Below are 57,048 nucleotides of genomic sequence, written 5' to 3' on the forward strand. Positions count from 1 at the left end.
GGGCTATCCGCGCCGCCCAGCCGCGGAAGCGGTCGGCGTCGCCGCTGAACCGGTCGAGGTCCCGAGCGATCTGCAGCCACGACTCGGACGCCACGTCCTCGGCGTCCGGCTCCCCCACCAGCGTCCGTATGTAGCCCAGCAGCCGCGGCTGCACAGCGCGGTACACAGCACGGAAGGCGTCCTCGTCCCCGTCCTGCGCCGCGAGCACCGCGGCGGTCAGCTCCGCGTCGTCCCCCAGCACTCCCTCAACCCTGCTCTGCTGTTCTGAATCGCAGCTGGTCACCACTGCCGCGCCACGCCGCGCGACTCAGCACGCTACGTCCTCGGCGGGGCCCGCGTCCACGTCTTGTACAACCCGCAACATTCCGCCGCCCCGGTGTGGTGTGACAGAAATCGCGACGGCGACGCTGAGTGGAGTACGGGGTCGTTCCACGTCCCCGGGAAGACGACCGGGGCCTCTCCTGTGGGGGGTGGCGGCCCCGGTCGTTTTCATTTCGCCCCACGCCGCGGACGCTCGCGTGGTGGGCGGCCGGGGCTCCACGGAGCACCGGGCCCGCCGTGGGCACAGCCGCTACCGTGAAGGCATGACCGCACTGCCCGACTGGATGCGCCCGCCCCGCGCGGAGGGCTGGTTCGCGGAGGACCTGGACCGTCTTCCCGAGGCCCCGCGCCACACCGAGCTGATCGACGGAGCCCTCGTCTTCATGATGTCGCCCCAGCGGTCCTGGCACGGCCGTCTCGTCACCGCCCTGACCATGACGCTCATGGCACAGGCACCGACCGGCATCGAGGTCGAACGTGAGATGACGATCCGTCTCGACGCCCGCAACCGCCCCGAGCCCGACCTCCTGCTGACGGACCTGCCCTACGACCCCGACCGCACCTGGTACGCGCCGGAGCACGTGAAGCTCGTCGTGGAGGTCGTCTCCCCCGAGTCCGCCCACCGCGACCGTACGGTCAAGCTCCACAAATACGCGGAGGCCGGTATCCCGCACTACTGGTGCGTCGAGGACGAGGACGGCAGCCCCGCCGTCCACGTCTACGAACTCGACCGGCCCACGGGCGCCTATGCGCCCGCGGGCATCTTCCGGGGCTCCCTCCGGCGCCCGGTGCCGTTCGGGATCGATGTCGACCTCGACGCGCTCACGCCCCGCCGAAGAGGCTGAAAGAACCGCCGCGTGGGCGCCCATGCCTGCGAGGGGCAGAGCGGAACTCCGTGGTTACGCCGGGGCGAGCAGGTCGTCGCCGCGGTCGAGGGCCCGGCACAGGGCGACGGAGATCTCCTCGGGCAGCAGGTTCAGTCCGGCGAGGGCCTCGGTGGTGAGGGGGAACTCTTCGAGGATGTACTCCCCTCGGTCGTCCCGCTGGAACTCGGGGCCGCTGCGGTCGGCGAAGTTCCACGTTCCGACGCGGGCGAGGTAGAAGTGCTCGGTCTCGCCGGACGCGTTCTCCAGCTGGCGGAACGGGCGCACGATCTCCGCCTCGCCCCCGATCTCCTCGCGGATCTCACGCAGGAGCGCGGCCTCGTGGTCGGCGTCGGTGTCCTCGACGCCGCCTCCGACGACGATCCAGTAGGGATCTCGTCCGGGGCGGACGCGCTTCATCAGGAGGGTGGTGCCGCCGGGGGTGACGAGGACGGCGCGGACGCGCTGCTTCATGGGTTCGGGCTCCTTGCCGGTGGAGGTCTGGAACGTGTCTCCGGATCCTGCCTGGCTCACGCGCCCGGGACTCACGCTCGCGGCGGCAACGTCTGCGGGCTGCCTCCGGCGGGGAACGCGCTGATGGGTGATCCGGTCCTCGGGGCGTCGCGGTAGTGGGCGTTCTCGGCGTCGGCCTGGATCGCGCCGGGGAGAACGGTGTTCACCCACATGCCCGCCCTCACGGGGCCGGCTTCGGGCCACTCGTTACCAGAGGACTGAACACGGGGAGCGAAGTCATGCGTACCGGACAGCGGTGCCGTATCCCTGGTAGACCCTCAGAGTCTCGATCGACTCGTCAGTGAAGAGGCCGGTCCTCGTGTGCGTGTCCGATGCCGCGACGAACCGCACCGCGATCACGGCGTCGGCCGCCTGGCTCGCGGCTATCGCCTCGAGGTGGGAGTACGCCCCGGTGAGATCCTGGGCCTCGGCCCCCCAGATCAGCCAACTCTGCGCTATCTCACGCCCTGTCAAGGGTGAGTCGGTCGTGGTCATAGGCACTGACTGGCTCTGTCTCCCCATCGCATCAGTGTGGTGGCTCGGGCGGGCCCTGTCACTCCCCGGGCAACCGCCGGGTGAGCTCGGCCGCCAGGTCCTCGTCAGCCAACCTGCGCCCGCCGCGGCACGGAGTACCTTCAGCGGATCCGCCGGTCTTGGGGCAGGCACTCCAGATGCACAGGAGAGGCACGCCCGCCGGCGAGCGCTTCTCCTTCGTTCCCGTCATTGCCCTGGCCGCCGTCTCCGGCGCGCCCCCGGCCGAAGCCGGGGACCGGTCCTTCCGGTCGCGACGCACCGGCGCCGACCACGCGGTCGCCCCCGCACCGGAGATCCGGTGCGGGGGCGACTGTCGTGCGGAAGACGGCTACCGGCCGGGTTCGCCGGCCGGCGCCTTCGACCGGGCTTGATGAGTGGCCCGGAACGGGAGACAGGGGCTGCCGCTACTTGCCCTTGCCCGGTTCGCCGCGCTTGTTGGTGAGGGTGATCCGGACCGGGTTGTCCTTGCAGTTGTGCGTGGTCGCTTCCAGGGGGGTCACGGGGTTCTCGGGCAGCTCGTAGCCCTCGGGCACGTCGGTCTCGACCAGGTAGTAGGAGCCGACCTGGATGCGGGTGAACGTGCAGGTGCCGTCGGGGCCGGTCGCGCAGCCCGCGTCGAGCCGGGTGTCGGGGTCGGGGCCGGTGCGCTGGAGGCCGGGGCGGCCGTTGGTCTCCCGCCACAGCTGGAAGACGGCGCCGGGCAGCGGCTTGCCGGTGCCGTCGTCCTTCTTGCTGACGATGACGCTGGTCGGCTGGATGAAGCCGAAGTCGATGTCGTGGTCGTTCTCGCCCGGGCCGCCCGGGGTGACGTCGGCGTAGGGGTAGGCGTTCTCGCCGGGGCCTGGCCGGCCCTTGGAGTTGGCCGCCGGGTCGCCCTGGTCGAACTGGGTCGGCATCCAGCCGTCGAGCGGGCCGCCGGGGGCGTAGTCGGCCGGGTCGTCGAGCCGGACCTCGTACTCGCGGCCGGCTACCCAGTCCGCGGGGGCGACGTTCTTGACCAGGGTGGAGTCGAAGTAGTACTCGCCGCGCGCGTTGGTCCTCGTCGTCGCGATCTTCCGGCCCGTGTGGTCGTAGAGGTTGACCGTGGCGCCCACGACCGGGTTCTCGTCCGGGTCCTGGCGGCCGTCCTTCATGTTCTTGCCGTTGTCGTACCAGACCCGGTTGCCGATCTGGAACGGCGCCTCGTCACAGAGCACTTCGAGGTCGCCCAGGCCGCCGGCCTTGCCGAACGAGCTGGTCAGCTGGTTGCCCATGCCCGCGCCGACGGTGCCGTCGGCGCGGTTGAACGGGCCGGTGCCCGAGGTGTGGGCGACCTCGACGGGGTCGTACACCCCGGAGGCGACGGTGTCCTCGACCTTGGACAGGGCCACACCGCCGAGGGCCACCTCCTGGTGGTAGCCGCCGAGCCGGAAGTCGCCGGGGTAGAACTCCTTGACGTCCGGCGCCTGGTTCCCGCTGTTGGCGGGGGTGGCGTTGTTCCGGCAGCCGCCGTTGCCGTCCAGGACGAACAGGCCGCCGTGCCGGCACGCGCGGTTGAGGTCACCGCCCGCGAAGGTCTGCACGGTGCGCGGACTGCCCGCCTCGTACGCGATGAAGGTGCCGTACTGGTCGGCGTAGCGGTCGCGGAAGCCGAGGATCAGCTCGCCGTCGGTGTCCACGACGATGTCCGACAGCAGCGGTGTCGGGTTCGGCACCTCCCGGCCGTCCACCTGGGCGGACTTGCAGTCGACGCCGTCCTGGGTGTCAGGGACGGTGGTGCGCCAGGGGTACCACTTGTCGCCGAAGCAGGGTCCGGGGCCGTTCACCTTGCCCCGGGGGTAGGTGAGCTTCTCGTCCATCACCGTGCCGGTGAAGGTGCCGGTTCCGGGGGCGAAGGTGCGGATGACGGCCCGCAGGTCGTCGCGGTCCTGCGTGGACTCGCCGGAGCAGACGCCGCCGACGTAGACGGTGCCGTCCTGGATGCCGAGGCCGAAGGGGCGCCAGTCGTCGGCGGAGGGGCAGCCCGGGTCGGGGATCGGGTAGGACACCTCGGGCGCGGCCGCGGTCTTCCTGGTGGCGTCGTAGCGGTAGAGCCTCTTGTCGTTGAGGTTGACGACGTACAGGTCCCTGCCGTCCTCGCTCACGTCGAGGTCGCCCAGTGACTCCTTGCCGACCGCGGTGCGGAAGGCGAGGTCCATGTCGGTGCCGGGGTCGTGCGTGGTGGTCCCGGCGTCCGGCACGGTGGTGAACCGGGTCAGCTCCCCCGTGGTGCGGTCGCTCAGGTAGATCGCGCCGGGGCCGCCGGGCCCGTAGTCCGCACCGCGCTTGGCGAAGGCGGACGAGAAGATCCACTTGTTCTGCTTGCTGTACCCGATGCCCCACAGGGAACCGGTCTGGGCCTTGGTGGCGAGATCCGTGGTCTGCGCGTCGGTGCCGCGCGCGTTGTACGGGTGGGTGACCAGGGTCCGCGCCGTGTCCGGGTCGGCCATTCCCGGTACGTCGCTCTTGATGCAGGCGGTGACCAGGTCGGCGTTCTTCTGGCAGTAGTCGGCGGGGTTCCAGAACGAGGTGGTCACCTCGGCGTTCCGGCCGCCGGACAGGTCGACGAACTCGACGTTGGACGAGAGGGCCTTCGGGTCGCTCAGATCGTCCTTGGGCAGGGCGAATCCCGGGAAGAGGACTCCGGGTCCGGGGTTCTTCACCTCTACGCGGTACTTGCCGCCCGTGAGCCGGTCGCCCGGTTCCAAGCGGACCGTGCCGTCCGCGCCGGTGGTGCCGGTGAGGGAGGCGCCCGCGGTGTCGGTGAGCACCACCTTCACCCCGCCCATTCCGGGCTCCAGGACGTCGTCCCACCGGCCGTTCGCGTTGACCTCGCGCACGACACGCACCGTCAGGCTGCCGTCCCCGGCGTCGGCGACCGCCACCGGGGCGACCGGCAGCACGGCGGTGACCGCGACGCCCGCCGTCAGCGCCACCAGGCCTCTGGCCCTGGACCCGGCCCTGGATCCGGCGGCCGCTCTGCCCTTCATCGTTGCCACACGTCAGCCCTTCTGTGGTTCCACGGGAACAACGGATCAATTCCGCATGTAAGCGGAAAGCAAATCGATACTCAATCACCCTTCGAGGGAAAGGGGGACAAGTACCCGGAAGGGCGCTCCGAAGAAATTTCCCCGGGGCCGTTTTCCCTAATTCCCGGGGTGCGGGCATTATCCGGGTCTTCCGATCCCTTTCCGCCGCGACACTCCACGAAGGAATGCTTTACCGGGCTCCCGAACGGCCGGAGGAAATCGACGGCGGGGGCCCGGACTCCCCCGGCCAGGGCCGGGTGGGGACGTGCAGGCCGGCCGGTCCGGGGGCGAATTCCATCCGGGCCGGGTCCGGCAGCGACGCGATGACGGCCTCCAGACGGCCGAGCCGTCCCGCTCCGTCGACCCAGTACGTCAGCGGCGAGCGGCCGTCCCGGGGGCCGCCGCCGCGCCGGGGGCCGGAGAGGACCGCGTAGGCGGTGGTGCCGAGGGTCTCCTCGCGCAGGTGCCGGGGGCCCGCCCGGGTGAGCAGCTGGGGGTTGTCGGGGCGGTCGGCCGCCAGGGACATCACCAGGCGCAGTGCGCTGTCGAGGGGGTCCCCGGTGTAGGCGCGGGGCGACCAGGAGCGCGGCTGCACGGCGGCCGCCGCCCGCACGGTCGCCGCCATCCCGCCGGGTCCGGGCGCGGAGGCGGGTCCGGGGGCGACCGCGAGGCCGGTGGTGTCCCAGGCGATGAGCCCGGTCTCGGTGCCGCCGGCGCGGGTCGCGGTGTAGCCGCCGACGGCGTGCCGCGTACGGAAGTCGACCAGGCCGTGCACCGTGGTGGTGCCCCCGCCGGCCTCGACGGTGGTGTCGACCCGTACGGTTCCGGCCTCGTACAGGGTGAAGCGGGTCATCGCGAGGCGCTGGGCCTCGTCGAGGGTGACGGGGCGCGGCCCCTCCTGATGGGGCAGGGCCAGGAACACCGCGGCGCCGACGAGGACGAGTCCGGCGAGGGCGAGCAGGACGACGCGCGGCTTCTTCGGCAGGGAGGTCCACCGGGGACGGGGCGGTACGGGCACCAGGGGGTTCTCCGGATCGGCTCGGGGGGATGGGGCGGCGGCCGGGGAGTTCAGTCGGCGGCCGGGGCCGGGAGCCGGTAGCGGGCCGGGTCGACCGGGCCGGGCAGGTTCACGGCGGGGCGGGCCGGGGCGGTCCGCGCGTCCGGCATCCGCGGCTGGGCGGGCGGCCGGGCGACCTCCTTGAACGACACCCCGGGCGGCACCGGCACCGGGGCGGTGGTGCCCGGAACGGCCAGCGGGACGTCCCGGCCCGGGCAGGAGGTGACGGCGGACGGCAGCGGCCGGGGGCTGGTCGTGGCCGGGCCGCCGCCGGTGAAGCAGTTGCCCCCGGTCCGGGCGGCGGCGAGGACCAGCCCGGTGCCGCCGCCGATCGCGTTCTCCCGGACGCTGTTGCCGCGTACGGGGTAGCCCTGGACGTCCCGCAGCAGCAGCGCGGCCACCCGGTGGTCCTCGATGCGGTTGCGCTCGACGCGGTTGCGGGTGCCGCCGCCGATGCCGATACCGATGCCGAAGCCGCCGTCGGCCTGCTCGGGGCCGAGGTCGTCGTTGTTGCCGGTGACGGTGTTCCCGGCGATCACCGCCTCGTGCTGCGGGCCCAGCGCCTCCAGGTTGTTGGAGTTGACGGTCACGCCGACCCGGTTGCGGCGCACGGTGTTGGCGACGACGTACAGCGCGCGCGAGGCGTTGGTGACCTCGATGCCGATGGCGTTGTGCTCCACCGTGTTGTTCCGCACGAGGGTGTCGCAGGGGTCGCACTGGCCGACGTAGATCCCGGAGTCGGCCTGCCCGGAGGCGTAGGAGTCCTCGATGACGCCGCCGCGCGCGTCGAAGGCGTAGATGCCGTACAGGGCGTTGTCGTACGCGGTGACGTACGAGGCGCGGAAGCCCTTCAGGGGCGGGAACCTCACGGTGTCCAGCGGGTCGTAGCCCTCGCCGCCGGCGCCCACTCCCTGGAGGCGTTCGTCGGTGACCCCGGTGAAGAGCACGCCGTTCGCCAGGTGGTTGCGGACCGTCAGGTTCTCCACCACCGAACCCGGACCGGTGACGGTGATGCCGTTGGCGCGCCGGAACTGCCCGTCGACCACGGTCCCGTCGCGGTCCTCGCCGCGCAGCACCACCCGGGGGCGGCGCACGGTCACCGCCTCGTGGTAAACACCCGATGAGACCAGCACGACGTCCCCCGATCGGGCGACGTCCACGGCCGCCTGGATGGACGGGTACCGGCCGGGCACCCGCAGCACGGCCGGCGGCCCGGAGGGCCCCGGCTTCGCGTCGGCACCGGTGGAACCGCATCCGGACAGGGCCAGGAGCACCACCGTGACCAGTGCGGCCGGCGCGGCACTCCACAGCGGACGCACCCGTGGGCCGTTCACCCGACATTTCATGACAAGAGATCTCATGGCGGAAGGTGTATCGTCACGCCGCGCCGCCCGGCGGATCCTGGCGCGTGCTCCGTCCCGGCCGCGCTCCCCGCCACCGTCCTGGAGCCCCGGTGACCACTGCGCCCCCTCCCCGCCGCCGTACGCTGCTTCTCTCCCCGCTCGCCGCCGCCACCGCGTGCGGCACCTCCGCCCCCGGTGACCCGGCCCGCGAATCCGCCGGTGACACCAAGGGCTCCGTCGTCCCCGGGCGCGGCGGCCGGCCCGCCCTCCGCACCCAGCCGGGCATCGCCACCGCCCAGCCCGCCCACGTCCTGCTGATCGCCCACGACCTGGCCCCGGCCCGCCCGGGGGCGGCGGCCGTCCGCCGCGTCCTGTCCGACTGGTGGGCCGGCCAGGCGTCCCGGCCGGTCCCCGGGGTGACGCCGACCGTGGCGACCGGCCCCGGCCTGTACCGCGCGCTGGGTCTGACCGCCCCGCCCCGGCTGAGGGAGCTGCCGTCCTTCCCGGGCGACCGCCTCGACGCCCGGCGCGGCGGCGGTGACGTACTGGTCCAGCTCTGCGGGCCGACCGCCGCCGCCTGCGACCGCGCGGCCGCCCGGCTCACCGCGAGCGCCGCCGGGGTGCTGGTCCCGCGCTGGCGGCAGTACGGGTTCCTGCCGCCGCACCCCGCCGGCGGGACCCCGCGCAATCTCTTCGGCTTCAAGGACGGCACGGAGAACCCGGCCGGCGACGGACTCGCCCGCTGGGTCTGGCACGACGACGGCTCCACCTACCTCGTCTACCGGCGCATCCACATGGCCGTCGACGCCTTCGCCGCCCTGCCCGTGTCCCGGCAGGAGCGGATCGTCGGACGCCACCGGACCGGCGGGGCGCCCCTGGGCGGGCGCCACGAGCACGACCCGGTGGACCTGTACGCCAAGTCGCCGCAGGGCCGTTACGACGTCCCCGCCGACGCCCACGTCCGCCTCGCCCACTCGCGTCTGGACGGCGGCGCCCGGATGCTGCGCCGGGGCTACTCCTACGACGACGGCCCCGGCGACCGGGGGCTGCTCTTCCTCGCCTATCTGCGCGACCCGGCCCTCTTCGTACGGGTCCAGGAACGCCTGGCCGCCGCCGACGCGATGAACGCCTTCGTCGAGCACCGGGCGTCCGCCGTGGGCTACGTGCTCCCCGCCCCGGCCCCCGGCCGGGCCCTCGGCGACCTGCTGCGCTGACCGGCCCGTCCGGCGGGCGACCGGCAGAACACCGGTGGTATGCCGTTGGCGCATTGTCGCCGTTCGGCCGGCGGGCAAAGCTTGACCGTGTTGGCAGGTACGCGTGCGAATCAGTGAACCCCACGGGACAGAAGGGGTGTTGGGCGTTCGGTCCGGACCATGAGGTCGGGGCGGCGGGCGGCCGGCGCCCGGTCCTCCCGTGCCTTCCGGAAGGTCGCGCATGAAGCATTTCCGGCTGCTCGTTCTCGGTAACGGTGTTTCCGCGTACGGCAGTTACCTGAACATGGTCGCGTTGAACGTCTTCGTCTACCACGTCACCGGCAGCGCCCTGGCCGCGGGACTCTTCATGGCGGTGCGGCTGGGGACGAGCGTGGCGGCCGGTTTCGTCAGCGGGCGGCTCGTCTCGTCGTACGACCGCAAGCGGCTCATCGTGGGCGCCGACCTCGGACAGGCGCTGGCGCTCCTGGCGCTGCTGCTGGCCCCGGAGGCCGGCCGGGTCTCGCTGCTGTACTGCCTGGCCGTGGTCACCGGGAGCTGCTCGACCCTCTCCCAGGTCGCGCTGCGCAGCAGCATCCCGGAGATCGTGGGGGCCGAGCACCGGACCCGCGCCAACGGGCTGCTGGTCACCGGCCGTTCCCTCGCCATGATCGCGGGCTTCGCCTCGGCGGGGGTGGTGGTGGCACAGCTCGGGTACACGGTGGCGTTCGCCCTGGACGCGGCCACGTTCCTGGTCTCCGCCTCGGTGCTGATGTCGCTGCCGATCCGTACGCGGGCCCGGTCCGAGGCGTCCGAGGGCGGCGGGGAGGCGACGCCGGGCGCCCCGTCCGCGTCCCTGCGGCTGCTGTGGGCCGGTGCGCCGCTGCTGGTGGCGATGATCGCCGTGCGGGCCGTCGACGGGCTGGGCTCCTCCTCGCACAACGTCGCGCTGCCCGTCTACTCCAGCCTGCTGGACCCCGCCCATCCGGCCACCTTCGTCAGCCGGTTCTGGGCCGTCTGGGCGGTCGGCACGATCATCGCCCAGCAGGCGCTGTCCCGGTACACCCGCCGGACCGGGCGCACTTTCGGCGAGCGGGCCTTCGCGGTGGGCGCCTGCGTCATGTCGGCGGCGTTCATCGTCGTGTTCAGCGGGCTGCCGACCGTGCCGGTGCTCGCCGCGGCGCTCGTCGCCGGGGTGGCGGACGGGTTCACCGAGGTCGTCTACGTGTCCCGGCTCCAGGCGGTCCCCGACGAGCAGCGCGGGCGCCTCTTCGGGCTCTCCGCCTCGGCCGAGAACGCCGGGTTCGGGCTGGGGATGCTGGTCAGCGGGGCGCTGCTGGAGTCCTTCTCCCCGTTCCGGGTGGTCGCCGGCCTGCACGGCCTCGCCATCGTCCTCTGTGTCGCCCTGCTGGCCCTGCTCGTGCTGCGCCGCGCCCCGGCGGCCGGCGGACCCGAACCGTCGCACGGACCCGGCGGCGACGTCGTACGCGAAGGGAGCACCTGATGGACGGCCGCGCACCGGACCCCCGTCTCGCCGTGGTCGGGATGGCCTTCCGGCTGCCGGGGGCGGACACCCCGGAGGAGCTGTGGCGCGTCGTGCGCGACGGCGAGGACCGGTTCACCCGCTTCACCGACGACGAGCTGAAGGACGCGGGCGTCCCCGAGGAGCAGTACGGGCGCGACGACTTCGTCGGGGCCTCGGCCGTCCTGGACGACATCGCCGGGTTCGACGCCCGGCACTTCGGGATGAGCGCCCGCGAGGCCCGGCTGACCGACCCCCAGCACCGGCTGTTCCTGGAGTGCGCCCAGCACGCCCTGGAGAACGCCGGCTACCCGGACGAGCGGGACGGGAAGCGGATCGGGGTCTACGCCAGCGCTGGCTACCACCTGTACAACATGCAGTCCTACCTGCTCAACAACGTGCTGCCGAACGAGGACATCGGCGACTGGCTGGCCGGCATGCAGGTCATGGTCGGCAACTTCACCGACTTCAACGCGACCCGGGTCGCCTACCGGCTCGGCCTCACCGGCCCCGCCGTCAACGTGCAGACGGGCTGCTCCAGTTCGCTGGTGGGGGTGCAGCTCGCCGCCCAGTCGCTGCTGCTGGACGAGTGCGACGTCGCCCTGGTCGGCGCCAGTGCCGTCCACGTACCGCAGGTCCTCGGCTACCACTACGTCAAGGGCTCCATCCTCTCCAGGTCCGGCCGGCTCCGGGCGTTCGACGCGGCCGCGAACGGGACCGTCGGGGGCAACGGCGTCGTCGCCGTCGTCCTGAAGCGGCTGGAACGGGCGCTCGCGGACGGCGACACCGTGCACGGCGTCGTCCGGGGCTGGGGCGTGTGCAACGACGGCTCCGGCAAGAAGGCGTTCGCGGCGCCCAGCGCGCGGGGCCAGCAGTGGGCCGTGCGCCGGGCGCTGGACCACGCGGGCGTCGGCGCGGGGACCATCGGCTATCTGGAGACCCACGGCACCGGCACCCTCAAGGGCGACCCCATCGAGCTGGCGGGGGCGGGCGCGGCGTACCGGCAGGACACCGACCGGACCGGCTACTGCGCCCTCGGGGCCGTCAAGGCCAACATCGGGCACCTCGACGCGGCTGCCGGGCTGGCCGGGTTCGTCAAGACGCTGCTGGTCCTCAAGCACGGGGTGATCCCGCCGATCGCCGGTTTCACCGAGCCCAATCCGCTGCTCGGGCTGGCGGACAGCCCGTTCTACGCACCGACCGCCGCACAGCCGTGGCCCGACGGCAACACCCCCCGGCGGGCCGGGGTCACCTCCCTCGGCGTCGGCGGCACCAACGTCCACCTGATCCTGGAGGAGGCCCCCGACCCCGGGCCGCGCCCCGCCGCCGCCGTCCCCCCGCCGGACGTGCTCCTGGTCTCCGCGACGAGCCGGGAGGCCCTCGTGGACAACGCGCGGTCACTGCGCGACGTACTGCGCCGGCGGCCCGCGCTGTCCCCGGCGGATCTCGTCACGACCACCGCCCTGGGGCGCTCGCACGGCCGCCACCGGATCGCGGTCCGGGGCGCCGCCCCGGCCGCGCTGGCCGACGCCCTCGACAGCTGGCTCACCGGTCCCGGAGCCCGCGCGGACGCGGCGGCTCCCGTCGTGCCGGGGGACGGGCCCGCCCGGGTGGCGTTCCAGTTCACCGGCCAGGGGGCGCTGCGCCCGGGGGCCGCGGCCGGCCTGTACGAGCGGTTCCCCGTCGTACGGGAGGTCCTCGACGCCTGCGAGGACGCGCACCGGCGCCTCACCGGCGAACCGCTGCTGGCCGGGCTCCTCGACGGGAGCGGAGGGACCGGCGCGCCGGGGGCCGTCTGGCCGACCTCGACGGCGCAGCCCGCCCTGTTCGCCCTCCAGTGCGCCCTGGTCCGGCTCTGGGCGGAGGCGGGCATCGGACCGTCGGCGGTGACCGGGCACAGCGTCGGCGAGTACGCGGCGCTGTACGCGGCCGGGGCGCTGACCGTCGAGGACGGGCTGGAACTCCTGGCGCACCGGGGCCGGTTGATGCGGGACCACTGCGTGCCGGGCGCCATGGTGGCGGTGGCCCTGTCCCGGGAGGCGGCCGGGGAGCTGGCCGCCGCGCACCCCGGCGTGGAACTCGCCGTGACCAACGGGGAGCGGTCCCAGGTGCTGGCCGGTCCCGTGGCGGACGTGGCGCGGCTGTGCGCCGCGCTCGACGGGCGGTCCGTCCCGTACGAACGCCTCGCGGTCGACCGGGCGTTCCACACCGCGACGACGGAGCCGATGCTCGACGCGTTCGCGACGGTGCTGGCGAAGACCTCCTTCGCACCGGTACGGACCCGCTTCGTCGGCCCGCTCGACGGCCGGGTCCGCGAGCCCGGCTGGACACCGGACCCGGAGTACCTGCTCCGCCAGGCCCGCGAGCCGGTGCGCTACGACGCCGCGCTGCGCGCCCTGGCCGGTGAACGGCCCGACGTGCTCCTGGAGATCGGCCCGCACACCACCCTCAGCGGTCTGGCCCGCCGCGCCCTTCCCGGGGTGCGGGCTACGCCGTCCCTGCACCGGACCACCGGACTCGCCGCGCTCTTCGGCGCCGCCGCGACGCTGCACTGCGCGGGGGCGGAGCTCCGCTGGGAGACGTTCCTGGCCGGCACCGGAGGGCGGCGCGTCCCGCTGCCCGGCTACCGCTTCCAGCACCGGCACCACTGGGTCGGCGCCCCGCCCGGCCCCCGCGCACCCATTTCCCCGGCGAGAGAGGAACGCACCATGACGTCAGAGGCGACGGAGACCAGGCGGCTGCTGGACAGCATCCTCGGTGTCCTTTCCAGGACCTTCGGGGAGGACCTCACCTCGGTCCCCGACACCCCGTTCTTCGATCTCGGCGCGGACTCGCTCCTGATGATCAACGTGCTCCGGGAGATCGAGCAGGAGCACCGGGTCAAGGTCACGATGCGGGAGCTGTTCGACGAGACGGGCACGCCTCGGCTGCTCGCCGAACTCGTCGCCGCGCGGCTGCCCCGGGAGCCGGGGGCGGCGGCCTCCGGGCCGATATCCGCTCCCGCCCCGGCCCCGGTGCCCGCCCCCGTGCCCGCGCCCCTGCCCGTGGCACCGCCGGTCGTCCCCGTACCGGCCGTCGCCCCCGTGCCGCCGGTCGACTCCGCGCCGCCCGTCGCGCACGCCGCCGTCGCGGACGCCGGTTCCGTCACCCGGCAGGAGCTGCTGGACCTGACCCGGCGGGTCCAGCAGCTGTCGCAGATCCAGCTCCAGATGCTCACCCAGATCTCCCAGCTCTCCCAGCTGCTCGCGCTCCAGGGCGCCCACCCGGCCGTGCCGGACGGAGAGGTGGTCCGGTGAACGAGCAGGAGAGCCTCGGCGCCACCCTCGACCGGGAGCTGGCCGCCATGGCGGAGCTCACCCGGGACATCGGCGCACGGATCGACACCCGGCAGGCCCCGGCCCCGGCCACCGACGCGCCGCAGCCCGACCCGCCGCAGTCCGACCCGCCGCAGCCCCGGGCGCACGGGCCGCGCGTGGTGGTCTCCCCCGACGCGGGCATGGTCCGCGCCACCTCGCCCCGCGCCCAGCAGGACCACCTCGACGACCTCGTACGCCGGTACACGGCGCGGACGGCGGCCTCCAGGGAGCTGGCCCAGCGCCACCGCCGCCGGCTCGCCGACAGCCGGGCGATCGTCGGATACCGCAGGTCGACCAAGGAGATGCTCTACCCGGTGGCGGCCCGCCGCGCGGCGGGCGCCCGGATCGAGGACATCGACGGCAACGGCTACACCGACATCACCATGGGCTTCGGGGTCCTCCTCTTCGGCCACGAACCCGACTTCGTCCGGGAGGCCGTGCACGAGCACCTCTCCCGGGGCATCCGGCTCGGCCCCCGCAGCGTCGAGACGGGCGGGGCAGCCGAGCTGCTGTGCGAGCTGACCGGGATGGAGCGGGTCGCCTTCGCCAACTCCGGCACGGAGGCCAACGCGGCGGCGATCCGACTGGCCCGCGCCGCCACCGGCCGCGACCGGATCGTCACCTTCACCGGCGCCTACCACGGCCACGCCGACCAGGTGCTGGGCCGGGACGCCGGGCACGGCTCCCCGGAGCGGACCGTGCCCGTCTCCCGGGGCATCCCGCAGAGCGCCGTCTCCGAACTGACCGTCCTCGAATACGGCAGCGAGGAATCCCTCCACGCCATCGAGCGGGACGCGGCCCGGATCGCGGCGGTGATCATCGAACCGGTGCAGAGCCGGCACCCCTCGCTCCAGCCCGTCGCGTTCGTCCGCAGACTGCGCGAACTGACCGCCCGGCACGGCATCGTGCTCATGTTCGACGAGATGCTGACCGGTTTCCGTCCCGCGCTCCGGGGCGCCCAGGAGCTCTACGGCGTCGCCCCGGACCTCGCCACCTACGGCAAGCTCCTCGGCGGCGGCTTCCCCATCGGCGCGATCGCCGGCCGCGCCGACATCCTGGACGGGGTCGACGGCGGCTACTGGAGCTACGGCGACGACAGCGGCCCGACCGCCGACACCACCTTCTTCGGCGGCACCTACCTCCAGCACCCCGTGTCGATGACCGCGGCGCACGCCGTGCTCACCCACCTCAAGGAGCGGGGACCGGGCCTCCAGCAGCGGCTCAACGCCCGTACGGCCCAACTGGCCACCGGGCTCAACGACTTCTTCGAGGCGGAGGGGTTCCCGCTGCGGATGGGCTGGTTCGGCTCCCAGTTCCGCTTCGAGCACCGCGCCGACATGGAACTCCTCTACTACCACCTGATGCTGCGCGGCGTGCACGTCTGGGAGTGGCGCAACTTCTTCCTCTCCACGGCACACACCGACGACGACATCGCGCACGTGGCCGACGCCGTACGGGGGTCGCTGACGGAGCTGCGGAACGCCGGGTTCTTCCGTACGGGCGGAGTGCCCGCCCCGGGGGCCGCGCCCGCCCGGACCGCCCCCGCGCCGGTGGCGGCCCCCGCACCGGCCCCCGCCCCCGCGACCGCCCCGGCCGTCCCCGCCCCGCCGCGCCGGGCGGACTTCAGCCTCTACTTCTTCGGCGACTACCCGGAGCCGGAGGACGGCACCGGCCCGCGGGAGGGCCGCTACGAACTGCTCATGGAGGCCGCCCGGTTCGCCGACGAGCACGGCTTCGAGGCGCTCTGGATGCCCGAACGGCACTTCAACTCCTTCGGCGGCCTCTTCCCGAACCCCGCCGTCCTGGCCGCCGCGCTGTCCCGGGAGACCCGGCGCATCCGCCTCAACGCCGGCTCGGTCGTGCTCCCGCTGCACGACCCGATCCGGGTGGCCGAGGAGTGGTCCATGGCGGACAACCTCTCCGGCGGGCGCGTCGGCCTCGGCGTCGCGAGCGGCTGGAACGCCAACGACTTCGTCTTCTTCCCCGAACGCTTCGGCCCGCACAAGCAGGAGATGTACGACCGGCTGGCGGAGGTACGGAGCCTCTGGCGCGGCGAACCGCTGCGCCGCACCACCGGGGACGGCGAACGGGAGGTCCGGCTCTTCCCGCGCCCCGTCCAGGAGATGCCGCCGCTCTACACGGCGGTGGTCGGCAACCCCGAGTCGTTCGAACGCGCCGGGGCGCACGACCTGGGCATCGTGACCAACCTGATGACCCAGGACGTCGACCAGCTCCGGGAGAACATCGCCCGCTACCGCGCCGCACGGGCCCGGCACGGCCTCGACCCGGCCGCCGGGCGGGTCGCCGTCCTGCTGCACACCTACCTCGCCGACGACCACGACACCGCCCGGGCCGAGGCGTTCGCCCCGATGTCCCGGTACATGCGGGCCTCGCTCTCGCTGTTCAGCGGGGTCACCCACAGCCTGGGCGCCACCACCGATCTGCGGTCGCTCAGCGAGGACGACCTGGACGTCGTCTTCCGCCGCGCCTACGGCCGCTACTGCGACCAGCGGGCCCTGATCGGCTCGGTGGACACCGTCCTGCCGGTGGCCGAGGCGGTCACCGACGCGGGGGCGGACGAGATCGTCGCCCTGGTCGACTTCGGCGTCTCCGGGGAGCAGTTGCGCGCCGGACTCCCCCGGCTCGACGCCCTGCGCCGCCGCCACCGCGAGCGCCCGGCCCCCAGCCCCGCCCCCGCTCCCGCCCCGGCCGCCCCGCTCTCCCCCGGCCAGGAGCGGATCTGGTTCCTGGAGCGGCTGCTGCCGGGCCGCACCGCCTACAACGAGGTCAAGGCCGTCCGCCTGCGCGGCACGCTCGACACCGGGGCGCTGCACACCGCGCTGCGCCGGCTCGTCGACCGCCACGAGGGGCTGCGCACCGTCTTCCGCCCGGCCGGCGACTCGGCGGTCCAGCTGGTACGGGAGACGGCCGGGCCCGACTTCTCGGTGGTGGACGGTACGTCCCGGCCCGAGGAGGCCGTACGGGAGGTGCTGGCGGCGGAGAGCACCCGCCGCTTCGACCTGGAGAACGGCCCGCTGTTCGTCAGCCGCCTCGTGCGGACCGGGCCCGACGAGCACGTCCTCGTCCTGTCCTTCCACCACATCGTGGTCGACGCGGCCTCGGCGACCGTCCTGTGCCGGGACCTGTCCGCCTTCTACCGGGCGGAGCGCGACGGCACCCCCGTCGACCTGCCCGAGCTGACCTGGAGCTGTGTCCAGCACGCGCGGGAGCAGCGGGCGGCGGCCGGCGGCCCCGACGCCGCGCGGGACCTGGCCCACTGGACGCGGGTGCTCGGCGGCGACCTGCCCGTCCTCGACCTGCCCACCGACCGGCCCCGGCCCGCCGAGATGACCTCCGCCGGCCGCGCCGTCTTCCGCACCCTCGACCCCGGCCTCTCCGAACGGATCAGGGGGCTGGGCCGCGACCGGCGCGCCACCCTGTTCATGACCCTGGTGGCCGGATGGGCGGCGATGCTGCACCGGGTCACGGGCGCGGAGGACGTCGTCGTCGGCATCCCGGTCTCGGACCGGCCGCGGCGGGCCGAGGAGCTGATCGGCTTCTTCGTGAACACCCTCGCCCTGCGGGTCGACCTGACCGGCGATCCCGGGTTCGCGACGCTACTGGAACGGGTGCGCGCCGTCGCGCTCGACGCGTACGACCACGCGGGCACCCCGTTCGAGGAGGTGGTGCGGGCGATCGCGCCGCCGCGCCGGACGGACCGTACGCCGGTGTTCCAGGTGTGCGCCGAGTTCCAGTCGGCGGAACCGTTCCGCCTCGACCTCCCCGGTATCGAGGCGGAGGCGCTGGACGAGGGGCCCGACAAGGCGCTGACCGATCTGACGGTGTACTTCACCGACCGTCCGGAGGGCGTCCGCTGCCATCTGGAGTACAACTCCGACCTGTTCGACCCGGACACCGTCGACCGGTTCTTCACGGTCTTCCGCGAGCTGCTCGCCGCCGCCGTCGACCGGCCCGCCGCCCCGCTGTCGCTGCTCGCGCGCCCGGTGGCCGAGGGCGACGAGGTGCCGGGGAGCTGGCTGCGCGGCCCGGTCCGGCCGGTCGCCGGCACCACCGTGCACGGCTGGGTCGCCCGGCGGGCTGCCGAGCACCCCGGGCGGACCGCGGTGATCGGCGAGGACGCCGTGCTGACCTACCGGGAGCTGGACGAACGGTCCGGGCGGCTCGCCGCCGTGCTCGCCGGGCAGCCGGCGGACGGGGAGCGGGAGCCCGTGGTGGCGGTGTGGCTGCCGCGCTCCGCGGAGCTCGTCGTGGCGCTGCTCGCGGTGGCCCGGTCCGGTCGCGCGTACGTGCCGCTCGACCCGTCGCTCGGCCGGGTCCGCGCCGCCCAGGTGATCGCCGCGAGCGGCGCCCGTACGGTGATCAGCGACGCGGCCGGGGCGAAGGAGCTGGAACTGCCCGCGTCGGTCGCCGTCGTCGCCCCGGACGCCGGTCCGGTGGAGGCAGCCGGGCCCGACGCGGCCGTCTCCCCCTCCGCGCCGTTCGCCGTCGTCCACACCTCGGGCAGCACCGGCACGCCCAAGGGCGTCGTGCTCACCCACCGCAGCCTCGTGGACCTCTGCCAGTGGCACCACGAGCGGTTCGCGTTCACCGCCGACGACCGCAGCGCCGTCGTCTGCGGCCAGAGCTTCGACGCCTCGCTCCTGGAGGTCTGGCCGGCCCTGACGGCGGGCGGGACCCTCGTCGTGGCCGACGAGCGGGTCCGCCGCGACCCGCTGGCCCTGGCCCGGTGGTACGCGGACCGGAAGATCTCGTTCAGCATCCTGCCGACGGCCCTGGGCGAGGAGGTGCTGCGGCTGCCCGCGGCCGACCAGCCGCCGCTGCGCCATCTGCTGCTGGGCGGCGAGGCGCTCAGGACCCGCCCCCGCCCCGAGGCCCCCTACGAGACGGTCAACGTCTACGGCCCGACCGAGACGACCGTGCTGTGCGTCACCGGGACGGTCGCGCCGGGTCCCGGGTCGGAGGAGATCGCGATCGGGCGTCCGGTCGACAACGTCTCGCTGCGGGTGGTGGACCCGGCGGACAAGCCGGTGCCCGTCGGCGCGGTGGGCGAACTCCTCGTCGGCGGACCGGGGGTGGCCACCGGCTATCTGCACCGGCCCGACCTCACCGGGGAGCGGTTCACCCCCGCGTCCGGCACCGAGGACCGGCACTACCGCACCGGCGACCTGGTCCGCTGGACGGCGGACGGGCACCTCGTCTTCGTGGGCCGCACCGACGACCAGGTGAAGATCCGCGGGTTCCGGGTCGAGCCGGAGGAGGTGGCGCAGGCGCTGACCCGGCTCGACGGGGTCCGCCGGGCCGCCGTCACCGGCCTGCGCAGGACCAACGGCGAGACCTTCCTGGCCGCCTACGTGGTGCCCGCCGAGCCGGGCGACGACCGTACGGACGCCTGGGCCGGGGAACTCCACCAGCACCTGCCCGAGTACATGGTGCCGCGCGTCTGGCGGGTGCTGGACGAGCTGCCGCTGACCGCCAACGGCAAGGTGGACCGGGCGCAGCTCCCCCCGGCCGACCGGCCGGAGCCGGAAGCCGCGGCCGGGCCGGGGGCCGGTGCCCGCACCGCCGCGGAGGACGGGCTGCGGGCGCTCTGGGCGGCCGAGTTCGACCTCACCGCCTCGGCGATCGACCCGGACGTCTCCCTCTTCGACCTGGGCGGGCATTCGCTCACCGTGATGAGGCTGGTCAACCGGATCAGGGAGGCCTGGGACATCGAGTACCCGCTCTCGCGCCTCTACCAGGAGCCCACCCTGCGCGCCATGACGGAGTTCGTGCACGGCGCCGGGGCGGGAAGGGTCGTCCGCTCCGGCCCGGCCGGCTACCAGCAGGCACGCTTCGCCACCGTGCACGCCCAGCACTCCAGGCCGCAGGTCTTCAACGTCGCCCTGCGGATCGCCTTCTCCGGGCCGCTGGCCCCCGGCTCCCTGCGCACCGCCCTCCAGCAACTGACGGACCGTCATGAGGGTTTGCGTACGCGGCTGGTACGGGAGGGTGCGGAGTCCTGGCGGCAGGAGGTGCTGGAGCCGCGCCCCTTCGACCTGCCGGTCGACGACCTCACCGCGCTGCCCGGGGCCGAGCGGCGGGCCGAGGCGGACCGGCTCGCCGAGCTGATGGCCGAGACCCCGCTGGACATCTTCGAGGGCGAGATGATCTCCGCCCGGCTGCTGCGCACCGGCGCCGAGGAGTGGGTGCTGCTGTTCGTCGTGCACCACTGCACCTGCGACGGATGGGCCCTGACCACGGTGCTCAAGGAGCTGTCCGCGTTCTACCGCGCGGACGTCACCGGAACCGGCCACGGCCTGTCCGCCGAGGCGCCCCAGCACCTGGAGTACGCGCACTGGCAGGCCGCCCACGACGCGGCGACCGCCGGGCGCCGCACGGAGTACTGGCTGGAGGAACTGGTCGACGCCCCCTTCTCCGTCGATCTGCCGCTGGACCGGCCGCGGCCGGAGCAGCTCAGCGGGCGGGGCGGGATCGTCGAGTTCACCGTGGACGCCGAGGTCCGGGCCGCCGTGGAGCGGCTGGCCGCCCGCCGGGCGACGACCCCCTTCGTGGTGACCGCCGCGGCGCTCGGCCGGCTGCTGGCGGCGAAGTCGGGGCAGGACGACGTGATGATGAACGTCTCCTACGCGGGCCGGGAGAGCCGCGAGTTCGAGTCCCTGGTCGGGTGCACGGCCATCGGCTTCGGCCTGCGGGTCCGCGACGCGTGCGCCGGGACCTTCGCGGAGCTGACGGACCGGGTGACCCGGACGACGATCCTGGGCATGGAGAACGCCATGCCGCCGCGCCGGGTGGCCCCGGCGATGCTGGAGCGCAAGGGCATCGTGCTGCCGCAGACCCTGAGCGTCAATCTGGCCTACGAGAGTTCGCTGGACACCGGGATCGAACTGCCGGGGCTCACCACCTCGGTCACGGAGATCGCCGCGGCAGCGTCCCGGTCGGAGTTCACCCTGGTGCTGACCCCGGTCGACGACGTGCTCCACTGCGCCGTGGAGTACTCGGCCGACCTGTGGGACCGGGCCACGGTCGAGTCCTGGACGCGGGAGTATGTACGGCTGCTGCGGGACGAGACCGGGCAGCCGCCCGCCGGCGCGGCGGACTGACCGGAACGGACCGGGCGGGGGCGCGGACGCCTCCGCCCGGTCCGTTCCGGGTTCAGGCCACGGGCCCCGTACCGAGCGGGTACACGCCGAGGGCCGCCCGCTCGCCCTGCATCCGGGTGAGCTTGCGGACGAAGAGGACGGCGAGCACGGCGGCCACGACGTCCAGCGCGTCGGTCGCCATCACCAGACCGGTCGCGTCCACGATCTCCTGCGGCGACTCGGCCGCCAGGTACCTGCGCTGCGCGAACCGGGAGAAGAGCAGCGAGCAGATCCAGACGCCCCACCACAGGTTCATCACGGTGGCCGGGACATGGCGCCAGCTGCCGTCGGTGTTGGTCTGGGCGCTCGCGGTCCAGATGCCGCCCGCGACCCGGCGCGGCAGCACCAGGTTGGCGATCGGGATGAACCAGCCGCCGATGGCCCAGCCGGGCCGCATCGGCTGCGTGGACCGGTCGAAGATCTCCGCGTTGTGCCGCACCCGGTGGAACCAGATGAGGAAGACGACCGCGGTCGCCAGGAAGGCGAGGGCCTGGAGCCCCCCGGCCCCCGCGTACAGGTTGTCGGCGAGCTCCGCCTCCTCGTCGCTGACCGACGCGTAGCCGTCGGCCATCCCGGTCGTGATCAGCCGCCGCATGTTCGCCCCCGCGGCCACGGCGAGCACGTCCGCCGCCGCGACCGCCGACAGCAGGACGACGACGGCCTTGGCCAGCCCCTCGGGCGAGCGCAGGTACTGCTGCGGCGCGTGGAAGGCCGGGGCCGCCGGGACACCGGCGCAGAGCGCGCAGCGTCCGTCACCGGTGACCGGCGGTCTGAGACGGCAGGTGGAGCAGAGCATGGAAACGGAACCCCCCATGGTTCGGTACGCGGACGCGCGGCGCGCACGCGGAAGCGTGCGCCCCTCCCCGGACCGCACGGCTTCCGGAACGTAGGCGCTGCGCCCCGTCCTGTCCACCGGGATTGCGGCTCAGCCCGCCGCGTCGATCCGGTCCGCCAGGGCACGGAAGCGTTCCCAGCTCAGCGCGGGCTTCCCGGGGACCCACAGTTTCTGGGCGACGGCGCGCAGCGGCATCCGGATCCCGTCGGCCACCTGCTGCGGGGTCTGCGCCTGCGGGAAGTCGCCCCAGACCGCGAACCGGCCGCCGAGGATCTGCCCGGAGTAGGACGCCGGTACCGGGGTGGTGCCGCGCAGGACCAGCGGGGTCCACTGCTCGTAGATCCGCTCGCCGGTCGGGTAGACGAAGTTGTTGGGCTGGCCGAGCACGTAGTAGAGGTACTCGTCGTTGAGGTTCACCACCCGGCGCCCCTCGCGCAGGTACTCCTCCGGCGGCCGGGCCCCGTACTCCTTCCCGGTCCAGTACTCGACCTCGATGTCCTTGTCGGCGCGGACGGTCCCGTCGCGGAAGAAGCCGTCGTTCCACGCCTTGGGCTTCTTGCCGTGCGGGCGCACCACCGCCGCGCGGTCGTTCAGCCAGCCGGTCGTCAGGTCCTCGATGGAGGCGGCCGCCCCGTACTTCCGCTGCGCGGCGGCCTGGAGCTGCGGGTAGGAGGCGGCCGGGTCGCGGGCCATCAGCGCGAGGTACTCGTCGGCGCCCAGGTGCCAGTAGGAGCCGGTGAACAGCCCGGTGAACTCGCCGAGGAGTTCGTCGACGAGCTTGGCCGAGCCGGGGTTGGAGATGTCCAGCGACCCGGTCGAGCGGACCCCCGACGCATTGCGCAGCTGGAGGTCGGGGTGGGCGCGGAGCACCGCGCCGAGGTGGCCCGGCGAGTCGATCTCCGGGACGACCTGGATGTGCAGCCGGGCGGCGAGGGCGAGGATCCGCCGTACCTCCGCCTGGGTGAGGTGCTGGGGCGACACCACCTCGGGGTGGGTGCGGGACTCGATGCGGAAGGCCTGGTCGTCGGAGAAGTGCAGGCCGAGCTGGTTGAGCTTGAGGTCGGCCATCTCGCGCAGCCGGTCCTCGATCCAGGCGGCGGTGTAGTGCTTGCGGGCGATGTCGAGGTTGAGGCCGCGCTGCGGCCGGTCGGGGCGGTCGCGCACCTCGCCCTCCGGCATCGTTCCGTCGGCGCGCACCGACTGCTTCAGGGTGCGGGTCCCGTAGAAGACCCCGGCCTCGTCGGGCCCGCTGATCCGGACCCGCCCGTCGTGGACGCCGAGGGTGTACGACTCGGGGGCGCCGCCCGGGGCGAGGGCCAGCTCCACGTCGCCCGCGCGGGCGGGCACCTCGCCCCGGTAGTGGATCTTCAGCTCGCCGGCCAGCAGCCGCCCCTCGTCGGCGAGCGCCCCGCTGCCGCCCGCGACGACGACCCCGCCGTCCGGGCCGGGGCGCCAGCCGGGGCCGTGGGCCGGGCGGTGCTCCCGGACGGCGGGGATGGTGCGGGGCGCGGTGGAGAGCGGGTAGCTCCGGGTGGGCGTCGGGGTGGCGACACGTACGTCCGTCTCCCGGCCGGCGGGTCCGGCACCGGAACCCTCCGGCCAGGCGACGACCGCGACCGTCGCGGCGGCCGCCGCGACGAGGGCCGTACCGGCCACGAGCGCGCCGCGTGAGGGCGACATCGTCAGAGTCCTCCGTTGTCTGCTGCCCGCGGGGGCGCGGGCTTGCGGGGGTGCGGGGAGCACCGGGTGTACGGGTGTGCGGGGGCCGTCCGGCCGAAACGCCGGGCGGCACCGGACGAACAGCTTTTCCGTCCCCCTGGTCTACGGTTCACCGGACGTTCCGAAACTCTCCCGTCCGGGTGAAGTTCGCGCATTTGTCGGACGTGCGTTGCCCCTGATCGCTAGCTTTGAGAACCATTCGTATCTCCCTTCGCCCCCTTCGTCCCGCATCTGTCCGGTCCCCTCCGCCGCCACCGCCCCAGGGTCACAGATGCCGCTGATCCGAGGAGCCCACGCTGTCCAGGTCCAGCGAACCCCGCGCCGGCCTCCCGGAGCAATTGCGTCAGCCGGCCACCCGGACGGCCGTACCCGCCCAGAGTTCCGGCCCCGACGCCGCCCCCGGGCTCGACGTGTTCAACACGGTGCCGCCCGCCGAGGCCCAGGCCGCCCTGATGGACTGCTGCGGAAGCCACCGCTGGGCGCAGCGGCTGACCGCCCACCGCCCCTACCCCGATCTGGACGCGCTGCTCGCCGCGGCCGACGAGGCGGGGTACGACCTCGCCCCCGCCGACCTCGCCGAGGCGCTCGCCGCCGAGGTCTCCCCCGGTCTGCACGACGCCGCGCCGCACTCCGCCCATCTGGCCCTGCGGGCCGCGCACGCCGCGTACGAGTCGCGGTTCGGCCATGTCTTCGTGATGTGCCTGGACGGGCTGGAGCCGGCCGAGCAGCCGGACCAGGTGCTCGCCGGCATCCGGGCCCGGCTGGGCCACGAGCACGACCAGGAGCGGGTCGTCAGCGCGGACGAGATGCGCCGACTCGCCCGGGGCCGCATCATCGACCTGGTATCGGGTTCGTAACGGAACGGCATCGGCGGACCGGCCAGGTGACCGGTTTGCCGGTCCGAGCGGTCCGTTCTAGCCCGTCCGTGCCTGTTTGATTGCCACTTTGATCACACCGCGGGCCCCCGCGCGAACGAACCGACAATGCGTCGCTACGATGGCCGGGGCCGGTGGACCGTACCCGGCCGGGTCAGACCGACAGTCAAGCCGGCCGACCCCAATCCCCGCTCCCGGAGGGTTCTTCCGTGCCGGCTGGAACGCTGTACCGCGGCCGGGAAGGCATGTGGTCCTGGGTGGCTCATCGAGTCACCGGTGTCCTCATTTTCTTCTTCCTGTTCGTACACGTCCTGGACACCGCTCTCGTCCGCGTCTCCCCCGAGGCCTATGACGACGTCGTGGCCACGTACAAGACGCCGATCGTCGCGCTGCTGGAATACGGCCTGGTGGCCGCGATTCTCTTCCACGCGCTGAACGGTCTGCGCATCGTCGCCGTGGACTTCTGGGCCAAGGGCCCGCGCTACCAGAAGCAGATGCTCTGGTCGGTCGTGGGCATCTGGATCGTGCTGATGGTCGGGGCCCTGTACCCGGTCCTCGGTCACGCCGTACGCGCAGTCTTCGGGAGCTGAGGCCCATGTCCACCGAGTCCTCCGCCGCGATCGGCTCCGTCGAGGGTGTCTCCCTGTACGACGTCGACAACCCCGCCCCGGTCATCGAGCCGCCGCGCAAGCGCACCGGCAAGACCCCCAAGGGTTCGCGCACCAACTTCGAGATGTACGCCTGGCTCTTCATGCGCCTGTCGGGCATCGTCCTGGTCGTCCTGGTCCTGGGCCACCTGCTGATCCAGCTCGTGCTGGACGGCGGCGTGTCCAAGATCGGCTTCGCCTTCGTCGCGGGCCGCTGGGCCTCGCCGTTCTGGCAGCTGTGGGACCTCGGGATGCTGTGGCTGGCCATGCTGCACGGCGCCAACGGTCTCCGTACGGTCATCAACGACTACGCCGAACGGGACAACACCCGCTTCTGGCTGAAGATGCTCCTGTACACCGCCACGGTCTTCACCGTCCTGCTGGGCACGCTGGTGATCTTCACCTTCGACCCGAACATCCGCTAGGCGCCGGGCCAGAGGGACCAGAGGAAATCATGCAGATCCACAAGTACGACACCGTCATCGTCGGCGCCGGCGGCGCCGGTATGCGCGCGGCCATCGAGTCCACGAAGCGCAGCCGCACCGCGGTGCTCACCAAGCTGTACCCCACCCGCTCCCACACGGGCGCCGCGCAGGGCGGCATGGCCGCCGCGCTGGCCAACGTGGAGGAGGACAACTGGGAGTGGCACACCTTCGACACCATCAAGGGCGGCGACTACCTGGTCGACCAGGACGCCGCCGAGATCCTGGCGAAGGAGGCCATCGACGCCGTCCTCGACCTGGAGAAGATGGGCCTGCCCTTCGGCCGTACGCCCGAGGGCCGGATCGACCAGCGCCGGTTCGGCGGTCACTCCCGCAACCACGGTGAGGCCCCGGTCCGCCGCGCCTGCTACTCGGGCGACCGCACCGGCCACATGATCCTCCAGACGCTGTACCAGAACTGCGTCAAGGAGGGCGTGGAGTTCTTCAACGAGTTCTACGTCCTGGACCAGCTGGTCGTCGAGGAGGACGGCGTCAAGAAGTCCGCCGGCGTCGTCGCCTACGAGCTGGCCACCGGCGAGATCCACATCTTCCAGGCGAAGTCGGTCATCTACGCCTCGGGCGGCACCGGCAAGTTCTTCAAGGTGACGTCGAACGCGCACACCCTGACCGGTGACGGCCAGGCCGCCTGCTACCGCCGGGGCCTGCCGCTGGAGGACATGGAGTTCTTCCAGTTCCACCCGACGGGCATCTGGCGCATGGGCATCCTGCTGACGGAGGGCGCCCGCGGTGAGGGCGGCATCCTCCGCAACAAGGACGGCGAGCGCTTCATGGAGAAGTACGCGCCGGTCATGAAGGACCTCGCGTCCCGTGACGTCGTGTCCCGCTCCATCTACACGGAGATCCGTGAGGGCCGCGGCTGCGGCCCCGAGGGCGACCACGTCTACCTCGACCTCACGCACCTGCCGCCGGAGCAGCTGGACGCCAAGCTCCCGGACATCACCGAGTTCGCGCGTACGTACCTCGGCATCGAGCCCTACACGGACCCGATCCCGATCCAGCCGACCGCGCACTACGCCATGGGCGGCATCCCGACCAACGTCGAGGGCGAGGTGCTGGCCGACAACACCACCGTCGTCCCGGGCCTGTACGCCGCCGGCGAGGTCGCCTGTGTCTCCGTGCACGGCGCCAACCGCCTGGGCACCAACTCGCTGCTCGACATCAACGTCTTCGGACGCCGCGCGGGCATCGCCGCCGCCGAGTACTCCGAGAAGAGCGACTTCGTCGAGCTTCCCGAGAACCCGGCGCAGCAGGTCGTCGACCAGGTCGAGCGGCTGCGGAACTCCACGGGCACCGAGCGCGTCGCCGCGCTCCGCCAGGAGCTCCAGGAGTGCATGGACGCCAACGTGATGGTGTTCCGCACCGAGCAGACCATCAAGACGGCCGTGGACAAGATCGCCGAGCTGCGCAGGCGGTACCTCGACGTGTCGATCCAGGACAAGGGCAAGCGGTTCAACACGGACCTGCTGGAGGCCATCGAGCTGGGCAACCTGCTCGACCTGGCCGAGGTCATGGCGACCTCCGCGCTGGCCCGCAAGGAGTCCCGCGGCGGTCACTACCGCGAGGACTACCCGAACCGCGACGACGTCAACTTCATGCGCCACACCATGGCGTACCGCGAGGTCGCGGCCGACGGCACCGAGTCCATCCGGCTCGACTACAAGCCCGTCGTCCAGACCCGCTACCAGCCGATGGAGCGTAAGTACTGATGGCAACCCCGACTCTGGACAAGGTCGAGGCGCAGTCCGCCGCCTCGCCGTACATCACGGCGACCTTCCGTATCCGCCGGTTCAACCCCGAGGTCTCCGACGAGGTCGTGTGGGAGGACTTCCAGGTCTCGATCGACCCGAAGGAGCGTGTCCTCGACGCCCTTCACAAGATCAAGTGGGACATGGACGGGACGCTGACGTTCCGCCGCTCCTGCGCGCACGGCATCTGCGGCTCCGACGCGATGCGGATCAACGGCAAGAACAGGCTCGCCTGCAAGACGCTGATCAAGGACATCAACCCGGAGAAGCCGATCACGATCGAGGCCATCAAGGGCCTCACGGTCCTCAAGGACCTCGTGGTCGACATGGACCCGTTCTTCCAGGCGTACCGCGACGTCATGCCCTTCCTCATCACCAAGGGGAACGAGCCGACCCGCGAGCGCCTGCAGTCCCCCGAGGACCGCGAGCGCTTCGACGACACCACCAAGTGCATCCTGTGCGCCGCGTGCACGTCGTCGTGCCCGGTGTTCTGGAACGACGGCCAGTACTTCGGCCCGGCCGCGATCGTCAACGCGCACCGCTTCATCTTCGACTCGCGCGACGAGGGCGGCGAGCAGCGCCTGGAGATCCTCAACGACCGTGACGGCGTGTGGCGCTGCCGCACCACGTTCAACTGCACGGACGCCTGCCCGCGTGGCATCGAGGTCACCAAGGCGATCCAGGAGGTCAAGCGGGCGCTGATCACGCGCCGCTTCTGACCGCCGGCCGGTACGGCAGTGCCAGGAGGCCCCTTCCCCGCGGTGGGTACCGCGTGGAAGGGGCCTCTTGTCGTTCCGTCCCCGACTGGCGGTACGGTCGTGCGGAACCGTCACGGAACCGGAACCAGAACCGGGAGCCCGCCACCGGTTCACCGCCGCCGGTGCAGCAGGCCCGGGGCACAGGACCGACCGAGAGCGGGGAACGTTGAGCGATCCGAATCCGTACGCGGACGAATCGTACAAGTGGGGTCCGGAGCCCCAGCAGCCCGGCCAGGGCGTCCCCCCGCCGGCCGGGCAGGGCGTACCCCCGCACCCGGGCCAGGGCATGCCGCCCCACCCGGGCCAGGGCATGCCGCCGCAGCCGGGGATGCCGGGCGCGTTCCCCGGGGCCGGGGTGCCGGGCGCGGGGATGCCGACGCTGGTCCTCGGCGACATCGCCGTGGTCAACGACCAGATCGTCACGCCGAGCGGCTCGATGCCGCTCAAGGGCGCGGTGTGGACGGCCACCGACCTGACCCGCACCGAGGAGAAGATCCCGACGGTGGCGATCGTGCTCGCGATCGTCTTCGCGCTGTTCTGCCTGATCGGCCTGCTGTTCCTGCTGATGAAGGAGAAGCAGACGACCGGCTTCGTGCAGGTGACCGTGGTCAGCGACGGCCGGACCCACTCCACGATGCTCCCGGCGCTCGGCCCGGAGACCTTCCCGATGGTGATGGCCCAGGTCAACACCGCTCGGGCGATGAGCATCTGAGGTCCGTGCGGACGGCCGGGCGGAGCGGCACCGGATACCCTCGGGGATCGTGGTGAAGGAAGTGAAGGACGTGAAGGAAACCCGGACCCCCCGGAGCGAGCAGACCCGCACCCTCATCCTCGAAACGGCGCTGCGGCTCTTCCAGGAGCGCGGCTACGACCGGACGACGATGCGGGCCATCGCCCAGGAGGCCGGCGTCTCCGTGGGGAACGCCTACTACTACTTCACCAACAAGGAGCACCTGGTCCAGGGCTTCTACGACCGGCTCGCCGCCGAACACGCGGCGGCCGTCCGGCCGGTCCTGGAGGGCGAGCGCGACCTCGCGTCGCGCCTCCGCGGGGTGCTGCTCACCTGGCTGGACGTGGCGGAGCCGTACCACCGCTTCGCCGCCCAGTTCTTCAAGAACGCCGCCGACCCGGAGAGCCCGCTCAGCCCGTTCTCGGCCGAGTCCGTCGCGGCCCGCGAGGCGGCGATCGCCATCCACCGGGAGTGCCTGGCCGGGTCGGTCACCAAGGCCGACCCCGAACTGGCCGAGCTGCTGCCGCAGTTGATGTGGCTGTCGCAGATGGGCCTGGTGCTGTACTGGGTGTACGACCGCACGGAGCACACCGGGCGCAGCCGCCGCCTGGTGGAGCGGGGCACCCCGATCATCGCCCGGGCCGTCGCGCTCACCCGGTTCCGGCTGCTGCGGCCGCTGGTACGGCAGATCCACGGCGTGCTGGAGGAGTTCCTGCCCGGCGCCGCGGCAGGGCGCGTACGGGGCGCGCAGGGCGCGTAGGGCGGTACGGGGCTCCCTTCCGGGGACATGCCGGAGGGGGCGGTCCCGGCCGGTGCCGGAGGCCGCCCCCTCCTGTGCCGCGTCGTGAGGACGCGTCAGATGTGCTTCAGCTCCCAGAGCCGCCAGATGCCGGTGCCGTCGGAGAGGTACTGCGAGCCGGAGACGTCCTTCGTGCTGACGACGTAGTCCTTCTTCTGCCAGAGCGGGAGCAGCGGCACGTCCTCGCCGACCTGCGCCTGGATCTCCTTGAAGTCGGCCGAGGTGCGCCCGCGGTCGCTGTACTGGAGCGTGTCGGCGATGAGGGCGTTCACCTTCTTGCTGGAGTAGCCGTTGTGGAGGCTGTTGTCGGCGCCGACGAGCGGCTGGCTGAAGGTGTCGGGGTCCGGGTAGTCGGGGAGCCAGCCGACCGTGTACGCGTCGAACTTGCCGGAGGCGTAGCCCTTCTGGAACTTCTGCCAGTCGACCGAGTGGATGTTCAGCTTGAACAGCCCGTCGGCCTCCAGCTGGCGCCGGAGCTCCTGGGTCTCCTTGTCGTACGCCTCGCTGCCGCCGCGGTAGCCGAACTCGATGGTCACCGGGAGCTGCACCCCGGCCTCCTGGAGGAGCTTCTTGGCGCGCGCCGGGTCCGGCGCCGGGTAGGCGTCGAAGAACGGGGTGCTGTGCCCGATGTAGCCCTGCGGGATCAGCGAGTAGAGCGGCTCGACCGTGCCCTTGTAGACCTTGCTCACCAGCGGTCCGCGGTCGACGGTCGCGGCGATGGCCTGCCGGACCTTCTTGTCGGCCAGCGGGGAGCCGGGCCGGACGTTGAAGACCATGTTGCGGATCTCGGCGCTGTCCGCCTCGGTGACGCGCAGGTCGGGGTCGCCGGGGTTCAGCTCGGCGAGGGTGGTCGGCGGCAGTTCGCGGTGCGTGACCTCGACCTGCTTGGCCTTCCAGGCGCTCTCGAGGTCGTCCGGGGTCTTGTAGTAGTGCACGGTGACCGGGACACCGGTCTTGTTCAGCGCGCCCTTGTAACGGGGGTTGGGGACCAGTTCGGCGATCTGGCCCGCCCGGTACGCCTTCAGCAGGAACGGCCCCGAGCCTTCGACCGTGGTCCCCTCGCGGAGCTTGTCCGCCGGGTACGACTCGCGGTCGACGATCGAACCGGCGCCGGTGGCGAGCTTCTGCGGGAAGGTCGCGTCGCGCGCGGTGAGGTTGAAGGTGACGGTGAGGCCGTCGGCCACCACGTTCTTGAGGCTCGGGAAGAGCACCCAGGGGCCGACGTCCGTCTTGATCTTGATCATGCGCTCGATGGAGAACTTGACGTCCTCGGCGGTGATCTTCCGCCCGTTGGAGAACGTCAGGTCGTCACGGAGCTTGCACTGGTACGTCTGGAGCTTCTGGCCGATGAACTGGCAGCTCTCGGCGGCGTCGGGCTGGGGCACGACCGCACCGGACTTGAAGGTCAGCAGGGACTGGTAGATGTTGCTGTACAGCGCCCAGGAACCGGCGTCGTACGCCCCTGCCGGGTCGAGCGAGGTGACCTCGTCGGTCGTGCCGACGCCGACGGGATCGCTGTTCACCTCGTCCGAGGGGAGCAGTTGCCAGGCGACCACGCCTGCGATGACCAAAACCGCGATAACCGCGAGAATCCGTGCCCGGATCGACCGCATCTGCCGTGCTCTCCCTTACGCCCCACCTCGGTGTCGCGCGCAGGAACGCACATCACCGCATGCTCAGGCGTTCACCCAATCACACGATTTTCACATCGGGAAGACCAAAACTGTGACTCATAGCCTTTTGTTCGGCAGTTGAAACCTTTGGTGCCACAAAGGAGTCCGAAACCATTCGGTCACGGAGTGTCATGCCCGGAGCGAGGCAAGCTCCACGACGGTGATGTCGGAGGGCGCTCCGACCCGGACGGGCGGGCCCCAGGCGCCCGCGCCGCGCGTGACGTACAGCTGGGTGTCGCCGTACCGGTCGAGTCCCGCGCCGGTGGGATTGGCCAGATCCGCCAGGTAGTTGCCCGGCCAGAGCTGGCCGCCGTGGGTGTGTCCGGAGAGCTGGAGGTCCACCCCGTGGGCGACGGCGTCATGGATGACGACGGGCTGGTGGGCGAGGAGGACGGCAGCGCGGGCGCGGTCGCGGTCACCGAGGGCGCGGGCGAAGTCGGGGCCCTGCCCCTCGCTCTCGCCGGCGACGTCGTTGACCCCGGCGAGGTCGAACCCGCCGATCTCGACCCGGGCGTTCTCCAGCGGGTGCAGGCCCAGCTCCCGCACCTTGTCGACCCAGGCGGCGGCACCGGAGTAGTACTCGTGGTTCCCGGTGACGAAGAAGGCGCCGTGCCGGGAGCGGAGCCGGGCGAGCGGTTCCGCGGCCGTTCCGAGGTCGGCGACGGTGCCGTCGACGAGGTCCCCGACGACGGCGATCAGGTCCGGCTGGGTCCGGTTGACGGTGTCGACGATCCGCTGGGTGTGGGCGCGGCCGAGGATCGGGCCGAGGTGGATATCGCTGACGACGGCGATCCGGAAGCCGTGCGCGGCGCGCGGCAGCTTGGCGAGGGGGACGGTGATCCGCTTGACGCGCGGCCCGCGCAGCACCCCGTAGGTGCCGTACCCGACCGTGCCGAGCCCGGCGACGGCGGCGGCCCCGCCGACGGCCCGCGCGACGAAGAGCCGCCTGCTGGGCGGTTCGGGGCGGGGCGGCGCGGGGGTCTCGGCGAGGAGGGTGGCGGGGCCCTGCGCGGCGGCGGGCCCGGCGGCCGGTGCCGGGAGTTCCCTGCGGTCCGCCGGTTCCGCCCGCTCCGCGATCCGCGCGGCCTCCGCCCGGTTCGCGCGGGCCGCGAGCGCCCGGCGGAGCAGCGGCCGTACCGCCTCCCCCACCAGCAGCGCCAGCGTCAGGTACAGCACCGCCGCCAGCCACAGATAGCCCGGCCAGGCCAGCACCCGCTGGAGCCAGAAGGGCGCCCCCGCCCGCCCGGCGACCAGCGCGCCGACGCTCAGCAGGGGCAGCGCGTACGCCGCCACCGTGCCGATCCGGCGCGGGACGCCTCCCTCGACCGTCGTGTCACCGACGAACCGGCGCCAGAGGTAGCGGTGGACCACGGCGAGCAGTGCGAGCACCACGACCACCATCACCGCGAGACCCGCCACTGCCATCTGTCCTCCAGTCGGTCGGCCGGCCGCATCCGGCGTACGGCCGGGCGGTGGTACCGCTCGTTACGCGCCTTCGCGGCGCAGTGCCTTGACGCCTCGGAACCCGATCACGCCGACAGCCGTCCCCAGGAGAAAGGACGTGATGGCGAGCAGCAGATGCACCCAGAAGTACGCAGTCGGGTCACCCGCGTCGTCGAAGGCGAGTCCGCTGCCGTCCTTCCACAGGTTCTTGACGAAAGTGATCCAGATGAACCAGCTCCACACCCCGAAGGCGAGCAGGAACCAGGAGACGGGGCGGCTGAGCTTCATGGACCCAGTATCTCCGGGGCGTTCCGGCCGGGGTGGCCGGGGTGGGCCGTCCCGGCGTACCGTCCGGCGGTTCAAGCCATCCGGACGCATTTTCATATCTTCACCCTGTACGTTTCCGCTCGTGCCTGCTCTCAAGAAGACCGCCCTGACGGTCGCTTCCGCCGCCCTCCTGACCTCCTTCGCCGTGACCCCGGCATCGGCGGCCGGCGAGGACACCGCCAAGGACCAGCCGAAGCCGCCCTCGGGCATGTCCCAGGTCGGTGGCGAGCTGCTGGGCCGGGCCGGTACGCAGGTCGAGCTCGGGCCGGGCGCGCCGGTGCTGCCGAAGGGGCTCACCGGCAGGTCCTGGATCGTGGCGGACGCGGAGAACGGCGAGGTGCTCGCCGCGCACAACGCGCACTGGCGGCTGCCTCCCGCCTCCACGCTGAAGATGCTGTTCGCGGACACCGTGATGCCCTCGCTCCAGCCGAAGACCCTGAAGTACACCGTCAAGGACGAGGACCTGGCCGGGGTGGGCGAGGGCAGCAGCCTCGTCGGGATCAAGGAGAAGCTCACCTACACGGTCCACGACCTGTGGCTCGGGGTGTTCCTGCGCTCGGGCAACGACGCGGTGCACGTGCTGTCCTCGATGTACGGCGGCGTCCCCAAGGCCGTGGACGCCATGCAGGCGCACGCCGAGGAGCTCCAGGCCCTGGACACGAAGGTGGTCTCGCCCGACGGGTACGACGCGCCGAACCAGGTCTCCAGCGCGTACGACCTGACGCTGTTCGCCCGCAGCGGGCTGCAGAAGGCGGACTTCCGGGAGTACTGCTCGACCGCCGAGGCGCAGTTCCCCGGCGAGACGAAGAAGAACGGCAAGCGCGAGACCTTCGCCATCCAGAACACCAACAAGCTGCTCACCGGTGCCGCCGGCGTCACCCCGTACAAGGGCATCGCCGGCGTCAAGAACGGCTACACGACGCATGCCGGGAACACCTTCACCGGGGTCGCCGAGCGCGACGGCAAGGTGCTGCTCGTCACCGTCATGAACCCGTCGTCCGAGAAGCCGCACGCCGTCTACGAGGAGGCCGCCGACCTCCTCGACTGGGGCTTCGGCGCGAGCGGCAAGGTCACCCCGGTCGGCGAGCTGGTCGCCCCGAAGTCCGCCGACACCGGCTCCGGGACCGGCAAGGGCGCGACCGGCGAGCAGAGCAAGGGCGAGGGCGCGGGCCAGAACGGTCCCGCGCGCAACGGGTCGAAGACCGCGGCGGCCGAGCAGAGCGGGGGCGGCGTCGGGGTCGCGCTCGGCATCGCCGGGGGCGTCCTGGTGCTGCTGGCCGGCGGGGCGTTCCTGGTCAACCGGCGCTGGCCGCTGCCGGACCTGATGCGCCGCCGTTCTTCCCACGAGTGACGGGCGGGGGCGCCGCCCGGTCGGCGCCCCCGCCCTCGTTCCCGCCGCCGCCGTCGCCGTCGCCGTCCGCGTCCTCGCCCTTCCCGGCGAGCTCGCGGCGGCTCGGTGTCGCGGTCCAGGCGGAGCAGAACAGCAGCAGCCGGGCCGAGAAGTTGATCCACAGCAGCAGCGCCACCGGCACCCCGAAGGCGCCGTACATGCTCTTCGCGGCGACGCCCCTGATGTAGCTGCCGAGCAGCAGCTTCAGCAGTTCGAAACAGACCGCGCCGATCGCCCCGGCCACCAGCAGCCTGCGCCGGGGCGGCTCGACGCCCGGCAGCAGCGTCAGCATGTAGAGCAGCAGCAGGAATCCGGCGAGCGCCGCCACCAGCAGCGCGGCCACCCGCAGCACCACCCCGCCCGCGCCCCGGTCCGAGATGCCCAGCAGATCGGCCGCCCAGCCCACGGCGACCGAACCGACCGACGACACCGCGAAGGTGGCGAGCGCCGCCCCGCCCAGGCCCAGCAGCAGCCCCGTGTCCTTGAGTTTGCGCAGCACCGGATTGCCGAGGTCCACGTCGTCCAGCCCCCACACGGCGCGCAGGCAGTCGCGCATCGAGCCGATCCAGCCGATCCCGGTGAGGAGCAGCACGGCACCGGCCACCAGCCCCACCGTGCCCGCGTGGGCCACCAGGTTCTCGATGCCGAGCTGGTCGGAGATGCCGGGCACCTGCTCGATGAGCCGGTCCTCGATCCGGTGCAGCTGCTCCGGGGTGAGCAGCGCGGCGCCGATCGCCGCCCCGACCGCGATCAGCGGGAAGATCGCCAGGAAGCTGATGAAGGTGATCGCGGCGGCGAGCCTCGCCCAGTGGACCTGCTGGAGCCGGTCGAAGGAGCGCCAGATGTGCGTCGCCATCAGCCGGGTGACGATCGGCCCGATGACGGGGAGGTTTTTCAGCCAGTCCATGCCGTAACGCCTACCCTTCCGAACGCGGAATACCGAACGCGGGGAGCCGGAATCAGCCCTCGGCCACCGTGCGGGCCGGACTCCCTTCGGCACGCCATAACGGTGAATGCTGTAACAAATACCTCAAAAGGGTTTTCCCGGGCGATACGGTCACCGTCATGTCCGTCGACACCGTGTCCCTGACCGGCTGGGGCCGTACCGCCCCGACGACCGCCCTGCGTTTCCGTCCGCGTTCGTACGAGGAGGCGGTGGCGACGGTACGCGGCTGCGGGCCGCGCGGCTCCATCGCCCGGGGCCACGGCCGGGCCCACGGCGACGCGGCGCAGAACGCGGGCGGCTCCGTCCTCGACATGACCGCGCTGAACCGGGTCCGCACCATCGACGCGCGGTCCGGGGTGGTGGTCTGCGAGGCCGGACTCGGCCTGCACCGATTGGCCGAACTGCTGCTGCCGCTCGGCTGGTTCGTCCCGGCCGCGCCGGCCTCCCGCCGGGTGACGGTGGGCGGCGCGATCGGCTCCGACGCCCACGGGCTCGACCAGCACCTCGACGGCTCCTTCTCCCGGCACGTCCAGGAGCTGGAGCTGCTGACCGCCGGGGGCGAACTCCGTACGGTCCGGCCGGGCACCGAACTCTTCGACGCGACCGCCGGCGGGCTGGGCCTGACCGGGGTGATCCTCTCCGCCACGCTCCGCTGCCGCCGGGTCGGCAGCCCCTGGCTCTCGGTCGACACCGAACGCGCCGTCGACCTGGACGACCTGCTGGCCCGGCTCTGCTCCGGGGACCACCGCTACCGCTACTCCTCCGCCTGGGTCGACCTCCACGCCCGGGGCCGGGCGACCGGGCGCGCCGTCCTCACCCGGGCGGAGCACGTCCCCCGCGACGCGCTCCCCGCGTACGCCCGGCGGGTGCCGCTCTCGTTCCGGCCCGGACCGCTGCCCGCCGGGTCCGCGCTCGTGCCCCGGGCGCTGCCCGGCGGTGGCTCCGGCGGGGCCGCCGGAGGGCTGCTGAGCGAGGTCCGGTACCGCGCCGCGCCCCGGTACCGGGTCGGCGAACTCCAGCGGCTCGGCGCGTTCTTCCAGCCGCAGGACGGACCCCGGCGGTGGGGCGGTGCTCCCGGGCGCGCCGGTTCGGTGCGGTACCAGTTCGTCGTCGGGCACGGCCGGGAGGAGGCGCTGCGCCGGATCGTGGGCCGGATCGCCCAGCGGCGCTGCCCGGCGTCCCACGCGGTGCTCAAGCGGCTGGGCGCGGGTGGCCCGGGGTGGCTGTCGTTCCCGGTGCCGGGGTGGACGCTGGCGTTCGACCTGCCGGCCGCGCTGCCCGGCCTGGACCGGTTCCTGGACGGGCTGGACGCGGAGGTGGCGGCGGCCGGCGGCCGGGTCTGCCTGGCGAAGGACTCCCGGCTGCGGCCGGAGCTGCTGGCGTCGATGTACCCGAGGCTGGCGGAGTTCCGGGAGCTGCGGGCCGGGCTGGACCCGGGCGGCGCCTTCCGCTCCGACCTCTCGCGCCGCCTGTCGCTCTGACCGCCGCGCCGCGTCCGTCCGTACCCGCCTCTCTTCCCTCCCCCTCCTCCCCTCTGCCTGCAAGGAGTGTTCCCGTGAAGGACGCCTTCGGAGCCCCGCAGTCCCTGCTCGTCCTCGGCGGCACCTCGGAGATCGCCCTGGCCACCGCCCGGCGGCTGGTCGCCCTGCGGACCCGTACGGTCCATCTGGCCGGGCGCCCCTCCCCCGCCCTCGACGCGGCCGCCGCCGATCTGCGGGCCCGCGGGGCGGACGTCCGCACGGTCGCCTTCGACGCCCTCGACTCCGCGTCCCACGAGGCCGTGCTCGGCGAGGTCTTCGCCGGGGGCGACATCGACCTGGTGCTCCTCGCCTTCGGTATCGCGGGCGACCAGGGGCGCGACGAGGAGCAGCCCCTCGCCGCGGTCCGGGTCGCGCAGACGAACTACACCGGGGCGGTCTCCGCCGGGCTGGTGTGCGCCGGAGCGCTCCAGGCGCAGGGGCACGGCTCGCTGGTGGTGCTCTCCTCGGTGGCGGGCGAGCGGGTCCGCCGCGCCGACTTCATCTACGGGTCCAGCAAGGCGGGGCTGGACGCGTTCACCCAGGGGCTGGGGGACGCGCTGCACGGGACCGGGGTGCATGTGATGGTCGTACGCCCCGGCGCGCTCCGCCCGGCACCGGCCGCCGGGCCGGTGCCCGTACCGGTGCGGGCGGCGGGCTCCGCGATGTCGGCCCCGGCCCGGTTCGCCGCGGCGCCCCTGGAGTCCTCGGCGCTCACCACGACCCCGGACGCGGTGGCGGAGGCCATCGTGGCGGGGCTGCGGCGGCGCTCGGAGACGGTGTGGGTGCCGGGCGCGCTCCGGGCGGTGATGTCGGCGCTGCGGCATGTGCCGCGCCCGCTGTTCCGGCGTCTGCCGCTGTAGGGCCGCGTCCTTGACGTACCGGCCCGTCGCCTGCGGGGTTTCAGCCCCGCAGCGAGGGCTCGTCCGCGCCGCAGCCGCTCTGCGCGGGCACCGCGGCACCCGCGCCGTCGGTGGTGAACGGGAAGTCGTTGATCTTCCGCCAGACGCTGTCCGCGCCCTGCTCGTACAGGGCGAAGGAGCCGCAGGTCCAGCTCGCCTCGTAGTCGGCGAGCTCCGCGTACGCCCGGTCCATCGCCTCCTCGGCGATGTCGTGCGCCACGGTCACGTGCGGGTGGTACGGGAACTGGAGCTCGCGCACCAGCGGCCCGGAGGCGTCCCGGACCCGCTTCTGCAGCCAGGAGCAGGCCGAGCCGCCCTCGACGACCTGCACGAAGACCACCGGCGAGAGGGGGCGGAAGGTCCCTGTGCCGGAGAGCCGCATCGGGAACGGGCGGCCGGCCGTCGCGATCCGGGCGAGGTGCGCCTCGATCGCGGGCAGGTCGGCCGCCTGCGCCTCGGTGGGTGGGAGAAGAGTGACGTGGGTGGGAATGCCGTACGCGGCAGGATCCCCGAAGCTCGCGCGCCGCTCCTGGAGCAGGCTGCCGTAGGGCTCCGGGACCGCGATCGAAACGCCGAGCGTTACGGTCCCCACATCGTCCTCCTCATGCTCGCTGCACGATGGCCTGTTTTCGGCCACCGGTCCGGCTTCCGTCGCCAGTGTGACGCCTGGGGCCGGGAAACCGCCAGGGTCGTTGGACTCTCCCTGCCTCAGTGCTTCGCGGGCAGGAGACCCATCCGGTCGTACGTCAGGGCCAGGGTCTCGGCCGCGACGGCACGGGCCTTCTCGGCTCCCTTGGCCAGGATCGAGTCCAGCGTCTCCGGGTCGTCCAGATATTCCTGCGTACGGGTCCGGAACGGTGTGACGAACTCGACCACGGCCTCGGCGAGGTCGGTCTTGAGCGCACCGTAGCCCTTGCCCTCGTAGTTCTGCTCCAGATCCGCGATTCCGGTCCCGGTGAGTGTCGAGAGAATGGTCAGCAGATTGCTGACGCCGGGCTTCTCCGCACGGTCGAAGCGGATCACCGTGTCGGTGTCGGTGACGGCGCTCTTCACCTTCTTGGCGGTGGCCTTCGGCTCGTCCAGAAGGTTGATCAGGCCCTTCGGGGTCGGCGCCGACTTGCTCATCTTCGACGACGGGTCCTGGAGGTCGTAGATCTTCGCCGTCTCCTTGAGGATGTACGGGTCCGGCACGGTGAACGTGGAGCCGTAGCTGCCGTTGAACCGCTCGGCGAGGTCCCGGGTCAGCTCCAGGTGCTGGCGCTGGTCCTCACCGACCGGGACCTGGTCGGCCTGGTACAGCAGGATGTCGGCCACCATCAGCATCGGGTACGTGAAGAGGCCGACCGTGGTGCGGTCGGCGCCCTGCTTGCCGGACTTGTCCTTGAACTGCGTCATCCGCGACGCCTCGCCGAAGCCGGTCAGGCAGTTCATGACCCAGCCGAGCTGGGCGTGCTCGGGAACGTGGCTCTGGACGAAGAGGGTGCAGCGCTCCGGGTCGACACCGGCGGCGAGGAGCTGGGCGACGGCGAGCCGGGTGTTGGCCCGCAGCTCCGCGGGGTCCTGCGGGACGGTGATCGCGTGCAGGTCGACGACCATGTAGAAGGCGTCGTGGGTGTCCTGCAGCGCCACCCACTGGCGGACCGCGCCGAGGTAGTTGCCGAGGTGGAAAGAGCCTGCGGTGGGCTGGATTCCGGAGAGCACGCGGGGGCGTTCAGAGGCCATGGGGCCCATTGTCTCAGGTGCGGGCGGCAGCCCCCGACCGGCCTGGTGCGGCGGTGTCCGCGGGTTCCCGGCCCGCCTGGCGCGCCGGGGTCCGCAGGTTTCCCGGCACCGGATCCGACCGACGATACAAAGTGGGCATCACCCCGCCCCGCACCATCCGTCCCGCCCCACGACGAACGGAGACCCCGTGTCGAGCACGGAAACCGCCATCGCCTCCGCCGAGGCGCACAGCGCGCACAACTACCATCCGCTGCCCGTCGTCGTCGCGACGGCGGACGGGTCCTGGATGACCGATGTCGAGGGCCGCCGCTACCTGGACATGCTGGCCGGTTACTCGGCACTCAATTTCGGCCATGGCAACCGGCGTCTGATCGACGCCGCCAAGGCCCAGCTGGACCGGGTGACGCTCACCTCCCGCGCCTTCCACCACGACCGGTTCGCCGACTTCTGCACGCGCCTGGCCGAGCTGTGCGGCATGGAGGCGGTGCTGCCGATGAACACCGGCGCGGAGGCCGTGGAGACCGCGGTGAAGACGGCCCGCAAGTGGGGCTACCGGGTGAAGGGCGTCCCGGACGGCATGGCGAAGATCATCGTCGCCGCCAACAACTTCCACGGCCGGACGACGACCGTCATCAGCTTCTCCACCGACCCGGAGGCCCGGGAGGACTTCGGCCCGTACACGCCGGGGTTCGAGATCGTGCCGTACGGCGACCTCACGGCGCTGCGCGGGGCGATGACGGAGAACACCGTGGCGGTGCTCCTGGAGCCGATCCAGGGCGAGGCCGGGGTGCTGGTGCCGCCGCCGGGCTACCTCGCGGGGGTGCGCGAGCTCACCCGCGAGCGGAACGTGCTGTTCGTCGCCGACGAGATCCAGTCCGGGCTGGGCCGGACCGGGAAGACCTTCGCCTGCGAGCACGAGGGCGTCGTGCCGGACATGTACGTGCTCGGCAAGGCGCTGGGCGGCGGGGTGGTCCCGGTGTCGGCGGTGGTCTCCTCCCAGGCGGTGCTCGGGGTGTTCCGGCCGGGCGAGCACGGCTCGACCTTCGGCGGCAACCCGCTGGCCTGCGCGGTCGCGCTGGAGGTCATCGCGATGCTGAACACCGGCGAGTACCAGGAGCGGGCCGCCGAGCTGGGCGAGCACCTGCACCGGGAGCTGGCGCTGCTGGTGAGCGGCGGCATGGTGGAGGAGGTGCGCGGCCGGGGGCTGTGGGCCGGCGTCGACATCGCCCCCGACCTGGGCACGGGCCGGGAGATCTCGGAGCGGCTGATGGAGCGCGGGGTGCTGGTGAAGGACACCCACGGCTCGACGATCCGGATCGCCCCGCCCCTGGTGATCAGCAAGGAGGACCTGGACTGGGGGCTGGAGCAGCTGCGCGCGGTGCTGCGGCGCGGCTGAGGGGCCGCGCGGGGCCGTCCCGGGCCGGCCCCCCGCCCTGTCGCGCGGGCGCGGGCGGCTGGCAGACTCCGGCCCGTGAGACCTGATCCGACACTGCTGCGGGAGCTGGTCGACGCCTCGCCCGGCTTCGGCCTCCGCACCGTCCCCGCCCCGCCGTCCGAGGAGCTGATCGGGGCGGCGGAGGCGCGGGTCGGCCCGCTGCCGCCGTCCTACCGCTGGTGGCTGTCCGCGTACGGGCACGGGCGGGCCGGGCGCGCGGAGATCGCCTCCGTCGGGCCCGCCGACGCCCACGAGTCGCTCACCGCCCCCTGGCGGCTGGACGGCGACCGGCTGTGCTTCGCGGCCGAACCGGACGGCGGTGACGCCTACCACTTCGCCCTCGGCCGGACGGGCGAGGCCGGGGCCGGTGAGTACCCGGTGGTCCTGCGGGACGGCACGGACGGGGAGGAGTACCCGGTCGCGGAGTCCTTCGCCGGGTTCCTGGCCGTCCGGGCGGCGCTGCTGCGCGGGCTGCGGGACGGGCCCAACCCGTCGGTCGCCCGGCTGTGGCGGTCGACGCCGGGCGTGCTGCTCGGCAACGGCGTCCACCTCTACGGCCCGCACTCCCTGCCCGAACGCAACGAGACCTTCGAGGTGGCCCGGTACGCGCCCGGCTGGACGCTGGTCGGGGACGACAGCGGGGGCGACGGCCTGTTCATGCGCCACCACGGCCGCGACCGGGCCTCCGTGCACCGGCTCGGCCTCGGCGCGATCGGCGGCGACGTCGCCGGGGCGGGCGAGTGGGTGACGGACGACCTGGCCGGCTGGCTCCGGGCGGGCGCGCCGCTCGGCTGACCCGCCCGGAGCCAGGGCGCCCTCAGAGGATGACGTGCGGCAGGAAGCGGGCGTACTCGTCGGTGACCGGGCCGGCCGATTCACGGATGCCGAGACCGGCCGCCTCGTCCTCCACGACCCAGGCGCCGAGCACGACCCGGTTGCCGTCGAAGTCGGGCAGCGGCGCGAGCTGCTGGTAGCAGCACGGCTCGTCCCGGAGCACGGCGGGCGCGCCCGGCTCGTGGAGCGTGATCCCGGCGCCCTCGCGGCCGAGCAGCGGCTTGGCCGCGTAACCGCCCGACGCGGCCAGCTCGCGGGGGCCGTCCAGGTAGGAGGGCAGCAGGTTCGGGTGGCCGGGGTAGAGCTCCCAGAGGATCGCCAGCAGCGCCTTGTTGGACAGCAGCATCTTCCAGGCGGGCTCGATCCAGCAGGTGGTGCCGGTGCCGCCGCCGTTGTCGAGGGTGTCCAGCACCTGCGGGCCGAACCGGTCGGTCGCCAGCCACTCCCACGGGTAGAGCTTGAAGCAGCTGCGGACGAAGCGGAGCCGCTCGTCGACGAACCGCCCGCTGAGCCGGTCCCAGCCGATCGACTCGATGGCGAGCGCCTCCGTGTCGAGGCCGGCCTGCTCGGCGGTCTCCCGCAGATAGGCGACGGTCATCAGGTCCTCGCCCGCCTCGTCGCCCTCGGTGTGCACGAAGTGCACCGGTCCGGGCGGCAGCAGGGACGCCTGTCGTCGCCAGGCCGCGACGAGCCGTTCGTGGAGCGAGTTCCACTGGTCGGCGCCCGGGAAGCGGTCCTCCATCCAGAACCACTGGGCGCTCGCCGCCTCCACCAGGGAGGTGGGGGTGTCCGCGTTGTACTCCAGCATCTTCGCCGGGCCGCCGCCGTCGTAGCAGAGGTCGAACCTGCCGTACAGCGACGGCAGTCGGTCCCGGCAGTGCCAGGACCGGGCGACCAGGCCGGCCAGGCGGGGGTCGGTGATGCCGAGTTCGGCGAACCGGTCCTTCTCGACGATGTGTCCGGCGGCGGCCAGGCACATGGCGTGGAGCTCCTCGACCACCTCCTCCAGGGCCTCGACCTCGGCCAGCGGGAAGACGTAGTAGGCGCTCTCGTCCCAGTACGGCCGGAGCGAACCGTCCGGGTAGCGGGTGAGCGGGAAGACGACTCCCTGCTCCTCCACCGTCCGCTGCCAGTCGGGGCGGGGCTGCGTGGTGCGGCGTTCCATGGCGGTCAGCCGCCCCCGCTGCCGGAGCAGCCGAAGCCGCCGCGCTCGACGGCGGACTTGTCGAAGCTGCCGCCCTCCACTTTGCCGTTCCTGCTGCTGCCGCCGTAGTAGTACGAGCCCTTGCCGCCGCTGTTCTTGCACTCGTAGCTGGGCAGTCTGTCCTGGGTCAGCCGGTCGACGCACCGCTTGTCCGGTTCGGAGCCGCAGGAGGTCACCATCGCGGCGAGCACCCCCATGCCTCCGAGCACCACGGTGCTCGACCTCAGCCTGCGCTTGGCCATTTTTCCGTCTCCCCCGCCGTACGAATCGAGCCAATATGGCTGCTCGTCAGATTAAAGGCCCGCAAGCGGCGGGGGTACCCCGGCCCTTCAGGCCGTCCCGGTCCATGTCCCTACCTCCGGCTCCGGCTCCGGCTCCGGCTCCGGGGGCAGTACGCGGCAGAGCGCGTCCAGCGCGCCGGCCCAGGCGCTGTCGGTGGGGGTTCCGTAGCCGATGACCAGCGCGTCCCGTTCGGGCTCCGCGTCCGGGTGGCGGAAGCGCGTGAGCCCCTCCAGCGCCAGGCCCTGCCACGCGGCCGCCCGGAGCGCCGCCGGTTCGGTGCCCGGGGGCAGTTCGACCACGGCGTGCAGCCCGGCGGCGATACCGCTGACCCGGACGTGCGGGGCGCGTTCCGCCAGCGCCGCCACGAGCTGGTCGCGACGGCGCCGGTAGCGCAGCCGCATCGCGCGCACATGGCGGTCGTACGCGCCCGACGCGATGAACTCCGCGAGCGTCAGCTGGTCCAGCGCACTGGACGACCAGTCGCTCACCCCCTTGGCCTCGCACACCTCCCCCACCAGGCGCTCCGGCATCACCATCCACCCCAGCCGCAGCCCGGGGGCGAGTGATTTGCTCGTCGTCCCCAGGTGCACCACGCTCTCCGGATCGAGTCCTTGAAGGGCGCCGACGGGTTGGCGGTCGTACCTGAACTCGCCGTCGTAGTCGTCCTCCAGGATCAGTCCGCCCGTGGCGCGCGCCCAGTCGACCGCGGCGGCCCGGCGGTCGGGGTGCAGCGGGACCCCGGTGGGGAACTGGTGCGCGGGCGTCATCAGGACCGCGCCCACGCCCCGCATCCCGGCCAGCTCGCCGGTCCTCGCCCCGAACCCGTCGACCGGCAGGCAGGGCAGCCGCAGCCCGGCGTCCCGGAGCAGGTCGCGGTGGAGGAACAGGCCGTACGCCTCGACGGCCACGTCCCGCACCCGCCGCTTGCGCAGCACGTCCCCCATCAGTTTCAGGGCCTGCGCGAATCCGGCGCAGATCATGATGCGCTCCGGGTCGGCGTGGACGCCCCGGGCCCGGGCCAGGTAGTCGGCGAGCACGGTGCGCAGTTCGACGCGCCCGCGCGGATCGCCGTAGCCGAAGGCATCGTGGGGTGCGGCGGCCAGGGCGCGGCGGGCCGCCTTGAGCCACTCGGTCCGGGGGAACGTCGCCAGGTCGGGTGATCCGCTCCGCAGATTGTGGACGGGCCGGGCGCCGGCCGGGCGGGTCCGGACCACCCGGGTGGCCGAGCGGCGCGGTTCGGCCCTGCGGGCCACTCTGGTGCCGGAGCCCTGGCGGGCGGTGAGCCAGCCCTCGGCGACCAGTTCGGCGTAGGCGTCGGCGACGGTGTTGCGGGCCATGCCCAGGTCGGCGGCGAGACTCCGGGAGGACGGCAGCCGGGTGCCGGGGGCCAGCCGTCCGGTCCGTACCGCCTCGCGCAGGGCGTCCATGAGACCGGCCCGCAGCCCGGTCGAGCCGCTGGTGTCGAGATGCAGGTCGGTGCCGAAAGTGGCCCATGATTCCGTCATGGGAATGGACCATACCCATGTGCCATCGCGGCCTTAGTGTCGTACCCATGACGACGAACGAGAACACCGCACCCGCTGCCGGACGCAACCCCGAGCACACCCCCCGTCTGAAGCAGTCCTGGGCCCAGCACGCCCCCGAGGTCTACCGGGCGCTGGTCCGGGTCGACGGGGCGGCCCGGAAGGGGATCGACCCGGTCCTCGGCGAGCTGGTGAAGATCCGCGCCTCGCAGCTGAACCACTGCGCGTTCTGCCTCGACATGCACACCAAGGACGCGCTCGCGGCCGGTGAGTCCGTCGAGCGGATCGTCCAGCTCAGCGCCTGGGAGGAGTCGAAGCACTTCTACACGCCCAAGGAGATCGCGGCGATCGAGCTGACCGAGGCGGTGACCGTGCTGACCGACGGCTTCGTCCCGGACGAGGTGTGGGACAGGGCCGCCGAGCACTTCGACGAGGCCGAGCTGTCCCACCTGATCGCCGCGATCGTCGCGATCAACGCCTGGAACCGCTTCGCCGTGACCACCCGCATGGTCCCCGGCCACTACACGCCGGGCGACATCAACCACTGATCCACCGCCCGCCCCGCCCGAAGGAGCCCCGCGTGACCGCCGCCGCCCTGCGCGCCCTGCACCACGACCGCACCCCGGACGACCCGCTCGTCCTGCCCGGCCCGTGGGACGCGGCGAGCGCCCGGGCCTTCGTCGAGGCGGGCTTCCCGGCGCTGGCGACGCCCAGCGCGGGGGTCTCGGACTCGCTGGGGTACGCGGACGGGGCGGCGCCCGCCGCCGAGATGTTCGCCGCCGTGGCCCGGATCGTCCGGGCGGTCCCGGCCTCCGTGCCGGTCTCGGCGGACGTGGAGGCGGGGTACGGACTGCCGCCACAGGAGCTGGTGGAGCGGCTGCTGGAGAGCGGGGCCGCGGGCTGCAACCTGGAGGACTCGGCCGACGGCGTGCTCGTCGAGGCCGAGCGGCAGGCGGACCGGCTCGCGGCGGTCCGGCAGGCGGCGGGCGACGCCCTCTTCGTCAACGCCCGCGTCGACACGTACGTCCACGGCTCGCCCCTCTTCCCGGAGGCGGATCCCGGGACGGAGGCGGAGACGGTGCGCCGGGCGCTGCTGTACGTGGCGGCGGGCGCGGAGTGCGTGTACCCGATCATGGCCCCGCCCGAGGCGCTGCCCCGGCTGGCCGCCGCCGTCCCGGGCCCGCTCAACGCGCTCGCCCGGCCGGACGGTCCCGGCCCGCGCCGTCTCGGCGGGCTCGGCGCCACCCGGATCACCTTCGGGCCCTGGTTCCAGCGGCGGGCCATGGCGGCGGTGCGCGGGTTCGCGGACGAGCTGCGGCACGAGTAGCGGGCGTACGCACGGCCGGGTGCGCGGCGTCGATCCGTACCGGCGGCGGGGGCACCCCCGTACCGGAACTCCTGGCGGCACCCGTGAAAGGAACGTGACACCCGGGGGTGTTCCGTCACACCCGCCGAACGGCGGTCGCCCCCGGCGGCGGAGTGCTGCCGGGGGCGACGGGGGTACGCGCCGAAGGCGTACGGGCCGGATCGGGGATCAGATCAGGCCGAGCTCGCGCACCGCGTCGCGCTCCTCGGTGAGCTCCTTCACCGAGGCGTCGATGCGCGTACGGGAGAACTCGTTGATCTCCAGGCCCTGGACGATCTTGTAGGTGCCGTTCTCCGTGGTGACCGGGAAGGAGGAGATGATGCCCTCCGGCACGCCGTAGGAGCCGTCCGACGGGATGCCCATGGAGGTCCAGTCGCCCGCGGCGGTGCCGTTGACCCAGGTGTGCACGTGGTCGATGGCGGCGTTGGCGGCGGAGGCGGCCGAGGACGCGCCACGGGCCTCGATGATCGCGGCGCCGCGCTTGGCGACGGTCGGGATGAAGGTGTCGGCCAGCCACGCCTCGTCGTTGACGAGCTCGGCGGCGTTCTTGCCCGCGATCTCCGCGTGGAAGATGTCGGGGTACTGGGTCGCCGAGTGGTTGCCCCAGATCGTCAGCTTCTTGATGTCGGAGACGGCGGCACCGGTCTTGGCGGCCAGCTGCGAGATCGCCCGGTTGTGGTCGAGGCGGGTCATCGCGGTGAAGCGCTCGGCCGGGACGTCCGGGGCGGCGGCCTGGGCGATCAGCGCGTTGGTGTTGGCCGGGTTGCCGACCACGAGGACCTTGATGTCGTCCGCGGCGTTGTCGTTGATGGCCTTGCCCTGGGGCTTGAAGATGCCGCCGTTGGCGGAGAGCAGGTCACCGCGCTCCATGCCCTTGGTGCGCGGGCGGGCGCCGACGAGCAGGGCGACGTTGGCACCGTCGAACGCCTTGTTGGCGTCGTCGGTGATCTCGATGCCGCGCAGCAGCGGGAAGGCGCAGTCGTCGAGCTCCATCGCGGTGCCCTCGGCGGCCTTCAGGCCCTGCGGGATCTCCAGGAGACGCAGGTTGACCGGCACGTCCGGGCCGAGCAGGTGGCCGGAGGCGATGCGGAAGAGCAGCGCGTAGCCGATCTGGCCGGCTGCGCCGGTCACGGTGACATTCACGGGAGTGCGGGTCATGGCGATCTCCGTTAGACAGCTGGCGGTGGGGGTTCCTGGCCCCTGGTGCTGGACATCCCTGAATCTTGATGTGAAGAGATATCCAGCGGTCAGGCTATCCGACCCGGAACCTCCCGGCCGCTCTGCCCCCTGTGGCACCGCGCACAACCGGTGACACAGCGCTCACCCGGCCGAATCCGGTACGGCCCTCGGCCCGCCACCGCGCACCCCACGGGCGGGGCCGCCCGGCCGCCCCGCCACCGGGCCCGGAACACTCCGTTGCCGGACGCTCACACGGTGGCGGAATGGTCACTTCCGTGCCACAGGCCCTGGCCATGCCTTGTTCCGTTCCACCCCGTCGACCAGGCTGAATCCGGACGGGGCGGGAACGCTCGACCGCCACCCGGCAGGGCCGTACGCCCTGTGGGCCCCGTCAGCCGGTGTCCGTCCCGCTCGGGGGAGGGGACGGGCACCGGTCCGGGTACGGGGTCAGCGGATGGTGAAGTGGACGGCCTGTTCCAGGAACGGAATGTCCAGCCACGGCTTGGGCTGCGCCACCAGCGCGAGCATCACGATGAGGAAGCCGAGCAGCCCGTAGGTCACCAGGTCGGTGAAGCGGGACCGCACCGCCAGCATGCCCACCGACGGCACCACGAGCCGCAGCACGGCACCGCCGAGCAGGGCGCAGCCGATCAGTATCGTGCCGACCCGGAACGCCTCGGCGAAGGGGTCGACCGCCACGATCAGCAGCCCGATCCCGGCCGTGCAGAGCACCGCGAGCAGCGGCCACTGCCGGGCCGGGGCGGGCGCGTCGCCGGGGGCGGCCCGGCCACCGCCCTCGGGGCGGGCGGTGTCCCGGGTGAGCGAGGGGAACCGTCGCGAGCGGCGCGCGCCACCGCTCTCCCCGGCCGTGGCCGGATCGTCCCCGCCCGCGGTTGCCCCGTCGGCCCCGGACGGACCGTCCGCCGCGCGCTCGTCCGCGTCCGGCACGTGCGACCCGCTCGCCGTCTTCGGGGGCCCGGGCGGGCGCGCGGACGGGCCGCCCGTCTCGGCGGCCCGGTCGGCCGGGCTCGTAGCAGCACCCATGGGGGTTTCCTCCGGATCGGGTCAGCCGGCGGCGGCGGCGTTGCGCTCGGCCGCCTCGACCACGTTGACGAGCAGCTGGGCGCGGGTCATCGGGCCGACGCCGCCGGGGTTCGGGGAGATCCAGGCGGCGACCTCGGCCACGCCCGGGTGGACGTCCCCGACGATCTTGCCGTTCTCGTCCCGGCTGACGCCGACGTCGAGCACGGCGGCGCCCGGCTTCACGTCCTCGGGCTTGATGATGTGCGGCACCCCGGCGGCGGCCACGATGATGTCGGCCTGCTTGAGGTGGGCGGAGAGGTCGCGCGTACCGGTGTGGCACTGCGTCACGGTGGCGTTCTCCGAGCGGCGGGTCAGCAGCAGCGGCATCGGGCGGCCGATGGTGACGCCCCGGCCCACGACCACCACGTTCGCCCCCTTGATCTCGACGCCGTGGTGGCGGAGCAGCTGGACGACGCCCTGCGGGGTGCACGGCAGCGGGCCCGCCTCGTTCAGCACCAGGCGGCCGAGGTTCATCGGGTGCAGACCGTCGGCGTCCTTGGCCGGGTCCATCAGTTCCAGGACACGGTTGGTGTCGATCCCGTCGGGGAGCGGGAGCTGCACGATGTACCCGGTGCAGTCGGGGTTCTCGTTCAGCTCGCGGACGACCGCCTCGATCTCCTCCTGGGTGGCGGTGTCGGGGAGTTCGCGCTGGATGGAGCCGATGCCGACCTGCGCGCAGTCGCGGTGCTTGCCGTTCACGTACCAACGACTGCCCGGGTCGTCCCCGACCAGCAGGGTTCCCAGGCCGGGGGTGATGCCCCGTTCCTTGAGGGCCGCCACACGGACGGTGAGATCGGACTTGATCGCGGCTGCGGTGGCCTTGCCATCGAGAATCTGGGCAGTCATGCCCCCATCCTCTCGGATGACCCCGCCCAGGTACCAATTCGGCCGCCGTCAGTGGCGTGATGTTGCACTTGCGCAACAAGCCCCAACCGCGACTGGACAAACTTACATTCTGTTTATAACGATTATGGCCGCAGTGCCGCAGTAGTACCGGGGGGCGGACCACTGACCTTTCTTTCCTCCGTGCGGCCGCATCGTCCCCGCAGTGCACGTTGGAGGAACGCCCAGATGAGTTTCGGCGACCCGAACCCGAACCCGAACCCGAACAACCCGTACGGCCAGCAGCCCGGCCAGCCGCCGCAGGGCCAGCCCGGTTACGGCTACCCGCAGCAGCAGCCGCCGCAGGGCCAGCCGGGCTACGGCTACCCGCAGCAGCCCCCGCAGGGCCAGCCGGGCTACGGCTACCCGCCCCAGGCCCCGGGCACCCTCCAGGCCAACAACGGCTACATCAACGTGCCCGTGCTGGGCACCGTCCAGGTCGCCTCGATGGGCCGCCGCCTCGGCGCCCGCGCCCTCGACGGCGTGATCATCGGTGTGCTCTACGCCATCCTCAGCGCGATCGGTGTCGCCGGTGCGATGGGCGCCGCCAAGGACATCGAGAACTGCGGCAGCTCCCTGGACCCGGGCTACCAGGCCTGTGTGAACGACGCGAGCGGCAGCGTCATCGCCACGATGTTCGGCATGATCGCGATCTTCGGTCTGATCACGCTGCTCTACGAGTGGCTGATGATCTCGCTGCTCGGCCAGACGCTCGGCAAGATGGCCCTCGGCCTGAAGGTCGTCAAGGAGAACACCGGCATGAACCCGGGCCTCGGCTCCGGCTTCATCCGCTGGATCATCCCGATCGTCGGCGTCTTCCTCTGCTACATCGGCGCGCTGCTGGTCTACCTCTCGCCGTTCTTCGACAACTCCGGCAAGCTCCAGGGCTGGCACGACCGTGCCGCCGGCACGCTGGTGGTCAAGAAGTAACGCACCCCGCGCACGCACGAAGGGCCGGAACTCCTCGCGGAGTTCCGGCCCTTCGTGCGTGGGACCTCAGTGGAAGAAGTGGCGCGTGCCGGTGAAGTACATCGTCACGCCGGCCTTCTTCGCGGCCTCGACGACCAGCTCGTCACGGACCGAACCGCCCGGCTGGGCCACCGCCCTGACGCCCGCGGCGGTCAGGATCTCCAGCCCGTCGGGGAACGGGAAGAACGCGTCGGAGGCGGCGTACGCACCGCGCGCCCGCTCCTCGCCCGCCCGCTCCACGGCCAGCTTCGCGGAGTCGACCCGGTTGACCTGGCCCATGCCGACGCCGACCGAGGCACCGTCCTTGGCCAGCAGGATCGCGTTGGACTTGACCGCGCGGCACGCCTTCCACGCGAAGGCCAGCTCCCTCAGCTCGGCCTCGCCCAGCGCCTCGCCGGTGGCCAGCGTCCAGTTGGCCGGGTCGTCGCCCTCGGCCTGGAGGCGGTCGGTGACCTGGAGCAGCGCGCCGCCGTCGATCGGCTTGACCTCGACCGGGGCGGTCGGGGCGTCGGGGCAGCGCAGCACCCGGATGTTCTTCTTGCGGGCCAGGATCTCGACCGCGCCGTCCTCGTAGGCCGGGGCGACGATGACCTCGGTGAAGATCTCCGCGACCTGCTCGGCCATCGCGGTGGTCACCGGACGGTTGACGGCGATGACACCGCCGAAGGCCGACAGCGGGTCGCAGGCGTGGGCCTTGCGGTGCGCCTCGGCGACGTCGTCGGCGATCGCGATGCCGCACGGGTTGGCGTGCTTGATGATCGCGACGCACGGCTCGGTGTGGTCGTACGCGGCCCGGCGCGCGGCGTCGGTGTCCGTGTAGTTGTTGTACGACATCTCCTTGCCGTGCAGCTGCTCCGCCTCGGCCAGGCCGCCGGTGCCCGAGGTGTAGAGGGCGGCGGGCTGGTGCGGGTTCTCGCCGTAGCGCAGCACGTTTCCGCGCTCGTACGTGGCGCCGAAGAAGTCGGGGAAGCCCGAGTCGTCGGCGGCGGCGTAGTCGTCCGCGAACCAGGAGGCCACGGCGACGTCGTACGCGGCGGTGTGCTGGAACGCCTCGGCGGCCAGCCGCTTGCGGGCGGTCAGGTCGAAGCCGCCGGCCTTCACCGCGGCCAGCACGTCGGCGTACCGGGCGGGGCTGGTGACCACGGCCACCGACGGGTGGTTCTTGGCGGCGGCGCGGACCATCGAGGGGCCGCCGATGTCGATCTGCTCCACGCACTCGTCGGCCGAGGCGCCGGAGGCCACGGTCTCCTTGAACGGGTAGAGGTTGACGACCACCAGGTCGAACGGCTCCACTCCGAGCTCGGCGAGCTGCTCGCGGTGGGTGTCCAGGCGCAGGTCGGCCAGGATGCCGGCGTGGACGCGCGGGTGCAGCGTCTTCACGCGGCCGTCGAGGCACTCGGGGAAGCCCGTGAGCTCCTCGACCTTGGTGACCGGGACGCCGGCGGCGGCGATCCGGCCGGCGGTGGAGCCGGTGGAGACCAGCTCGACACCCGCCTCGTGCAGACCGCGTGCGAGGTCTTCGAGCCCCGTCTTGTCGTAGACACTGACCAGGGCGCGACGGATGGGCTTATTCACCGACATGACCGAGATGAACCTTTCGTCCCTCAATGCGATAACCGTCGCGGGCGAGCCGCCCCACGGCCTCGACGAGCAGCTTGCGCTCGATTTGCTTGATGCGTTCGTGGAGAGCGGCTTCGCCCTCCGGTGAGTCCTCCTCGGTCACCTCGACCACGCCCTGCGCGATGATCGGACCGGTGTCGACGCCGTCGTCGACGAAGTGGACGGTGCAGCCGGTGACCTTCACGCCGTACGCGAGCGCGTCGCGCACCCCGTGGGCACCGGGAAAACTGGGGAGCAGGGCGGGGTGGGTGTTGACGAACCGGCCACCGAAGCGGGCGAGGAACTCCCGCCCCACGATCTTCATGAACCCCGCGGACACCACGAGGTCCGGGCGGTGCTCGGCCGTCGCGGCGGCGAGCGCGGCGTCCCACTCCTCCCGGGTGGCGTGGTCCTTGACCCGGCGGACGAACGTCGGGATGCCGGCGCGCTCCGCCCGTTCGAGACCGGCGATGCCGTCGCGGTCGGCGCCGACCGCGACGACCCGCGCGCCGAAGCCCTCGGGATCGTCACCGATGGCGTCGAGCAGGGCTTGGAGATTCGTACCCGAACCGGAGACCAGCACGACCAGGCGTGCCGGGGCGGCGGAGGGGGGCGGGGAGGCCACGGCTGGGCCCTTTCTCGCGTGGTGTTCCGGCGCGCTCCGCCCACGTCGGGGAGCGGCGCGACGCTGATTTGTACGGTCGTACGAAAGAACCGAGCCCCTCGATACGGGGAACTCTACGAACCGGCCGACCGCCAGCAACGATACCGGCACCGCGGCGGACCCCCGTGGGACGGGGGTCGGCGGCCCCGCGCCGCGGCGGCCGGTCCGGCGCCGCGGCCACCGGCGTCCCGGCCGCGCTCCCAGCTTTCGGCGGCTCCCGGCCGGGAGGTAGCGTCAGGGGACAGCGAACCGTCCACGGGGCGGAAATGACGAGATGGGGAAGACGTTCACCACATGCCGGACCGACGCCGCCGCACCGCCTTCCGCCAGCCGCTGCCCGAGCGGGACGCCTCTTCCCAGGGCGGGAGGGGTCCGGGCGGGAGCGACGACAACCCCTTCGCCCCGCCGCCGGAGAACCGGCCCGACCAGCCCTGGCAGCCCCGCCGCCCGGTGAACATCGCGAAGGGCGACGGCGACGGGAACGGCCGCGAGGACGGCTCCGGGAACGGTGAGGGCTCCTCCGGGGACCGTCCCGCCTGGGGCCAGTGGAGCAGCCGCCAGCCCGGCCGGCAGAGCGGCGGCTTCGGCGGCCGCCCGGGGCAGGGCGGGACGGGCGGCGGCCAGGGCGGCCCCGAGGGCACCCCGGGCGGGCTGCGCTGGGACCCCACGGACCCCGCGCAGCGGCGGGCGCGCTACGCGCTGCTCTGCGGCATGTGGGCCTTCTTCTTCGCGCTCTTCGACCTCCCGGAGATCGCCCTGCTGCTCGGCTCGCTCGCGGTGTACTGGGCGATCAGCTCGCTCAGGTCGAAGCCGAAGGGCCCGGCCGCGGGCGGTGCGGCTGCCACGGCGGCCCCGGCACCGGGGGCCGCGCCGGGCGCCCCGGCGGCCCCGGCGGCCCCGGTCGGCGGCAGGCAGCAGACCACGGCGGCGGTCAGCGGCCTGGTGACGGCGCTGCTCGCGCTCTCGATCGTCGCCATGACCTTCACCGTGCAGCTCGTCTACCGCGACTACTACACCTGCGTGAACGACGCCCTGACCAAGGCCGGCCAGCTGTCCTGCAACGAGCAGCTGCCGAAGCCGCTGGAGCCGATCTTCGGCGTCAGGGACTGAGTCCCGCCCCTCCCGCGCTCCCGGACGGTCCGGCCTCCTCGGGCCGGGCCGTCCGCCCGTACCAGGGGTCGGCCGGCAGGAAGTCGTACGGCGCGAGGTCCGGGTCCGCGACGGGCGCGGACGGCGTTCCGGCGTTGCCGGAGGTGGCCGCGGCGGACGCGTACGCCTCGGCCCGCTCCCGCGCACGTTCCTTCTCCCGCGCCCGCGCCAGCTCCCGCTCGCGCGCCGGCACCGCGCCGGTCAGCCACCACCAGCCGCTGCGGACCGGCCCCCGCAGCCGCCAGAACCGCAGCAGCAGCGCGCCGGGCACGCCCAGCACCACCACCCAGGCCGCCGCCGCCGCGCCGGTCAGCCACCACACCGGGCCGAACTCCGCCAGCGCCCGTGTCCCCAGCGGCCCCCCGGCCGCCGCGGCCAGCACCGCCGTACCGATCCCGCACCCGATCCCGGCGACCGCGGCCACCAGCGCGGTCGCCCCCGGGCCCCACGCCTCCTCGCGCTCGCAGTACGGCGGCGCGGCCCGCCGCACCGTGAACCAGGCGACGGTCACCCCGGCCGCGACCGGCACCCCGAGCGCCGCCCAGTTCGGGAGCGTCCCGGCGCCCTCGGCGGGCACCGCGGCCAGCAGCGGGAAACGGGGCAGCGCCGGGCGGCCTGAGAAGGCCAGCGGGGTGACCGTGGACGCCGTACCGAGGGCGAAGCCGGGGCCGAGCCCGTACGCCGCACCCCACACCGCCGCGTTCGGCACCAGCACCACCGCGAGCAGCAGCACCGCGACCCGGCCCGGCCAGTCGCCCGAGAGCTGGACGAACGCCTGCCGGGCCGGGTGCGCGTGCCACACCAACCCGACCGCGACGAGCAGCGCACCGCCGCCGACCAGCATCGCCACCCCGGCCGCCGCCGCACGCCACACCGTCCCCGCGCGCTCCCGGAGCCGGCCGCCCGCCAGCGCCCGGTGCAGGGCCGCCGGGGCTCCGGCGGGCAGCGCGACCGGATGTCCGGCCGCCGTCCAGACCCCGGCCGCCGCCGCGCCCGCCACCACGGCGACCGCCGGGAAGAGCGCCGCGAGCGGCCGCACGGCCAGCGCACCGCCCCGCGCGTAGTACGCGACCGCCGCGCCGACCAGCAGATATCCGCCGACGACCGCCGCCAGGCCGACCGGCGCCGAGAGGGCGGGCCGCTCCTCGTCCGGCACCAGGACGTCGCGCGCCGCACGGTGCACCAGCCACACCGGCACCACGGCGAGCAGCAGCGGGACCACCCCCACCGGGGCGGGCACCCCGCTCGGCGTACCGGCCCTGACCAGCTCGGCGCCATGGGCGAGCAGCCAGAGCGCGGCCGCCGTGTGGAGGGCGCTCGCGGGGCTCTCCCCGGAGTCCGGGGAGCTGATCCACAACGCCAGGACGAGAACGGTGATCGCGCCCAGCCCGAGTCCGGCCGCGACCGCTCCCCGCAGCAGGGCCAGGGGGAGTGCGGCGGACCGGCCCTGATCCGCCGACAACATCGGGCCGCTTTCGGTTACTTGGCTCACACGGCCATGCTGCCAACGACACGCGCCTAATGCGCGTAACAGTCGAATACCCGCTGTGTCGCCCAATATATGTTTATGTGCTTTATTCCGTGGTGTAGCCCATGGGAGGGAACCGCATGACGCGGCGTTCGAAGAACACCCCCTCTGACCGCCCCTCCCCCACCGGAACCCCCGACACCGAGACCACCGCTGTCACCACCATCACCGCCATCGCCACCGCCGCCCCCGACGATCCCCCCGGCGCCGGGGACCGGGCCGCCGAGGCGTTCGACGCGCTGTACGCGCACTGCGCCACCGCCCTCTTCCACCAGACGTTCCTGCTGACCGGGCGCCGGGCCCTCGCCCGGGAGTCCGTCGCCCGCGCCTTCGCCCTGGCCTGGGAGCACTGGCCCGAGGTCGCGGTGGACCGGGACCCGGTCGGGTGGGTACGGGCGGCCGGGTACGAGTACGCCCTGTCGCCCTGGCACCGGCTGCGCCGCGCGCACCGCAGGCCCGACCCGCCCCCGGCCGAGCCCGCCGACCACGCCCTGCTCGACGCGCTGCTCGCGCTGCCGCCCTGCTACCGCCGCACCCTGGTGCTCCACGACGGCCTGGGCCTGGGCCTGCCGGAGACGGCGGCGGAGACGGAGGCGAGCACCCCGGCGGCGGCGAACCGGCTGCTGAACGCGCGGGCCGCGATCGACGCGCTGGTGCCCGCACCCTCCGACGGCGACGAGGCCGCCGAGGACCCGGCGCCGCTGGCCGAACGGCTCGGCGCACTCGCCCTGTCCCCGTCCCCCGGCACGCTCCCCGCGCCCGTCCTGGTCCGTACGGACAGCGAGCGCAGGGCCAGGCGGTGGACCCGGACGACCTTCTGGTTCACCCTGCTGCTCGCCGGGCTGACGCTGTTCACCCTGGCGACGGCCCCGACCCGGCACGAGACCCCGGCGGCGCCCGCCCGGCGGATCGGCGGGGTCCCGCCGCACGGCGGTTCCCACGAGCCGGAGCCCCGGGAGCTGAGCCTGGAGAAGAAGCTCCGCGGCGAACTCTTCCGGGGCCCGGCGCGGCTGGTCCCCGGCACCGGCTGACCGGGACGCCCGGGAACGGAAACGGCGCGGGCCCGTACCCCTTCGGTTCGAGGGGTACGGGCCCGCGCCGTCTGTGCGGTGACGCTCCGGCCAGATGCGGGAGCGGTCAGGCGCCGAGGATCTCGCGGGCGAGCTTGGCGGTCTCGGTCGGCGTCTTGCCGACCTTGACGCCGGCGGCCTCGAGGGCCTCCTTCTTCGCCTGGGCGGTGCCGGAGGAGCCGGAGACGATGGCGCCGGCGTGGCCCATGGTCTTGCCCTCGGGGGCGGTGAAGCCCGCGACGTAACCGACGACCGGCTTGGTGACGTTGGCCTTGATGAAGTCGGCCGCACGCTCCTCGGCGTCGCCGCCGATCTCGCCGATCATCACGATCAGGTCGGTCTCGGGGTCGGCCTCGAACGCCGCGAGGGCGTCGATGTGCGTCGTACCGATGACCGGGTCGCCACCGATGCCGACGGCGGACGAGAAGCCGATGTCACGGAGCTCGTACATCATCTGGTAGGTCAGCGTGCCCGACTTGGACACCAGACCGATGCGGCCGGGCTTGGTGATGTCGCCCGGGATGATGCCGGCGTTGGACTGGCCGGGGGTGATCAGGCCGGGGCAGTTCGGGCCGATGATCCGGGTCTTGTTGCCCTTCGAGCCGGCATACGCCCAGAAGGCGGCCGAGTCGTGGACGGCGATGCCCTCGGTGATGACGACCGCGAGGGGGATCTCGGCGTCGATCGCCTCGACGACGGCGGCCTTCGCGAAGGCCGGCGGCACGAAGAGGACGGACACGTCGGCGCCGGTCTTCTCCATCGCCTCGGCGACGGTCCCGAAGACGGGGACCTCGGTGCCGTCGAAGTCGACGGAGGTGCCGGCCTTGCGCGGGTTCACGCCGCC

At 73.0% G+C, this 57,048-nt stretch carries 47 protein-coding genes (2 of these 47 cut by a window edge); 22 read left to right on the forward strand and 25 right to left on the reverse strand.

The features are described 5' to 3' along the window. Window positions 1–241, reverse strand: partial view of an RNA polymerase sigma factor gene (locus tag ACIQGQ_RS01900; RefSeq protein WP_402389451.1) — the start only. It extends 539 nt beyond the left edge of the window; 241 of the gene's 780 nt are visible here — the first part of the coding sequence; it begins with the start codon at window positions 239–241; its stop codon lies beyond the left edge, outside the window. A 343-nt stretch (window positions 242–584) separates the two neighbouring features. On the opposite strand from ACIQGQ_RS01900, the gene ACIQGQ_RS01905 reads away from it, so the two are divergent. Further along, on the forward strand, window positions 585–1,166 hold the full coding sequence (locus tag ACIQGQ_RS01905; protein ID WP_402389454.1) for a Uma2 family endonuclease: 582 nt from the start codon (window positions 585–587) through the stop codon (window positions 1,164–1,166). Window positions 1,167–1,220: 54 nt separating this feature from the next. Here the strand turns inward: ACIQGQ_RS01905 and ACIQGQ_RS01910 are convergent, their stop codons facing one another. From ACIQGQ_RS01910 to ACIQGQ_RS01935, 6 genes are all read right to left on the reverse strand, one after another. Continuing rightward, the gene (locus tag ACIQGQ_RS01910) at window positions 1,221–1,658 is read right to left on the reverse strand and encodes an NUDIX domain-containing protein (RefSeq protein ID WP_402389456.1); all 438 of its coding nucleotides are present in this window, start codon (window positions 1,656–1,658) and stop codon (window positions 1,221–1,223) included. 71 nt (window positions 1,659–1,729) lie between these two features. Further along, window positions 1,730–1,864, reverse strand: a complete 135-nt coding sequence (locus tag ACIQGQ_RS01915; protein ID WP_402389459.1) for a hypothetical protein — start codon at window positions 1,862–1,864, stop codon at window positions 1,730–1,732. A gap of 70 nt (window positions 1,865–1,934) precedes the next feature. Beyond that, the gene (locus tag ACIQGQ_RS01920; protein ID WP_402389462.1) at window positions 1,935–2,192 is read right to left on the reverse strand and encodes a hypothetical protein; all 258 of its coding nucleotides are present in this window, start codon (window positions 2,190–2,192) and stop codon (window positions 1,935–1,937) included. 443 nt (window positions 2,193–2,635) lie between these two features. Beyond that, window positions 2,636–5,239 (reverse strand): SdrD B-like domain-containing protein, encoded by a 2,604-nt coding sequence (locus ACIQGQ_RS01925; RefSeq protein WP_402390292.1) that lies wholly within the window; start codon window positions 5,237–5,239, stop codon window positions 2,636–2,638. 229 nt (window positions 5,240–5,468) lie between these two features. Further along, window positions 5,469–6,296: a hypothetical protein gene (locus tag ACIQGQ_RS01930; RefSeq protein ID WP_402389464.1), complete on the reverse strand. Its 828-nt coding sequence runs from the start codon at window positions 6,294–6,296 to the stop codon at window positions 5,469–5,471. Between the two features lie 50 nt (window positions 6,297–6,346). Further along, a complete protein-coding gene (locus ACIQGQ_RS01935) occupies window positions 6,347–7,669 on the reverse strand; it encodes a right-handed parallel beta-helix repeat-containing protein (protein WP_402389467.1) in 1,323 nt (440 codons plus the stop codon). 119 nt (window positions 7,670–7,788) lie between these two features. Here ACIQGQ_RS01935 and ACIQGQ_RS01940 point away from each other — a divergent pair, with 119 nt between their 5' ends. From ACIQGQ_RS01940 to ACIQGQ_RS01955, 4 genes are all read left to right on the forward strand, one after another. Then, the gene (locus ACIQGQ_RS01940) at window positions 7,789–8,892 is read left to right on the forward strand and encodes a Dyp-type peroxidase (RefSeq protein WP_402389470.1); all 1,104 of its coding nucleotides are present in this window, start codon (window positions 7,789–7,791) and stop codon (window positions 8,890–8,892) included. Window positions 8,893–9,112: 220 nt separating this feature from the next. Further along, window positions 9,113–10,372 carry an MFS transporter gene (locus tag ACIQGQ_RS01945; protein ID WP_402389473.1) on the forward strand — a complete coding sequence of 420 codons (1,260 nt, stop codon included), beginning with the start codon at window positions 9,113–9,115 and terminating at the stop codon, window positions 10,370–10,372. Continuing rightward, window positions 10,372–13,686 carry a type I polyketide synthase gene (locus ACIQGQ_RS01950; protein ID WP_402389476.1) on the forward strand — a complete coding sequence of 1,105 codons (3,315 nt, stop codon included), beginning with the start codon at window positions 10,372–10,374 and terminating at the stop codon, window positions 13,684–13,686. The genes ACIQGQ_RS01945 and ACIQGQ_RS01950 overlap by 1 nt, the downstream gene beginning before the upstream one ends. After that, the gene (locus ACIQGQ_RS01955) at window positions 13,683–20,867 is read left to right on the forward strand and encodes a MupA/Atu3671 family FMN-dependent luciferase-like monooxygenase (protein WP_402389478.1); all 7,185 of its coding nucleotides are present in this window, start codon (window positions 13,683–13,685) and stop codon (window positions 20,865–20,867) included. Before ACIQGQ_RS01950 ends, ACIQGQ_RS01955 begins: the two co-directional genes overlap by 4 nt. Before the next feature lie 52 nt (window positions 20,868–20,919). Here the strand turns inward: ACIQGQ_RS01955 and ACIQGQ_RS01960 are convergent, their stop codons facing one another. Continuing rightward, complete coding sequence (locus ACIQGQ_RS01960) at window positions 20,920–21,702, reverse strand: DUF4328 domain-containing protein (protein ID WP_402389481.1); 783 nt, start codon at window positions 21,700–21,702, stop codon at window positions 20,920–20,922. A 129-nt stretch (window positions 21,703–21,831) separates the two neighbouring features. Beyond that, a complete protein-coding gene (locus ACIQGQ_RS01965; protein WP_402389483.1) occupies window positions 21,832–23,421 on the reverse strand; it encodes a glycoside hydrolase family 20 protein in 1,590 nt (529 codons plus the stop codon). Window positions 23,422–23,798: 377 nt separating this feature from the next. On the opposite strand from ACIQGQ_RS01965, the gene ACIQGQ_RS01970 reads away from it, so the two are divergent. The 7 genes from ACIQGQ_RS01970 (at window position 23,799) to ACIQGQ_RS02000 (ending at window position 29,478) form a co-directional block, all read left to right on the forward strand. Next, window positions 23,799–24,317 (forward strand): 2-oxo-4-hydroxy-4-carboxy-5-ureidoimidazoline decarboxylase, encoded by a 519-nt coding sequence (locus ACIQGQ_RS01970; protein WP_402389486.1) that lies wholly within the window; start codon window positions 23,799–23,801, stop codon window positions 24,315–24,317. A gap of 227 nt (window positions 24,318–24,544) precedes the next feature. Beyond that, window positions 24,545–24,925 (forward strand): succinate dehydrogenase, cytochrome b556 subunit, encoded by a 381-nt coding sequence (gene sdhC, locus ACIQGQ_RS01975; RefSeq protein ID WP_266913134.1) that lies wholly within the window; start codon window positions 24,545–24,547, stop codon window positions 24,923–24,925. Window positions 24,926–24,930: 5 nt separating this feature from the next. Beyond that, complete coding sequence (locus ACIQGQ_RS01980; RefSeq protein WP_366297106.1) at window positions 24,931–25,407, forward strand: succinate dehydrogenase hydrophobic membrane anchor subunit; 477 nt, start codon at window positions 24,931–24,933, stop codon at window positions 25,405–25,407. A gap of 29 nt (window positions 25,408–25,436) precedes the next feature. After that, complete coding sequence (sdhA, locus tag ACIQGQ_RS01985) at window positions 25,437–27,191, forward strand: succinate dehydrogenase flavoprotein subunit (protein WP_402389490.1); 1,755 nt, start codon at window positions 25,437–25,439, stop codon at window positions 27,189–27,191. Then, a complete protein-coding gene (locus tag ACIQGQ_RS01990; RefSeq protein WP_402389492.1) occupies window positions 27,191–27,949 on the forward strand; it encodes a succinate dehydrogenase iron-sulfur subunit in 759 nt (252 codons plus the stop codon). Before sdhA ends, ACIQGQ_RS01990 begins: the two co-directional genes overlap by 1 nt. A 205-nt stretch (window positions 27,950–28,154) precedes the next feature. Continuing rightward, window positions 28,155–28,700, forward strand: coding sequence for a hypothetical protein (locus ACIQGQ_RS01995; RefSeq protein ID WP_402389495.1), 546 nt, complete (start codon window positions 28,155–28,157; stop codon window positions 28,698–28,700). A gap of 49 nt (window positions 28,701–28,749) precedes the next feature. After that, the gene (locus tag ACIQGQ_RS02000; protein ID WP_402389497.1) at window positions 28,750–29,478 is read left to right on the forward strand and encodes a TetR family transcriptional regulator; all 729 of its coding nucleotides are present in this window, start codon (window positions 28,750–28,752) and stop codon (window positions 29,476–29,478) included. Window positions 29,479–29,573: 95 nt separating this feature from the next. Here ACIQGQ_RS02000 and ACIQGQ_RS02005 read toward each other — a convergent pair whose 3' ends face one another. From ACIQGQ_RS02005 to ACIQGQ_RS02015, 3 genes are all read right to left on the reverse strand, one after another. Then, on the reverse strand, window positions 29,574–31,130 hold the full coding sequence (locus ACIQGQ_RS02005) for an ABC transporter substrate-binding protein (protein ID WP_402389500.1): 1,557 nt from the start codon (window positions 31,128–31,130) through the stop codon (window positions 29,574–29,576). Window positions 31,131–31,319: 189 nt separating this feature from the next. Next, window positions 31,320–32,615 (reverse strand): metallophosphoesterase, encoded by a 1,296-nt coding sequence (locus ACIQGQ_RS02010; protein WP_402389503.1) that lies wholly within the window; start codon window positions 32,613–32,615, stop codon window positions 31,320–31,322. A 60-nt stretch (window positions 32,616–32,675) separates the two neighbouring features. Then, window positions 32,676–32,921, reverse strand: a complete 246-nt coding sequence (locus tag ACIQGQ_RS02015; RefSeq protein WP_366297112.1) for an SCO4848 family membrane protein — start codon at window positions 32,919–32,921, stop codon at window positions 32,676–32,678. A 121-nt stretch (window positions 32,922–33,042) separates the two neighbouring features. Here ACIQGQ_RS02015 and ACIQGQ_RS02020 point away from each other — a divergent pair, with 121 nt between their 5' ends. Further along, the gene (locus tag ACIQGQ_RS02020) at window positions 33,043–34,311 is read left to right on the forward strand and encodes a D-alanyl-D-alanine carboxypeptidase family protein (RefSeq protein ID WP_402389506.1); all 1,269 of its coding nucleotides are present in this window, start codon (window positions 33,043–33,045) and stop codon (window positions 34,309–34,311) included. Here the strand turns inward: ACIQGQ_RS02020 and ACIQGQ_RS02025 are convergent. After that, window positions 34,256–35,257, reverse strand: a complete 1,002-nt coding sequence (locus ACIQGQ_RS02025) for a YihY/virulence factor BrkB family protein (RefSeq protein ID WP_402389509.1) — start codon at window positions 35,255–35,257, stop codon at window positions 34,256–34,258. The genes ACIQGQ_RS02020 and ACIQGQ_RS02025 overlap by 56 nt on opposite strands. Before the next feature lie 158 nt (window positions 35,258–35,415). Between ACIQGQ_RS02025 and ACIQGQ_RS02030 the strand changes: the two genes are divergently transcribed. Together ACIQGQ_RS02030 and ACIQGQ_RS02035 are read left to right on the forward strand one after the other, a co-directional pair. Then, window positions 35,416–36,777 carry an FAD-binding protein gene (locus ACIQGQ_RS02030; RefSeq protein ID WP_402389511.1) on the forward strand — a complete coding sequence of 454 codons (1,362 nt, stop codon included), beginning with the start codon at window positions 35,416–35,418 and terminating at the stop codon, window positions 36,775–36,777. 74 nt (window positions 36,778–36,851) lie between these two features. Beyond that, window positions 36,852–37,676 carry a decaprenylphospho-beta-D-erythro-pentofuranosid-2-ulose 2-reductase gene (locus ACIQGQ_RS02035; protein ID WP_402389514.1) on the forward strand — a complete coding sequence of 275 codons (825 nt, stop codon included), beginning with the start codon at window positions 36,852–36,854 and terminating at the stop codon, window positions 37,674–37,676. A 40-nt stretch (window positions 37,677–37,716) separates the two neighbouring features. Here the strand turns inward: ACIQGQ_RS02035 and ACIQGQ_RS02040 are convergent, their stop codons facing one another. After that, window positions 37,717–38,307, reverse strand: a complete 591-nt coding sequence (locus ACIQGQ_RS02040; protein WP_402389517.1) for a 2'-5' RNA ligase family protein — start codon at window positions 38,305–38,307, stop codon at window positions 37,717–37,719. 116 nt (window positions 38,308–38,423) lie between these two features. Further along, on the reverse strand, window positions 38,424–39,437 hold the full coding sequence (gene trpS / locus ACIQGQ_RS02045) for a tryptophan--tRNA ligase (RefSeq protein WP_402389519.1): 1,014 nt from the start codon (window positions 39,435–39,437) through the stop codon (window positions 38,424–38,426). A gap of 187 nt (window positions 39,438–39,624) precedes the next feature. Here trpS and rocD point away from each other — a divergent pair, with 187 nt between their 5' ends. After that, window positions 39,625–40,833, forward strand: coding sequence for an ornithine--oxo-acid transaminase (gene rocD, locus ACIQGQ_RS02050; protein ID WP_402389522.1), 1,209 nt, complete (start codon window positions 39,625–39,627; stop codon window positions 40,831–40,833). Between the two features lie 75 nt (window positions 40,834–40,908). Beyond that, a complete protein-coding gene (locus ACIQGQ_RS02055; RefSeq protein ID WP_402389524.1) occupies window positions 40,909–41,667 on the forward strand; it encodes an SMI1/KNR4 family protein in 759 nt (252 codons plus the stop codon). A gap of 22 nt (window positions 41,668–41,689) precedes the next feature. Here ACIQGQ_RS02055 and ACIQGQ_RS02060 read toward each other — a convergent pair whose 3' ends face one another. The 3 genes from ACIQGQ_RS02060 to ACIQGQ_RS02070 all read right to left on the reverse strand — a co-directional run bounded on the left by ACIQGQ_RS02060 (window position 41,690) and on the right by ACIQGQ_RS02070 (window position 44,697). Continuing rightward, window positions 41,690–42,871: a glutathionylspermidine synthase family protein gene (locus ACIQGQ_RS02060; protein ID WP_402389527.1), complete on the reverse strand. Its 1,182-nt coding sequence runs from the start codon at window positions 42,869–42,871 to the stop codon at window positions 41,690–41,692. Window positions 42,872–42,876: 5 nt separating this feature from the next. Further along, the gene (locus ACIQGQ_RS02065; protein ID WP_352273545.1) at window positions 42,877–43,152 is read right to left on the reverse strand and encodes a hypothetical protein; all 276 of its coding nucleotides are present in this window, start codon (window positions 43,150–43,152) and stop codon (window positions 42,877–42,879) included. A gap of 87 nt (window positions 43,153–43,239) precedes the next feature. After that, on the reverse strand, window positions 43,240–44,697 hold the full coding sequence (locus tag ACIQGQ_RS02070) for a PLP-dependent aminotransferase family protein (RefSeq protein ID WP_402389530.1): 1,458 nt from the start codon (window positions 44,695–44,697) through the stop codon (window positions 43,240–43,242). A 47-nt stretch (window positions 44,698–44,744) separates the two neighbouring features. On the opposite strand from ACIQGQ_RS02070, the gene ACIQGQ_RS02075 reads away from it, so the two are divergent. Both ACIQGQ_RS02075 and ACIQGQ_RS02080 read left to right on the forward strand, forming a co-directional pair. Continuing rightward, a complete protein-coding gene (locus ACIQGQ_RS02075; RefSeq protein ID WP_402389533.1) occupies window positions 44,745–45,263 on the forward strand; it encodes a carboxymuconolactone decarboxylase family protein in 519 nt (172 codons plus the stop codon). A 32-nt stretch (window positions 45,264–45,295) separates the two neighbouring features. Further along, on the forward strand, window positions 45,296–46,042 hold the full coding sequence (locus ACIQGQ_RS02080) for an isocitrate lyase/phosphoenolpyruvate mutase family protein (protein WP_402389536.1): 747 nt from the start codon (window positions 45,296–45,298) through the stop codon (window positions 46,040–46,042). Between the two features lie 207 nt (window positions 46,043–46,249). On the opposite strand, the gene ACIQGQ_RS02085 is transcribed toward ACIQGQ_RS02080, so the two are convergent. The 3 genes from ACIQGQ_RS02085 to ACIQGQ_RS02095 form a co-directional block, all read right to left on the reverse strand. Then, window positions 46,250–47,239, reverse strand: a complete 990-nt coding sequence (locus tag ACIQGQ_RS02085; RefSeq protein WP_402389539.1) for a malate dehydrogenase — start codon at window positions 47,237–47,239, stop codon at window positions 46,250–46,252. A gap of 468 nt (window positions 47,240–47,707) precedes the next feature. Further along, entirely contained in the window at window positions 47,708–48,304 is a 597-nt protein-coding gene (locus tag ACIQGQ_RS02090; RefSeq protein ID WP_402389542.1) for a DUF3017 domain-containing protein, read from the reverse strand. 21 nt (window positions 48,305–48,325) lie between these two features. After that, on the reverse strand, window positions 48,326–49,189 hold the full coding sequence (locus ACIQGQ_RS02095) for a bifunctional methylenetetrahydrofolate dehydrogenase/methenyltetrahydrofolate cyclohydrolase (protein WP_402389544.1): 864 nt from the start codon (window positions 49,187–49,189) through the stop codon (window positions 48,326–48,328). A gap of 225 nt (window positions 49,190–49,414) precedes the next feature. Here ACIQGQ_RS02095 and ACIQGQ_RS02100 point away from each other — a divergent pair, with 225 nt between their 5' ends. Further along, window positions 49,415–50,155, forward strand: coding sequence for an RDD family protein (locus ACIQGQ_RS02100; RefSeq protein WP_402389546.1), 741 nt, complete (start codon window positions 49,415–49,417; stop codon window positions 50,153–50,155). A 66-nt stretch (window positions 50,156–50,221) separates the two neighbouring features. On the opposite strand, the gene purH is transcribed toward ACIQGQ_RS02100, so the two are convergent. Then, the gene (gene purH, locus ACIQGQ_RS02105; RefSeq protein WP_402389549.1) at window positions 50,222–51,775 is read right to left on the reverse strand and encodes a bifunctional phosphoribosylaminoimidazolecarboxamide formyltransferase/IMP cyclohydrolase; all 1,554 of its coding nucleotides are present in this window, start codon (window positions 51,773–51,775) and stop codon (window positions 50,222–50,224) included. Continuing rightward, the gene (purN, locus tag ACIQGQ_RS02110) at window positions 51,762–52,418 is read right to left on the reverse strand and encodes a phosphoribosylglycinamide formyltransferase (RefSeq protein WP_352273554.1); all 657 of its coding nucleotides are present in this window, start codon (window positions 52,416–52,418) and stop codon (window positions 51,762–51,764) included. Before purN ends, purH begins: the two co-directional genes overlap by 14 nt. Before the next feature lie 333 nt (window positions 52,419–52,751). Here purN and ACIQGQ_RS02115 point away from each other — a divergent pair, with 333 nt between their 5' ends. Next, window positions 52,752–53,567 carry a hypothetical protein gene (locus tag ACIQGQ_RS02115; RefSeq protein ID WP_402389552.1) on the forward strand — a complete coding sequence of 272 codons (816 nt, stop codon included), beginning with the start codon at window positions 52,752–52,754 and terminating at the stop codon, window positions 53,565–53,567. On the opposite strand, the gene ACIQGQ_RS02120 is transcribed toward ACIQGQ_RS02115, so the two are convergent. Continuing rightward, window positions 53,557–55,098 carry a DUF6350 family protein gene (locus ACIQGQ_RS02120; RefSeq protein WP_402389554.1) on the reverse strand — a complete coding sequence of 514 codons (1,542 nt, stop codon included), beginning with the start codon at window positions 55,096–55,098 and terminating at the stop codon, window positions 53,557–53,559. The two genes, ACIQGQ_RS02115 and ACIQGQ_RS02120, sit on opposite strands and share 11 nt — an antisense overlap. Window positions 55,099–55,214: 116 nt before the next feature. Here ACIQGQ_RS02120 and ACIQGQ_RS02125 point away from each other — a divergent pair, with 116 nt between their 5' ends. Further along, window positions 55,215–56,165, forward strand: coding sequence for a sigma factor-like helix-turn-helix DNA-binding protein (locus ACIQGQ_RS02125; protein ID WP_402389557.1), 951 nt, complete (start codon window positions 55,215–55,217; stop codon window positions 56,163–56,165). A gap of 106 nt (window positions 56,166–56,271) precedes the next feature. Here the strand turns inward: ACIQGQ_RS02125 and sucD are convergent, their stop codons facing one another. Further along, on the reverse strand, window positions 56,272–57,048 hold the 3' portion of the coding sequence (sucD, locus tag ACIQGQ_RS02130) for a succinate--CoA ligase subunit alpha (protein WP_402389559.1). It continues 108 nt past the right edge of the window; 777 of the gene's 885 nt are visible here — the last part of the coding sequence; its start codon lies beyond the right edge, outside the window; its stop codon occupies window positions 56,272–56,274.

Origin of the sequence: Streptomyces sp. NPDC092952 (assembly GCF_044754785.1) — a bacterium.
Classification (GTDB): Bacteria; Actinomycetota; Actinomycetes; order Streptomycetales; family Streptomycetaceae; genus Streptomyces.

Coding starts and splice junctions, on each gene's coding strand:
- ACIQGQ_RS01905 (WP_402389454.1), top strand. CDS start 585: ATGACCGCACTGCCCGACTGGATGCGCCCGCCCCGCGCGGAGGGCTGG.
- ACIQGQ_RS01910 (WP_402389456.1), bottom strand. CDS start 1,658: ATGAAGCAGCGCGTCCGCGCCGTCCTCGTCACCCCCGGCGGCACCACC.
- ACIQGQ_RS01920 (WP_402389462.1), bottom strand. CDS start 2,192: ATGACCACGACCGACTCACCCTTGACAGGGCGTGAGATAGCGCAGAGT.
- ACIQGQ_RS01925 (WP_402390292.1), bottom strand. CDS start 5,239: ATGAAGGGCAGAGCGGCCGCCGGATCCAGGGCCGGGTCCAGGGCCAGA.
- ACIQGQ_RS01945 (WP_402389473.1), top strand. CDS start 9,113: ATGAAGCATTTCCGGCTGCTCGTTCTCGGTAACGGTGTTTCCGCGTAC.
- ACIQGQ_RS01950 (WP_402389476.1), top strand. CDS start 10,372: ATGGACGGCCGCGCACCGGACCCCCGTCTCGCCGTGGTCGGGATGGCC.
- ACIQGQ_RS01960 (WP_402389481.1), bottom strand. CDS start 21,702: ATGCTCTGCTCCACCTGCCGTCTCAGACCGCCGGTCACCGGTGACGGA.
- ACIQGQ_RS01965 (WP_402389483.1), bottom strand. CDS start 23,421: ATGTCGCCCTCACGCGGCGCGCTCGTGGCCGGTACGGCCCTCGTCGCG.
- ACIQGQ_RS01980 (WP_366297106.1), top strand. CDS start 24,931: ATGTCCACCGAGTCCTCCGCCGCGATCGGCTCCGTCGAGGGTGTCTCC.
- sdhA (WP_402389490.1), top strand. CDS start 25,437: ATGCAGATCCACAAGTACGACACCGTCATCGTCGGCGCCGGCGGCGCC.
- ACIQGQ_RS01990 (WP_402389492.1), top strand. CDS start 27,191: ATGGCAACCCCGACTCTGGACAAGGTCGAGGCGCAGTCCGCCGCCTCG.
- ACIQGQ_RS02005 (WP_402389500.1), bottom strand. CDS start 31,130: ATGCGGTCGATCCGGGCACGGATTCTCGCGGTTATCGCGGTTTTGGTC.
- ACIQGQ_RS02010 (WP_402389503.1), bottom strand. CDS start 32,615: ATGGCAGTGGCGGGTCTCGCGGTGATGGTGGTCGTGGTGCTCGCACTG.
- ACIQGQ_RS02015 (WP_366297112.1), bottom strand. CDS start 32,921: ATGAAGCTCAGCCGCCCCGTCTCCTGGTTCCTGCTCGCCTTCGGGGTG.
- ACIQGQ_RS02025 (WP_402389509.1), bottom strand. CDS start 35,257: ATGGACTGGCTGAAAAACCTCCCCGTCATCGGGCCGATCGTCACCCGG.
- ACIQGQ_RS02030 (WP_402389511.1), top strand. CDS start 35,416: ATGTCCGTCGACACCGTGTCCCTGACCGGCTGGGGCCGTACCGCCCCG.
- trpS (WP_402389519.1), bottom strand. CDS start 39,437: ATGGCCTCTGAACGCCCCCGCGTGCTCTCCGGAATCCAGCCCACCGCA.
- ACIQGQ_RS02060 (WP_402389527.1), bottom strand. CDS start 42,871: ATGGAACGCCGCACCACGCAGCCCCGCCCCGACTGGCAGCGGACGGTG.
- ACIQGQ_RS02065 (WP_352273545.1), bottom strand. CDS start 43,152: ATGGCCAAGCGCAGGCTGAGGTCGAGCACCGTGGTGCTCGGAGGCATG.
- ACIQGQ_RS02070 (WP_402389530.1), bottom strand. CDS start 44,697: ATGACGGAATCATGGGCCACTTTCGGCACCGACCTGCATCTCGACACC.
- ACIQGQ_RS02075 (WP_402389533.1), top strand. CDS start 44,745: ATGACGACGAACGAGAACACCGCACCCGCTGCCGGACGCAACCCCGAG.
- ACIQGQ_RS02085 (WP_402389539.1), bottom strand. CDS start 47,239: ATGACCCGCACTCCCGTGAATGTCACCGTGACCGGCGCAGCCGGCCAG.
- ACIQGQ_RS02090 (WP_402389542.1), bottom strand. CDS start 48,304: ATGGGTGCTGCTACGAGCCCGGCCGACCGGGCCGCCGAGACGGGCGGC.
- ACIQGQ_RS02095 (WP_402389544.1), bottom strand. CDS start 49,189: ATGACTGCCCAGATTCTCGATGGCAAGGCCACCGCAGCCGCGATCAAG.
- ACIQGQ_RS02100 (WP_402389546.1), top strand. CDS start 49,415: ATGAGTTTCGGCGACCCGAACCCGAACCCGAACCCGAACAACCCGTAC.
- purH (WP_402389549.1), bottom strand. CDS start 51,775: ATGTCGGTGAATAAGCCCATCCGTCGCGCCCTGGTCAGTGTCTACGAC.
- ACIQGQ_RS02115 (WP_402389552.1), top strand. CDS start 52,752: ATGCCGGACCGACGCCGCCGCACCGCCTTCCGCCAGCCGCTGCCCGAG.
- ACIQGQ_RS02125 (WP_402389557.1), top strand. CDS start 55,215: ATGACGCGGCGTTCGAAGAACACCCCCTCTGACCGCCCCTCCCCCACC.